Source organism: Notoacmeibacter ruber, from assembly GCF_003668555.1.
In the GTDB taxonomy this organism is placed as follows: domain Bacteria; phylum Pseudomonadota; class Alphaproteobacteria; order Rhizobiales; family Rhizobiaceae; genus Notoacmeibacter; species Notoacmeibacter ruber.
In genome coordinates, this window is sequence record NZ_RCWN01000001.1 from 2489865 (window position 1) to 2547535 (window position 57671).

General features: G+C 60.4%; 55 protein-coding genes (2 of these 55 cut by a window edge). 45 read left to right on the forward strand and 10 right to left on the reverse strand.

The features are described from left to right. The 6 genes in view from D8780_RS11875 to motA are tightly spaced (at most 45 nt apart) and all read right to left on the reverse strand, a layout consistent with a single transcriptional unit that may run on beyond the window. Positions 1–134: the beginning of a hypothetical protein gene (locus D8780_RS11875; RefSeq protein ID WP_121645779.1), read on the reverse strand. Its footprint begins 286 nt before the window's first position; only the first 134 of its 420 coding nucleotides appear in the window; it begins with the start codon at positions 132–134; the stop codon falls past the left edge of the window. Continuing rightward, a complete protein-coding gene (locus D8780_RS11880; protein ID WP_121645780.1) occupies positions 121–1197 on the reverse strand; it encodes an EscU/YscU/HrcU family type III secretion system export apparatus switch protein in 1077 nt (358 codons plus the stop codon). The genes D8780_RS11875 and D8780_RS11880 overlap by 14 nt, the downstream gene beginning before the upstream one ends. Positions 1198–1219: 22 nt before the next feature. Then, positions 1220–2197 carry a FliG C-terminal domain-containing protein gene (locus D8780_RS11885; RefSeq protein WP_121645781.1) on the reverse strand — a complete coding sequence of 326 codons (978 nt, stop codon included), beginning with the start codon at positions 2195–2197 and terminating at the stop codon, positions 1220–1222. A gap of 14 nt (positions 2198–2211) precedes the next feature. Then, positions 2212–2577, reverse strand: coding sequence for a FliM/FliN family flagellar motor switch protein (locus D8780_RS11890; RefSeq protein WP_121645782.1), 366 nt, complete (start codon positions 2575–2577; stop codon positions 2212–2214). A 45-nt stretch (positions 2578–2622) separates the two neighbouring features. Beyond that, positions 2623–3534, reverse strand: a complete 912-nt coding sequence (locus D8780_RS11895; RefSeq protein WP_121645783.1) for a FliM/FliN family flagellar motor switch protein — start codon at positions 3532–3534, stop codon at positions 2623–2625. Further along, a complete protein-coding gene (gene motA / locus D8780_RS11900) occupies positions 3531–4394 on the reverse strand; it encodes a flagellar motor stator protein MotA (RefSeq protein ID WP_121645784.1) in 864 nt (287 codons plus the stop codon). Before motA ends, D8780_RS11895 begins: the two co-directional genes overlap by 4 nt. A 191-nt stretch (positions 4395–4585) precedes the next feature. Between motA and D8780_RS11905 the strand changes: the two genes are divergently transcribed. The 34 genes from D8780_RS11905 (at position 4586) to D8780_RS12070 (ending at position 35788) form a co-directional block, all read left to right on the forward strand. Continuing rightward, positions 4586–5356: a DUF1217 domain-containing protein gene (locus tag D8780_RS11905; RefSeq protein WP_121645785.1), complete on the forward strand. Its 771-nt coding sequence runs from the start codon at positions 4586–4588 to the stop codon at positions 5354–5356. Between the two features lie 17 nt (positions 5357–5373). Further along, positions 5374–6096 carry a flagellar basal-body rod protein FlgF gene (flgF, locus tag D8780_RS11910; RefSeq protein WP_121646546.1) on the forward strand — a complete coding sequence of 241 codons (723 nt, stop codon included), beginning with the start codon at positions 5374–5376 and terminating at the stop codon, positions 6094–6096. Then, entirely contained in the window at positions 6093–7529 is a 1437-nt protein-coding gene (fliI, locus tag D8780_RS11915) for a flagellum-specific ATP synthase FliI (RefSeq protein WP_245412336.1), read from the forward strand. The genes flgF and fliI overlap by 4 nt, the downstream gene beginning before the upstream one ends. Beyond that, positions 7522–8088, forward strand: coding sequence for a hypothetical protein (locus tag D8780_RS11920; protein WP_121645787.1), 567 nt, complete (start codon positions 7522–7524; stop codon positions 8086–8088). Before fliI ends, D8780_RS11920 begins: the two co-directional genes overlap by 8 nt. A gap of 34 nt (positions 8089–8122) precedes the next feature. Beyond that, positions 8123–8488, forward strand: coding sequence for a flagellar basal body protein (locus D8780_RS11925; protein WP_121645788.1), 366 nt, complete (start codon positions 8123–8125; stop codon positions 8486–8488). A gap of 2 nt (positions 8489–8490) precedes the next feature. Beyond that, entirely contained in the window at positions 8491–8907 is a 417-nt protein-coding gene (flgC, locus tag D8780_RS11930; protein WP_121645789.1) for a flagellar basal body rod protein FlgC, read from the forward strand. Further along, positions 8904–9203, forward strand: a complete 300-nt coding sequence (gene fliE / locus D8780_RS11935; protein ID WP_121645790.1) for a flagellar hook-basal body complex protein FliE — start codon at positions 8904–8906, stop codon at positions 9201–9203. Before flgC ends, fliE begins: the two co-directional genes overlap by 4 nt. A gap of 12 nt (positions 9204–9215) precedes the next feature. Next, complete coding sequence (gene flgG, locus D8780_RS11940; protein WP_121645791.1) at positions 9216–10004, forward strand: flagellar basal-body rod protein FlgG; 789 nt, start codon at positions 9216–9218, stop codon at positions 10002–10004. Between the two features lie 4 nt (positions 10005–10008). Continuing rightward, positions 10009–10500, forward strand: a complete 492-nt coding sequence (gene flgA / locus D8780_RS11945) for a flagellar basal body P-ring formation chaperone FlgA (RefSeq protein WP_121645792.1) — start codon at positions 10009–10011, stop codon at positions 10498–10500. 32 nt (positions 10501–10532) lie between these two features. Then, positions 10533–11630, forward strand: coding sequence for a flagellar basal body P-ring protein FlgI (locus D8780_RS11950; protein WP_245412411.1), 1098 nt, complete (start codon positions 10533–10535; stop codon positions 11628–11630). After that, a complete protein-coding gene (locus D8780_RS11955) occupies positions 11627–12178 on the forward strand; it encodes a MotE family protein (RefSeq protein ID WP_121645794.1) in 552 nt (183 codons plus the stop codon). The genes D8780_RS11950 and D8780_RS11955 overlap by 4 nt, the downstream gene beginning before the upstream one ends. Positions 12179–12181: 3 nt before the next feature. Then, positions 12182–12919, forward strand: a complete 738-nt coding sequence (gene flgH / locus D8780_RS11960) for a flagellar basal body L-ring protein FlgH (protein ID WP_245412337.1) — start codon at positions 12182–12184, stop codon at positions 12917–12919. A gap of 12 nt (positions 12920–12931) precedes the next feature. After that, complete coding sequence (locus D8780_RS11965) at positions 12932–13462, forward strand: flagellar basal body-associated FliL family protein (RefSeq protein WP_121645795.1); 531 nt, start codon at positions 12932–12934, stop codon at positions 13460–13462. Continuing rightward, positions 13459–14328 (forward strand): flagellar type III secretion system pore protein FliP, encoded by an 870-nt coding sequence (locus D8780_RS11970; protein WP_121645796.1) that lies wholly within the window; start codon positions 13459–13461, stop codon positions 14326–14328. Before D8780_RS11965 ends, D8780_RS11970 begins: the two co-directional genes overlap by 4 nt. 205 nt (positions 14329–14533) lie before the next feature. Continuing rightward, positions 14534–15475, forward strand: a complete 942-nt coding sequence (locus tag D8780_RS11975; RefSeq protein ID WP_121645797.1) for a flagellin N-terminal helical domain-containing protein — start codon at positions 14534–14536, stop codon at positions 15473–15475. Between the two features lie 256 nt (positions 15476–15731). Then, a complete protein-coding gene (locus D8780_RS11980) occupies positions 15732–16685 on the forward strand; it encodes a flagellin N-terminal helical domain-containing protein (protein WP_121645798.1) in 954 nt (317 codons plus the stop codon). Positions 16686–16940: 255 nt separating this feature from the next. Next, the gene (locus tag D8780_RS11985; protein ID WP_121645799.1) at positions 16941–17879 is read left to right on the forward strand and encodes a flagellin N-terminal helical domain-containing protein; all 939 of its coding nucleotides are present in this window, start codon (positions 16941–16943) and stop codon (positions 17877–17879) included. A 258-nt stretch (positions 17880–18137) separates the two neighbouring features. After that, entirely contained in the window at positions 18138–19013 is an 876-nt protein-coding gene (locus tag D8780_RS11990) for a flagellin N-terminal helical domain-containing protein (RefSeq protein ID WP_121645800.1), read from the forward strand. A 117-nt stretch (positions 19014–19130) separates the two neighbouring features. Then, on the forward strand, positions 19131–20903 hold the full coding sequence (gene fliF / locus D8780_RS11995; RefSeq protein WP_158598501.1) for a flagellar basal-body MS-ring/collar protein FliF: 1773 nt from the start codon (positions 19131–19133) through the stop codon (positions 20901–20903). Further along, positions 20900–22213: a hypothetical protein gene (locus tag D8780_RS12000; RefSeq protein ID WP_121645802.1), complete on the forward strand. Its 1314-nt coding sequence runs from the start codon at positions 20900–20902 to the stop codon at positions 22211–22213. Before fliF ends, D8780_RS12000 begins: the two co-directional genes overlap by 4 nt. Then, positions 22210–23409 (forward strand): MotB family protein, encoded by a 1200-nt coding sequence (locus tag D8780_RS12005; RefSeq protein WP_121645803.1) that lies wholly within the window; start codon positions 22210–22212, stop codon positions 23407–23409. The genes D8780_RS12000 and D8780_RS12005 overlap by 4 nt, the downstream gene beginning before the upstream one ends. Next, complete coding sequence (locus D8780_RS12010) at positions 23406–24914, forward strand: hypothetical protein (RefSeq protein WP_121645804.1); 1509 nt, start codon at positions 23406–23408, stop codon at positions 24912–24914. Before D8780_RS12005 ends, D8780_RS12010 begins: the two co-directional genes overlap by 4 nt. A gap of 4 nt (positions 24915–24918) precedes the next feature. Then, a complete protein-coding gene (locus tag D8780_RS12015) occupies positions 24919–26334 on the forward strand; it encodes a flagellar hook-length control protein FliK (protein WP_121645805.1) in 1416 nt (471 codons plus the stop codon). Further along, the gene (locus D8780_RS12020; protein WP_199699599.1) at positions 26282–26854 is read left to right on the forward strand and encodes a transglycosylase SLT domain-containing protein; all 573 of its coding nucleotides are present in this window, start codon (positions 26282–26284) and stop codon (positions 26852–26854) included. The genes D8780_RS12015 and D8780_RS12020 overlap by 53 nt, the downstream gene beginning before the upstream one ends. A gap of 150 nt (positions 26855–27004) precedes the next feature. Then, a complete protein-coding gene (locus D8780_RS12025; protein ID WP_121645807.1) occupies positions 27005–27760 on the forward strand; it encodes a response regulator transcription factor in 756 nt (251 codons plus the stop codon). Positions 27761–27826: 66 nt separating this feature from the next. Then, on the forward strand, positions 27827–29095 hold the full coding sequence (locus D8780_RS12030) for a flagellar hook protein FlgE (protein ID WP_121645808.1): 1269 nt from the start codon (positions 27827–27829) through the stop codon (positions 29093–29095). Between the two features lie 48 nt (positions 29096–29143). Further along, positions 29144–30586 carry a flagellar hook-associated protein FlgK gene (gene flgK, locus D8780_RS12035; RefSeq protein ID WP_121645809.1) on the forward strand — a complete coding sequence of 481 codons (1443 nt, stop codon included), beginning with the start codon at positions 29144–29146 and terminating at the stop codon, positions 30584–30586. Positions 30587–30589: 3 nt separating this feature from the next. Further along, on the forward strand, positions 30590–31615 hold the full coding sequence (locus D8780_RS12040; RefSeq protein WP_121645810.1) for a flagellar hook-associated family protein: 1026 nt from the start codon (positions 30590–30592) through the stop codon (positions 31613–31615). Between the two features lie 41 nt (positions 31616–31656). Then, positions 31657–32004, forward strand: coding sequence for a flagellar biosynthesis regulator FlaF (gene flaF / locus D8780_RS12045; protein WP_121645811.1), 348 nt, complete (start codon positions 31657–31659; stop codon positions 32002–32004). Beyond that, complete coding sequence (flbT, locus tag D8780_RS12050; protein WP_121645812.1) at positions 32001–32450, forward strand: flagellar biosynthesis repressor FlbT; 450 nt, start codon at positions 32001–32003, stop codon at positions 32448–32450. The genes flaF and flbT overlap by 4 nt, the downstream gene beginning before the upstream one ends. A gap of 2 nt (positions 32451–32452) precedes the next feature. Continuing rightward, positions 32453–32851 (forward strand): flagellar hook assembly protein FlgD, encoded by a 399-nt coding sequence (gene flgD, locus D8780_RS12055; protein ID WP_121645813.1) that lies wholly within the window; start codon positions 32453–32455, stop codon positions 32849–32851. Continuing rightward, complete coding sequence (gene fliQ, locus D8780_RS12060; protein WP_121645814.1) at positions 32851–33120, forward strand: flagellar biosynthesis protein FliQ; 270 nt, start codon at positions 32851–32853, stop codon at positions 33118–33120. The genes flgD and fliQ overlap by 1 nt, the downstream gene beginning before the upstream one ends. A gap of 188 nt (positions 33121–33308) precedes the next feature. Beyond that, the gene (locus D8780_RS12065) at positions 33309–33938 is read left to right on the forward strand and encodes a PDC sensor domain-containing protein (protein ID WP_121645815.1); all 630 of its coding nucleotides are present in this window, start codon (positions 33309–33311) and stop codon (positions 33936–33938) included. Between the two features lie 35 nt (positions 33939–33973). Beyond that, positions 33974–35788: a methyl-accepting chemotaxis protein gene (locus D8780_RS12070; RefSeq protein ID WP_121645816.1), complete on the forward strand. Its 1815-nt coding sequence runs from the start codon at positions 33974–33976 to the stop codon at positions 35786–35788. 120 nt (positions 35789–35908) lie between these two features. Here the strand turns inward: D8780_RS12070 and D8780_RS12075 are convergent, their stop codons facing one another. After that, complete coding sequence (locus tag D8780_RS12075; RefSeq protein WP_121645817.1) at positions 35909–37339, reverse strand: methyl-accepting chemotaxis protein; 1431 nt, start codon at positions 37337–37339, stop codon at positions 35909–35911. A 241-nt stretch (positions 37340–37580) separates the two neighbouring features. Between D8780_RS12075 and D8780_RS12080 the strand changes: the two genes are divergently transcribed. The 3 genes from D8780_RS12080 (at position 37581) to D8780_RS12090 (ending at position 42842) form a co-directional block, all read left to right on the forward strand. Then, positions 37581–39632, forward strand: coding sequence for an NAD(+) synthase (locus D8780_RS12080; protein ID WP_199699600.1), 2052 nt, complete (start codon positions 37581–37583; stop codon positions 39630–39632). Between the two features lie 96 nt (positions 39633–39728). After that, positions 39729–40712, forward strand: coding sequence for an AraC-like transcriptional regulator QhpR (gene qhpR, locus D8780_RS12085; protein WP_158598502.1), 984 nt, complete (start codon positions 39729–39731; stop codon positions 40710–40712). Between the two features lie 147 nt (positions 40713–40859). Next, on the forward strand, positions 40860–42842 hold the full coding sequence (locus tag D8780_RS12090) for a copper amine oxidase (protein WP_121645820.1): 1983 nt from the start codon (positions 40860–40862) through the stop codon (positions 42840–42842). A gap of 53 nt (positions 42843–42895) precedes the next feature. Here D8780_RS12090 and D8780_RS12095 read toward each other — a convergent pair whose 3' ends face one another. After that, positions 42896–44029, reverse strand: a complete 1134-nt coding sequence (locus D8780_RS12095) for a hypothetical protein (protein WP_121645821.1) — start codon at positions 44027–44029, stop codon at positions 42896–42898. A 483-nt stretch (positions 44030–44512) separates the two neighbouring features. On the opposite strand from D8780_RS12095, the gene D8780_RS12105 reads away from it, so the two are divergent. From D8780_RS12105 to D8780_RS12125, 5 genes are read left to right on the forward strand one after another with little or no spacing between them, the layout of a single operon-like run. Beyond that, positions 44513–44824, forward strand: a complete 312-nt coding sequence (locus D8780_RS12105; protein WP_121645823.1) for an Hpt domain-containing protein — start codon at positions 44513–44515, stop codon at positions 44822–44824. Continuing rightward, positions 44821–46887 carry a hypothetical protein gene (locus tag D8780_RS12110; RefSeq protein ID WP_121645824.1) on the forward strand — a complete coding sequence of 689 codons (2067 nt, stop codon included), beginning with the start codon at positions 44821–44823 and terminating at the stop codon, positions 46885–46887. Before D8780_RS12105 ends, D8780_RS12110 begins: the two co-directional genes overlap by 4 nt. A 1-nt stretch (position 46888) precedes the next feature. Then, complete coding sequence (locus tag D8780_RS12115; protein ID WP_121645825.1) at positions 46889–48781, forward strand: glycosyltransferase family 2 protein; 1893 nt, start codon at positions 46889–46891, stop codon at positions 48779–48781. Further along, positions 48778–50214 carry a hypothetical protein gene (locus D8780_RS12120; RefSeq protein ID WP_121645826.1) on the forward strand — a complete coding sequence of 479 codons (1437 nt, stop codon included), beginning with the start codon at positions 48778–48780 and terminating at the stop codon, positions 50212–50214. The genes D8780_RS12115 and D8780_RS12120 overlap by 4 nt, the downstream gene beginning before the upstream one ends. Next, positions 50214–51137 carry a response regulator gene (locus tag D8780_RS12125; RefSeq protein ID WP_158598503.1) on the forward strand — a complete coding sequence of 308 codons (924 nt, stop codon included), beginning with the start codon at positions 50214–50216 and terminating at the stop codon, positions 51135–51137. The genes D8780_RS12120 and D8780_RS12125 overlap by 1 nt, the downstream gene beginning before the upstream one ends. Before the next feature lie 146 nt (positions 51138–51283). Here the strand turns inward: D8780_RS12125 and D8780_RS12130 are convergent, their stop codons facing one another. Next, positions 51284–52633: a WecB/TagA/CpsF family glycosyltransferase gene (locus D8780_RS12130; RefSeq protein WP_121646548.1), complete on the reverse strand. Its 1350-nt coding sequence runs from the start codon at positions 52631–52633 to the stop codon at positions 51284–51286. A 208-nt stretch (positions 52634–52841) separates the two neighbouring features. On the opposite strand from D8780_RS12130, the gene D8780_RS12135 reads away from it, so the two are divergent. The 3 genes from D8780_RS12135 (at position 52842) to D8780_RS12145 (ending at position 56426) form a co-directional block, all read left to right on the forward strand. Beyond that, positions 52842–53456, forward strand: a complete 615-nt coding sequence (locus tag D8780_RS12135) for a response regulator transcription factor (protein ID WP_121645828.1) — start codon at positions 52842–52844, stop codon at positions 53454–53456. A 131-nt stretch (positions 53457–53587) separates the two neighbouring features. Next, positions 53588–55144 carry a GumC family protein gene (locus D8780_RS12140; protein ID WP_121645829.1) on the forward strand — a complete coding sequence of 519 codons (1557 nt, stop codon included), beginning with the start codon at positions 53588–53590 and terminating at the stop codon, positions 55142–55144. Continuing rightward, positions 55131–56426: an O-antigen ligase domain-containing protein gene (locus tag D8780_RS12145; RefSeq protein ID WP_121645830.1), complete on the forward strand. Its 1296-nt coding sequence runs from the start codon at positions 55131–55133 to the stop codon at positions 56424–56426. Before D8780_RS12140 ends, D8780_RS12145 begins: the two co-directional genes overlap by 14 nt. A gap of 314 nt (positions 56427–56740) precedes the next feature. Here D8780_RS12145 and D8780_RS12150 read toward each other — a convergent pair whose 3' ends face one another. After that, positions 56741–57671 carry the 3' portion of a glycosyltransferase family 4 protein gene (locus D8780_RS12150; RefSeq protein WP_121645831.1) on the reverse strand. The gene runs 86 nt beyond the window's last position, so 931 of the gene's 1017 nt are visible here — the last part of the coding sequence; its start codon lies off the right edge, out of view; the stop codon is at positions 56741–56743.

Below are 57671 nucleotides of genomic sequence, written 5' to 3' on the forward strand. Positions count from 1 at the left end.
AGCGAGACATGAAGGTCGAGCGCAATGAAAGCGGCAAAATGCACCGGATCGGCCAGCAGGAGCTCTTCGGCGAAAGGCGCAATGCCCTCAGCGAGAATAGCCTCGCGAGCAAGCTTTTGGTCAGTAGGCAGCATGGGCTGATCCTGTCTTCTGAACGCTACGTATAAGAGCCGCAACAGCGCGGTAAAACTCGGTCGGAATAAGGGAATCGAGCGGCGCGACACGATAGAGCGAACGCGCCAGCGGCACGTCTTCGAAAACCGGCACACCCGCTTCTTCGGCAACACGACGGATACGAAGGGCAACCTCATCGGTCCCCTTGGCGATGACGCGCGGCGCCGGGTCCTTTTCTGGGTTATAGCGCAGCGCAACGGCGAAGTGGGTGGGGTTGGCGACGACGAGCGTCGCTTCGGGAACGGCGGCCATCATGCGGCTGCGTGCCCTTGCCCTGGCGACGGCGCGAATGCGCGATTTCACCAGCGGGTCGCCTTCCGCCTGCTTGTGTTCTTCCTTCACCTCCTGCTTTGTCATGCGCAGATCGGCCTTCCACATCGTCTTGGAGACGGCAAAGTCGATCACGCCGATGATCAGCATGAAGATGAAGAGATAGGCGACCAGCATCTTGGCCGTCTGACCGAGCCCCGACAGCGACATCATCACGTCGAGATTGAGATAGGTCGGCAGTTCGGTCAGGCGCGATCGCAGGAGAACGCTGAGCAGCAAGGCGGCGAAGGAGAACTTGGCCACGGACTTGGCGAATTCGATAAGGCCCTTCTTGCCGAATATTTTGGTCCAGCCCTTCACTGGCGAAATGGAACTCCATTTCGGCCGAATACGCTGCAAGACGGCACGGGGAGCGTTCTGGATGACCGATGCACCGATGCCTGCGACCATAAGGAGAAGAAAGAGCGGAAGGATCAGAGACGCGATCAGTGGCATGACGTGCCAGATCAGCCGTCTCAAATCTTCTGCCGTTCCGATCGGCACTCCGGCAGAGTTGTCCACGATATAAGCCAGATCGGTCGCGAAGCTGCCAATCGAGCCTTCGGCGATCAGCAAAAGCCACAGCATGATCACACCAAGCGAGACAGCCAGCGTCGTCTCACGCGAAACGGCGGTCTGCCCTTTCTCGAGCGCATCGCGGATCCGTTTCTCGGTCGGATCCTCCGTTTTGCTGTCTTTGTCCTGCTCGCTCATGCCTTATCCGGTCCGAGCTGCTCTAAGCCGTCTCATCAGAGGGGATGGTAATCTCCCCGTCATGGGCGCGTTTCAGGATATCGGCGACAATTCGGCGGCGGGCGGCCGTGACATCGGCTTCCCGCAGCGGCCTCGGAGAAGCCAGTTCGGCTTCGATCATACGGCGGTTGCGCTGACCGACAGCGCCCAGCACGCACTCCTTAACCTCTTCCGAAGCGCCTTTCAGCGCGAGAACCAGGCGTTCCTGTTCCATATCGTCGAAGATCGTCGAGAGCGCCGCCGAATCGAGGCGGATAACATCGTCGAAGCGGAACAGCTTGGATCGCACTGCGGCAAGGCGTTTCGGCGGCACCAGGCTCTTCAGATCATCCATCAGTTCATCGAGTTCTTCGCGCTCGAACTCGTTGAGCGCAGCCGCAACCGCTCCTGCCCTGTCGGTTCCATCGCTCTCGTCGCCGCCAAAGGCCTCTTCCAGCCGCGCCTCGATCAGCGTGACGACGGTCTCGCTGGGCGGCTTGGCGTCGATCATGAAGCCGATCACCGTGCTGCGTCGTTCGCGCTCCAGCGACAGCAGGAGCCGAGCGACGAGCTGGTCCGGCAATCGTGAAAGCACATAAGCGATGACGAGTTCGCTTTCTTCGGACAGAAATTCGCCCAGTGGCTCGGGATCGGTTTTGGCCAATTGGCTCCAGATGGGAGCATTGTCATTATCGGCATTACCCAGCAGATCGACCAGGCCGTCTTCGCCGAACGAGTCGGCCAGCATCTCGGCGACCTTGGTGTCCAGCTCGTCCATGCCGGCACCGGTGACGAACATGTTCTCGAAGTCGCGGACGACTTCGGCAAGGTCGTCCTCGGTCAGGCGGGACATGGTGCGCGCGCACTCCGCCATATGACGAAGTTCGTCCGGCTGGAAGTTGCGAATGAACTCCTTGCCGCGTTCCTTCCCCATAGCCATGATTACGGCAATGGCCCGGTGCGTGTCGATCAGCTGGATCATCGGTTCCGCAGACTTTAGAGGTCGTCGCTACCCTCGATAGAGAGGATCTTCAGCCCGTAGGCTGTCGGCTCACCCTCCAGAGCGATCAGTTCGGCCGTGCCGATCTTGGTTTCATTCACCACCAGATCGATGGGCTCGCCGATCATCTTGTTGAGGGAGAGCACCTGGCCCGGCCCGACACGGCCCAGCTCGGCCACGGTCATCTCGATCCGTCCGAGAATGACTTCCACCTCAAGCGGAATATTCTGAATGGCGATCGGCGAACGCGGTCGACCGGCTGCGGAAGCGGCCGGATCGGCCTGCCCGTCCCCCATTTCAACGGCCGCGCCCATCTGGCTCATATGTTCACTCAATTCTTCCTGAAGACTTTCCAGTCCCATGGCTTTCACCCGTCCCTCTCTGAAAGCGATCGTCCGCCGAACTGTTCAGTCCGCGACATCCTCATTGACCCGTATACAGTAATGATCGCCGCTCTTGCCGACCCGCGCCGTCGCGAGCACTTCCTGTCCAATCTGCATGATGCAATTGGAGAAGGCCGCATCGGCGAGCGGAATGACGCTACCCACCTCGAGCGCTTCGATCTCGCGATAGGACAGCATGCCGCCGGACAGACGAATCGTCGCTTCGACCTTCAGACTGCCGAAGCGCGGCGCATTGGCATCGTGCGGGGAAGATGCCTTGTGGGCGCTGGTTGCGGCCGCCGACGGTGCAGGCTGATAGAGAGGCAGACGGTCTGCCGGGATCGCCAGCTGCATCATACCATCGCGCTCACCGACACTCATCGTGAAGCGCAAGACCAGCACCCGCTTGTCCTTGACCGCGGAAAGATCGGCATCATCCGGCCGGCCGAGACTCGGCATCCCGATTTCGTGCTTTGTTTCCTTTGCGATGGCGACAACCAGATCGCGCCACAGCATGTCGCAGATGGACTGCTCGATGCGTGTCAGCGGCTTCTCGCCCTTGTCCATATGCGCCGAAATCGTACCGCCAAGCAGGAGTGTGGCGACATCGCGGATCGACTGCATTTCCATCGTCGCCAGAAGCGAGGGCGCGGGGTCTTCGCCCTCTTCGCCAGCTTCGGAAAGGCACCTTACCATCATGCCCTGCCCCGGCTGCTCCGCAGACCATGCGCCGATCTCCGTCCGCGTCGCGCTTTCGAAATGGAAGCGTGCCAGCCCCGCAATATCCGGCCCGAGATCACGGCCCATGGCATGGGCCAGACTCCGCCCCAGCCGATCATCCTGATCGGACGTATCCCGCGCCACGGTGGTCCGCGCCTGCAAAGCCTCGACAAAGCGCGAGAGGCTTTCCGTTTTGTTCAACGTATTGACGCTCATGCGACGACTCCTGCTGTGACGGTCGCTTCCTCGACCGCATTGATGGAAGGACGGTCATGCGAAGCGATGGCCTTGCGGCCAAACTCCAGCGCGACCTGGGGTACAGATCCGTTCATGTGCGCAATCAGCGTCTGCTTGGCGACGAAGTATTTGCGCATCTTCTTGTCGCGGATCAGCTTCACCTTCGCAGCGAGTGGTCCGACGATGGCATAGGAGGCAAAGATGCCGATAAAGGTGCCGACCAGCGCGGCGCCAATCAAACCGCCCAGCACTTCAGGCGTTGAGTTGATTTTCCCCATCGCCTTGACCACACCGAGAACGGCGGCGACGATCCCGAGTGCCGGCAGGCCGTCAGCCACCGCCTGCAGGGCGTGATACCCTTTCAGGGCATCATGACGGACCGTCTGGATTTCCTCTTCCATCAGCGCTTCGACCTCATGCGGGCGCGCATTGCCCACCATGATGAGGCGCAGATAGTCGCAGATGAAGTTGCGAAACTCGGTATTCTTCTGGATGGTTGGATAGGCTTCGAAGATCGGACTGCTGTCCGGGTTGTCGATATGATTCTCGAATTCGCTCTTGGGCCGGTCCTTCAGCTGCCTCAGGAGCGTGTAGAGAAGGCTGAGCATATCGAGGTAATCTTGTTCTTTCGGCGCCTTGCCGCTGAACGCTTCCATCAGCGAGCGGCCCGTATCCTTGACGACCGACAGCGGGTTGGCCACCAGGAATGTGCCGAAGGCGGCCCCACCGATGATGACCACCTCCCACGGCTGTATGAGGACCGACAGATGGCCGCCCATGGCCATATAGCCGCCGATCACGCAGCCAAGCGTAACAATTATACCGAGTAGGACACCCAAGGCTTTTCTCCGAAGGGGCGAAAGGTCGTCTGACTTGACGGTAGGGAGGTTTCCTTGCGCCGGGCTGGACGGGTGAAAGAACTGCTCACCCGAAAAGGGCGCTCTTGCCGGGTCAGGCTCGCGCAAGGACGGCAATCAATATTGCGGGCTGGACGTGCCGTTTGCCGTCATATGGTTCCAGGAATGCGATCATGCTCAGCACCTACGCCGCCTACCAGCTGACCACTCAGAACATCGACCGCTCGCTCGGCATTGTGAAAAATGATCCGATGGTCGGGCGGGAGACCGAGTACTATCTGGAGAATATCGGCAACATCAAATCGGCCGAGGAATTCGTCAATGACGGTCGCATCTTCCAATACGCGATGAAGGCTTTCGGCCTTGAAGACATGAACTATGCCAAGGCCTTCATGCGAAAGGTTCTGGAAGAGGGCACGGACGACAAGACCGCTTTCGCCAACCGGTTGGCCGACAATCGCTACATCGAATTCGCCGAAACCTTCAACTTCGCACGCTACGGCGAGACGGCGACAACCTTCACACGGGCGCAGCAGGGGACGGTCGACCTCTACATGCGCCAGACGCTCGAAGAGAACGAGGGCGAGAAGAACGAAGCCGTGCGCCTGGCGATGTATTTCGAACGGAAAGCGCCCGATCTGCAAAGCGTGACCGGCATCCTTGCCGACTCGGCCCTGTCCACTGTGGTGCGCACAATTCTGGGTATGCCGGAAGCGACGGCGACGCTCAACATCGACAAGCAGATCGAGATGCTCGAGGGGCGCATCGACATTGCCGACTTCCAGGATCCCGACAAGCTGGCCGGCATGATCGAGCGCTTCTCGGCCATGTGGGACATGAACAATGGCGGCGGGGCTGCCGAAGCCGAGGTGGGTCTCCTTTTCGGCAATGCCGGTGCAACGACCCTCTCCGCCGACATGCTGATGTCGCTCCTGACGAGATGAGGTGAATTGCCGGCATGATGAAGGACAGTCTCTATATCGGCCTTTCCGCCCAGATGGCGATCGAGAAGCGCATGGAGACGCTTGCCGACAATGTGGCCAATGTGAATACGGTCGGCTTCCGAGCCACCCGCGTCCGGTTCGAAGAGGCCCTTTCGCGCACCGAAACCGGCGAGAACTCGTTCGTCAAGGAAGGCGGCAACTTCGTCGACAACCGTAATGGCGCACTCACCGAGACGGGCAACACGCTCGACTTCGCCATTCGTGGCGATAGCTGGTTTGGCGTCCAGTCCAGCCAGGGTATGGTTCTGACACGTGATGGTCGCTTCACGATCAGCAATAATGGCGAACTGCAGACACTCAACGGCCAGCCTGTTCTCGATGCTGGCGGCGCGCCGATCCTGATCGACGGAGCAGCCGGGCCGGTCGATTCCGGGCAGGATGGTGTCCTCTACCAGAATGGCCGCATCGTCGGCTCGCTCGGCCTGTTCGAATATATTCCGGAAGACGGCATCAACCGCGCCGAAGGCTCGGCGATCGTTCCGACATCAGCCCCCCAGCCGATCGTCGATCGCAATGATGCGGGTGTGGTTCAGGGTTTCATCGAGGAATCCAACGTCGACCCTGTTCGCGAAATGACCCAGCTCATTTCCCTCCAGCGCCGCTTCGAATCCATCAACAGCCTTCTGACGCGCAACAACAGCAATAAGGATGAGGCCGTGAAATTCCTGGGTGGCCAGTGACGGACCATTCGGGCCTTCAAGCGCTTGCCGCCTTTGCTGTCGAGGCCGCCCCGGTGGCCCGAGAGGCGGGCAGAGTGGTTGCCATCGCCGCTGGCCAATTGCGTATCCGTGGTCTCGGCAACAGCGTGAGTCTGGGCGAATGTCTCGTCTGCCAGACCCAAGACGGGCCAGTGCCGCTTCAGGTGGTCCGCATCGACAGCAGCGATATCCGCGCCGCGCCTTTTCTCGATGGTTTCCGAATCCGGCGCGACGACATCGTGTTGCGCGCGCCGCCGCATACCGGATGTCCGGACGAGGCTTGGAAAGGCAGGGTCCTCGACGGGCTGGGCTCGGCAATCGACGGCGGTCCCGCCATCGTCGGCGAAACGGCGGAGGAGCCGCCGGTCGCGCAAGGCCGTTCGCAGCGTATTCTCTCGGCCTGTCGGGTCGACGAGGCGTTCCGGACCGGCGTGGCGGCCATCGATGTCTTCACGCCTCTCTGCTACGGCCAGCGTCTTGGCATCTTTGCCGGCTCGGGCGTCGGTAAATCCACCTTGCTTTCCATGCTGGCCAATTCCGGCGCCTTCGACGCGGTGGTCATCGGGCTGATCGGCGAGCGAACGCGTGAAGCTCGCGAATTCATGACCGAAACGCTTCAGGATGAAGCGCGCCAGAAGGCGATTACCATCGTCGCCACCAGCGATGAAACTGCCCTGATGCGAACGCGCGCGGCGGAACTGACCATGACCACGGCGGAGTGGTACCGCGACAGGGGCAAGCGTGTCCTCGTCCTTTTCGATTCGGTCACCCGATATGCTCACGCGCTGCGCGAGATCGGCATTGCCCTCGGCGAAGCGCCAATCGCCCGCGGTTATCCGCCCAGTGTCTTCGCCGCCCTTCCCAAGCTGATGGAACGGGGAGGCCCGGCGCTCAACGGGTCGGGCGGTTCCATCACGATGATCGCCACGGTGCTCGTCGATGGCGACGAACACAATGAACCGATCGGCGACACCCTGCGCGGCATCCTCGACGGCCATGTCGTGCTGTCGCGCGCCATCGCGGCGGAGGGACGTTACCCACCCGTCGATGTGACCCAATCGCTTTCACGCCTGGCTTTGCGGGCGTGGTCCAAGGAACATCGCCTCTTCGTCTCGGAGCTGAAAGCGCTGATTGCACGCTACGAGGAAACGCAGGATCTGCGGCTTCTGGGCGGCTGGCGACCGGGCGCGGACCCCTTCCTCGACAAGGCAGTCGAGATGGTTCCCGTCATCTACGATTCCATTCGGCAAAGCCCGGGCGACGTCGGCCCGCTCGATCCGTTCGACGCGATCGCCCGGCGCCTGAAATCGGTGGCCGAATCCAAGACAGAGGAAAAGAAAAATGCTGCTTTCTCGACAGCGAAAGGCCAAGGCGCCTCGTCATTCGGGGCGACCTCTGCTTTCATGGGTGGGTGATGGCCTGCTCGCCTTGAGCGGAACGGGTATTGCCGCCGCCGCCGCGGCGCTACCGTTCTTCGTGGCGGCTCATCCCGATAGCTTCGGGCCGCCGGAATTGCGCTACGAGCCGCTCGTCATCGATTTGGCGAGCGCCGAGACGATCCGTGAAGAAGCCGGAACGGACCTGAAGCAGCGGGCTATCCTCGCAACGCCTTATGATGATGTTTCGGTTGGCTCCGTTTTTCCTTCATCCGAGGCCAAGGCGACCTTTCGCAAGAACGAGCCGATCTCGCCCTACTCGCCATTCCAGACGTCGAATGCTTTTGGAGACTGGCAACGTGACCGCGTGACCTCGACGCGCCGCGCGATCGCCTTCCATAATGGGCGTGCGGCGGTGGTCGACGGTGGGACCGTAAGGATGGTCCGCAAAGGATCGATTCTTGCGGATGGACGACATGTCAGTTCCGTACGGGGACGGCGCGACGAAGTGTTGCTGCTCTTCGAGGATGGCAGCCTGGAGACGCTGCCCATTTCCCGCTATCCCATCGGCCAGTCCGCGCAAGCTACGCGCAAGTAAGGCCGCCTAGGGTGCTTTTCGAAAGGAAAGCGCCATGTCTTCTCTGCCGATCTTCTCACTGGCATCAAAGCACGCCGAGTGGCTGACGATCCGCCAGCAGACGGTGGCCAATAATATCGCAAACGCGGAAACGCCCGACTACAAGGCTTCCGAGGTTTCGCCGTTTCAGGCCGTCCTGGAAGACACGTCGAGCACGCTTCGCCGCACCAATCCGCTCCATCTGACGAGCGGCGGCAATGTTGCCGGCAAATATGGCACCGCCGAAGTCCAGCAGACCGAGAACAGCGTCTCCATCGAGAAGGAGATCGTCGAGCAGACCGAACTGCGCCAGTCCTACGAGCTCAACACTTCGATCGCCAAAGCCTTCCACCGAATGATTCTCTCCGTCGCGAAGCCCTGATCATGGATCCTCTTCTCTCCTCCCTTCGCGTCTCGTCATCCGGCCTTGAAGCACAAAGCCAGCGGCTGAAGATCGTCTCGGAGAATATAGCAAACGCCAATTCCACGGCATCGGTACCGGACGGCGACCCGTTTCGCCGCAAGACAGTCAGTTTCCAGTCCGAGATGGACAGAACGAGCGGCGCGGTCAACGTCAACGTCTCCGAAGTCGGACGCGATAACAGCGACTTCCCGCTGGAGTTCGACCCCGGCAACCCCGCGGCGAACGCCGAGGGGTATGTGAAGCTGCCCAATGTCAACGTGCTGGTCGAGATGACCGACATGCGTGAAGCCAACCAATCCTATGAGGCCAACCTCCAGGTCATGCGTCAGGTCCGCGAACTGGTCTCGCTCACTATCGATATGATGAATTCGCGATGATCGAGAGCCTTTCCGCCATTGCCGCCGCCCGTCTCGGCCCGCTTGCCGAAACAACGCCGACGACCTCCACCGTCAAGCCGGGCGATTTCGCCAGCGCGCTCGCCGAGGGCGCGAACAACATGGCCGACCAGATCGCCCAGGCCGACAAGACATCCATGGCCGCACTTTCCGGCCAGGCCGGCCCCCGCGAAGTGGCGGAGACGGTCATGACAGCCGAACAATCCCTGCAAACGGCGATTGCGGTACGCGACAAGCTCGTCAACGCGTTCCTCGACATCAGCCGGATGCAGATCTGAGGAGACTGACCCATGCGCGCCCTCTCCATTGCAGCGACCGGCATGACCGCCCAGCAAACCAATCTGGAAGTCATCGCCAACAACGTCGCGAACATCAACACGACCGGCTTCAAGCGGGCGCGAGCGGAATTTACCGATCTGCTCTACCAGACCGAACGGATGAAGGGCTCCGCCGCGCGGGCCGACACCGGCGTTATTCCGGAAGGCGCCCATCTCGGCCTCGGCGTCCGTAGCGCTGCGATCCGCAATGTGCATGAACAGGGCACGCTCGAGAACACGGGCAATGCGCTCGACGTCGCTCTGAATGGCAAGGGCTGGTTCGTCATCACCGGTGCCAATGACGAGACGCTCTACACCCGCGCCGGCGCGTTCAACACCAATGCAGAAGGTCAGCTCGTCATGCCCAACGGCATGCCGCTGGCCGCTGGCATTACCCTGCCAGCCGACGCCGTCGCCATTTCGATCAGCGAAAGCGGGCAGGTCTTCGCGCAGATCGACGGCCAGAACGAGTTGCAGGAAGTCGGCCAGATCACACTGGCGAGCTTTGCCAACGAGGCCGGTCTGATCCCCCTTGGAGACAACCTCTTCCGGCAGTCCGAAGCGTCAGGCGAACCGGTGGCGGGTGTGCCGGGCGATCCGGGCTTCGGCACGGTCCGCCAAGGCTATCTGGAAAGCTCCAACGTCGATCCGGTCAAGGAAATCACGGCACTGATCGCTGCTCAGCGCGGCTACGAAATGAATTCGAAAGTCATTCAGGCGGCCGATGACATGGCCGGAACCGTGGCGCGAAATCTGAGATAATGTGATGGCACAGAGCGCATCCAAACGGCTGGCGCGCCTTCTCCTGTTGGGGGCAGTCGCCTCTGTTCCGTTCGCAGGGGTGAGCGTGGGCGACGTGCCGGCGGCTCAGGCCGAGCCGGTCGTCGTGGCACGCCGGGTCATCCATCCCGGTGAACCGGTCGAAGCGACGGACCTCCAGACCATCAATACCAAAAGCCGTGTTCTTTCCGATGCGCCGTTTGTCAGCGATGTCTCTCAGATCCAGGGAATGGTGGCACAACGGACGATTCTGCCGGAAAGGCTGATCCTCCTGGCATCGCTTCGCAGACAGTCCGCCATCAGCGCAGGCATGCTGGTACCGGTCACCTACAAGAATGGTGCCTTGTCGATCCGCATGGACGCCGTTGCGCTGACCGATGCGGCCGAAGGCGAGGCTGTCACGCTTCGCAACCGCGACACCGGGCGGCAGATCGAGGCCGTCGCCCAGGCCGATGGAACAGCGGTGCTACTGCCATGAGAAAGTTCCTTGCCCTCCTTCTCAGCGTCATGATGAGCTTTGCCGCGCCCCTCTCGACCCTGGCCGGAGCGGATGATGGCAGCATGGGCTATTCGCGACTGAAGGATGTGGCCTCGATCACCGGATCGCGAGACAACCAGCTCTATGGCTACGGGCTCGTCGTCGGCCTTAAGGGGACCGGAGACAGCCTGCGCAATTCGCCGTTCACCGAACAGTCGATGCGCTCCATGCTGGATAATCTCGGTATTGCGACCGAGCTCGGCCAGATGCGTTCCAGAAATGTCGCTGCGGTCCTCGTCACGGCAAACCTGCCGCCCTTCGTGCGGCCCGGCACGCGGATCGACGTGACCGTTTCTTCGCTCGGGGATGCAAGTTCGCTTCTCGGAGGCACGCTTGTCCTGACCCCCCTGAAGGGCGCCGACGCAGAGATTTACGCAGCGGCGCAAGGCCAGGTGGTCACGAGCGGCTATGCCATCGAGGGCGAGGCCGAAGAGGTGAGTCGCGGTGTTCCGACGGCCGCCCGCATCCCGAACGGCGCCATTGTGGAACAGGCGGTGGCCGCATCCTTCGAGACGGACAGGGGCCTGACCATTCAGCTTCGTAATCCTGATTTCACGACTGCGGTCCGGCTGACGGATTCGATCAACGGCTTTGCCAAGCGGACGTGGTCCGGAACGGTCGCCAAGGAAGTGGATTCACGAACGATCGCTCTATCGGTGCCGAACGGCGTCAGTCCGGCCCGCTTTGTCGCGGCAATCGAGAACATTCCGGTTTCTGTCGACCAGCCTGCCCGTGTCGTCATCGATGAGCGAACCGGCACGATCGTCATCGGCGCCGATGTTCGGATTTCACCCGTTGCGGTGAGTCAGGGTGCGCTTGCGGTGGCCGTGACGGAATTGCCGCAGATCGTCCAGCCCGCGCCCTTCTCGGATGGCGAAACCGCCGTCGAACAACGCAGTATTGTTGATGTAGAACAGACCGATGGACCGGTTTCGATCCTCAATGGCGTAAGCCTCAGCGAAATCGCGGCAGGCCTGAACCGGCTTGGTGTCAAGCCGACCGATACAATTGCGATCCTGCAGGCCATCAAGTCCGCCGGCGCGCTCCAGGCCGAACTGGTGCTCCAATGAACCGTCACCTGATCCCGCTGGTCGCCCTGTCGCTCTTCGCATTCGACCTGCCCGCCTACGCTCAGCAGCTCACCGAGCCGCAAGGCGAAGCGAGCGCGAGCAAGACTGCCGCGCGCCTGCCGCAACATTTGCAGCACAGCCAGGAAGAAGCCGCCATTCCTGACGAGGCCGCCTATTGCGACGCGATCGTCGATCAGGCCCGTGAGCTTCGCTACTCCGCTCGCGAACAGGAATTGCAGGAGATGCAGACGGAACTCGAGCGCGGGCTCGAACTGATGGAGCGCAAGAAGGAAGAGTTCGAGAAATGGGTGGAGCGGCGCGAGGATTTCGCCAACCGGGCATCCGAGGCTCTGATTGCGATCTATGAGAGGATGAGAGCCGATGCGGCCGCCGAGCGCCTCATAATGGTCGATCCGATGCTCGCATCAGCGATTCTCCTGAAAATGCCGCCGGCGAAATCGGGCACCATTCTCAACGAGATGGAGGCGAAGAAGGCCGCCGGCATCACGGCGATTATGGCCGCCAGCGCAGATCGTGGAAAGGGCTGAACCGTGCGTTCCCTTCGTTCACTGGCAGCGATCGCGCTGGGCGCCGCGCTTCTGACGGGCTGCTCCCAGTCCTTCAAGGAAATCAATCGCCCTCCGGACATGTCGCCGGTCGGCGCGGGTATCGCCACAACGCAGCCGGTCGCCTGGTCGGCCTACCCGGCCTATCAGACACCGCCCCAGCGCGGCTATTCGCTCTGGAACAAGCGGGGCAGCGGGCTCTACGTCTCCCAACGGGCGCTTGAGCCGGGCGACCTGCTGACCGTCCTTATCGAAATCAACGACCGCGCTTCGATCTCGAATGAATCGGATCGCTCACGCACTTCCGGCCGGTCTCTCGGCCTGAATGGCAAATATGACTACGAGATCGTGGCGGATGAGTTGAGCGTTGGCGCCGGCAACGGCAACGGCTCGCTCGGCACCACGAGTTCATCGGACTTTGCCGGAAGCGGCTCGACCAAGCGCTCCGAAGTCATCCGTCTTTCGATGAGCGCGGTGGTGACCGAAGTGCTGCCGAACGGCAATCTTGTGATCCGGGGGACCCAGGAGGTGCGGGTCAATGCCGAACTGCGCGTCCTTCAGGTCGCAGGTATCGTGCGGCCCGGCGATATCGGGCCGAACAATACGATCGACTACGACCGTATTGCGGAAGCCCGCATCTCCTACGGGGGGCGCGGACGAATCAGCGAGGTTCAGCAGCCGCCATGGGGCCAGCAGGTCCTCGATCTGATCACGCCGCTTTAGGAGAGCTTCGTCATGGCTGCGAAGGAAAAGACGAAATCGGCGAAATCCGAGCTAGTCAAGAACTGGGTCCTGCCCATCGCGATCATGCTGATTGTCGGAGGTGGTGTCGGCTTTGGCGTCGGCACCTTCGTTCTCGCACCACGCATGGAAGTCGCGATGGCGGCCGCTTCCCAAGATCCCGCGGCAGAGGCGGCGACAGAGCAAACCCATAATCCCACCGCCGGATCCGATCACGACACCAGCGCACTCGCTGGCTTGACGCAGAAGATCGTCGATCTGGAACCGATTACCGTGAACCTCGCGGTGCCGAACAATATCTGGATGCGCATGCAGATCGCCGTCCAGGCCAGTTCGACGGTGAGCGACGGCACGCTCAACGATGTCCAGCAGGACATCCTCGCCTATGTCCAACAGCTTCGCCTCGACCAGATCCGCAGCCCGAATGGATATCTGCGCATCAAGGACGACCTTGCAAGGCGTGCGGAGGTGCGAAGCGGCGGCGGCATCTCCGACCTCTACATTCGAACATTGGTATTCGAATGAAGCGCGCCGCCTCTCTCGGCTTCCTGCTTTCCGCGGCGCTGGCGGGGCTCGTCTGGTCTCAGCCGGCCTTTGCGCAGTCGCTGCAACTGCCCGCGCTCTTGCAGCCCGGGGAGACGGCGGATGGCGAGACCGCGGGATACATCGTTCAGCTTTTCGGCCTGTTGACGGTCCTGTCGCTGGCGCCTGGCATCCTGATTTCCGTAACGAGCTTCACGCGATTCATCGTCGTCTTCTCCATCATGCGGTCGGGGCTTGGGCTCCAGACCACCCCGGCCAACCTCATCCTCGTCAGCCTCGCCCTCTTCATGACCTGGTATGTGATGAGCCCTGTCATGGATCGGGCATGGAACGACGGACTTGGTCCGATGATGCGCAACGAGATCAGCCAGGAGGATGGTTTCCAGAGAACGGCGGAACCCTTCCGCCAGTTCATGCTGGCCAATGTCCGCGATTCGGATCTGCGGCTGTTCGCCGATCTTTCGCCCTCTCCCGTGCCCGACGCGGAACAGGCCGAGGAACCTGATGCTCCTCCTGCCGCGCCGGAGGGCGAGGCGAACGATGAGGAATCGGTTCTCGGCAGCGAGGCCGACGGCGATAACGAGACGCAGAATGAACAGGAAACGGTCGCCTACAGCATACTGATACCAGCCTTCATGATATCGGAGCTGCGCAGAGGCTTCGAAATCGGCTTTCTGGTGGTCTTGCCGTTCCTCGTGATCGACCTCGTCGTCTCCACGATCACCATGGCCATGGGCATGATGATGCTGCCGCCAACGGTTCTATCGCTCCCCCTCAAGGTGCTCTTCTTCGTTCTAATCGATGGATGGAACCTGTTGGTCGGATCGATGGTCCGCTCCTTCATCTGACGGCACGCTTCAACCGCAGGAAAACACTCGCCTTTACCTTTTGTTAGGCCTTTTCTTACGGTTTGTTATCCATTTTCGACGATTGTTCGATTTAACGATTGTCGCCCGAACCGAAGCGGTTCCGCGATCGGCATGATGCCAGCAACCGTTGCGCCCACATTATCCGGCATGTCCCTGTCAGGCTCACTCCTGGGGACCATCCCTTATGTCCAGCATTCATACAAACGTTGCCGCAATGACGGCGCTCAAGTCGCTTCAGGCCACGAACAAGGCACTGGAATCGACGCAGAAGAACATCTCCACCGGCTTCCGGGTCTCCGACGCCTCCGACAACGCGGCTTACTGGTCCATCGCGACCACCATGCGTTCCGACAACAAGGCTCTCAGCACCGTCAATGACGCGCTGGGTCTTGGCGCCGCGAAGGTCGACGTCGCCTACACGGCAATGAACTCCGCCATCGAGGTGGTCGACGAGATCAAGACAAAACTCGTTGCCTCGCGTGAGCCGGGCGTCGACCGCACGAAAATCCAGAGCGAGATTGAAGCCCTCCAGGGACAGCTCACATCGATCGCGGAAAGCGCGTCCTTTTCCGGCGAGAACTGGCTCAGCTTCAACGATGACACCGGTACCTCGAAAGAGATCGTGGCATCCTTCACGCGCAGCAGCTCGGGCAATGTCTCGGTCGGGACGATTTCGATCGATATCTCCAACATCAAGCTGTTCGGCAATGACGGTGCCGGCACGCCCGCAGATAACGGCCTCCTCAACACCAGCTACACAACAGCCAACGGTGCCGCTACGCCGGTCAACGTGGTCTATACGATCGCCACGCTCGACATCACGGCCACCAACGTCGACGACACGGTCATCGACGGCATGGTCACCAATGTCGAAAGCGTGCTGGAAGGCATGACCACGGCCGCAGCCGATCTCGGCTCGACAAAAAGTCGCATCGACATGCAGACCGAGTTCATCGGCAATCTGATGGACTCGATCTCAAGCGGCATCGGCAAGCTGGTCGACGCCGACATGACGGAAGAGTCGACCAAGCTCCAGGCTCTGCAGACGCAGCAACAGCTCGGTATCCAGGCCCTTTCGATGGCGAACTCCGGCGCACAGTCGCTCCTCTCGCTCTTCCGCTCGTAATATACGACAAGACCAAAATGATGGCCGCTCCGATCCGGGGCGGCCATTTGCGTTTCGGAAGCCAAGTTAACTATATAAATTAACACTTTGGCAATAAATTCATTACGCTTATTTAGTGATTGCCACGCATGATGCTCAAGACGATTTCACTATTGGTCCTCACGGGCCGATTCTGACGGCATGATGCCATCTTTCGTCACGCCGATATTTGAATCTGGCATGTCCCTGTCAGGCTTACTCCTGGGGACCATCCCTAATGTCCAGTATCCATACCAATACCGCTGCCATGACGGCGCTGAAGTCACTCCAGGCCACGAACAAGGCTCTGGAATCGACGCAGAAGAATATTTCCACCGGCTTCCGGGTCTCCGACGCGTCCGACAATGCGGCCTACTGGTCCATCGCGACCACCATGCGTTCCGACAACAAGGCCCTCAGCACGGTGGAGGACGCTCTCGGTCTCGGCGCTGCCAAGGTCGACGTGGCCTATACCGCAATGGACTCGGCCATCGACGTTGTCGACGAGATCAAGGCCAAGCTGGTTGCCTCGCGCGAGCCGGGTGTCGACAAGACGAAGATTCAGAGTGAGATCGGCGCGCTGCAGGAGCAGTTGAAGTCGATCGCCGACAGCGCCTCCTTCTCTGGCGAGAACTGGCTGTCGAGCAGTGAGGCCTCGGGCGCAACTAAAGAAATCGTCGCATCCTTCACCCGCAGCAGCTCGGGCACCGTCAGTGTCGGAACCGTCTCCGTCGATGTCTTCAGCTCCAAGCTCTTCGACAGTGCGACGACCGACCGTTCGACACTCGCTTCATCCAATCAGGGTCTTCTGGACAGCGTACTGGCCGATTATGACGCCGATGGCGACACGACCGCGGATGCGACCTATACCGTTTCGGTCTACAACCTCGACATCAGCTCTGCGACCGATGTGCAGATCGACGGCATGATCTGGAACGTGGAGAACGTTCTTGAAGACATGACGACCTCGGCGGCCGATCTCGGTGCGACGAAAAGCCGCATCGATATGCAGTCCGAATTCGTCGGCAATCTGATGGACTCGATCTCCAGCGGCATCGGCAAGCTGGTCGACGCCGACATGACGGAAGAGTCGACCCGATTGCAGGCTCTGCAGACACAGCAGCAGCTCGGCATTCAGGCTCTGTCCATGGCCAACTCCGGTTCGCAGTCGCTCCTCTCGCTCTTCCGCTAAGCGCGACACTACAACCCGAAAATTCAATAGGGCTGCCTCGCAAGGGGCAGCCCTTTTCGCGTCCGCTGCAAACAAAAGCAGCGGTTAAGACCTTTTTATTCAAATTGTTACGGTTCATTAGGCCTTGCCGTGCAGATTGCTTCCGACGGTTGTCGTCCGACCATTGGGTTGTGGCGATCGGCATGATGCTATGGATCGTCGCGCCCGAATTTTTCGGCATGTCCCTGTGCGTAGTAACCTTGGGGACCATCCCTTATGTCCAGTATCCATACCAATACCGCCGCGATGACGGCGCTGAAGTCGCTCCAGATGACCAATGCGGCTCTGGAATCGACTCAGAAGAACATCTCCACCGGCTACCGGGTCTCCGACGCCTCGGACAATGCCGCCTACTGGTCCATCGCGACCACCATGCGCTCCGACAACAAGGCTCTCAGCACGGTTGAGGACGCTCTCGGCCTCGGCGCCGCCAAGGTTGACGTCGCTTATACGGCGATGAATTCCGCCATCGACGTGGTCGACGAGATCAAGACGAAGCTGGTTGCCGCCAAGGAGCCGGGTGTCGATCGCGCGAAGATCCAGAGCGAGATCGAAGCCCTGCAGGGCCAGATGACCTCGATCGCGGAAAGCGCGTCCTTCTCCGGTGAGAACTGGCTGAACTTCAATGACGATACCGGCACCAGCAAGTCGGTCGTCGCATCCTTCAACCGCAGCGCCTCGGGCTCGGTCTCGGTCGGCACGATCTCGATCGATATCTCTGACGTCAAGCTGTTCGGCAATGACGGCGCGGGCACACCGGTCGATAACGGTATGCTCAACAAGTCTTACACCACGGCCAATGGCGATGCGACACCGGTCAATGTCACCTACACGATCGCTACACTCGACATCACGGCGGCCAATGTCGACGATACCGTTATCGACGGCATGCTTTCCAACGTGGAAACCACGCTGGAAGACATGACGACCGCTGCGGCCGACCTCGGCGCCAGCAAGAGCCGCATCGACATGCAGACCGAATTCATCGGCAATCTGATGGACTCGATCTCAAGCGGCATCGGCAAGCTGGTCGACGCCGACATGACGGAAGAGTCGACCAAGCTCCAGGCTCTGCAGACGCAGCAGCAGCTCGGCATCCAGGCTCTGTCCATGGCCAACTCCGGTTCGCAGTCGCTCCTCTCGCTCTTCCGCTAAGAGCGTCTCGAATACCAAAATCGTTGAAGGGCCGCTTCCTGGAAGCGGCCCTTTCGCTTTGAGAAAATTAACGCCTTCAAACTGCAAATTGATTCTTTCTTCACCATTTCGCGCAACCGCCGCGAAACGTGTTCGTGAGAGAGTCGGGATAACGGAGCGCTGTATTTCACGTGTGAAAGATTCGGCATGATGCCGGAACGCAGCTCCAGCCTTTGAACGAGGCATGTCCCGATTTGTATTGAGTAACGGGCCTTTTCCATGACAAGCCTCATGACGAATACGAGCGCGATGACCGCGTTGAAGTCGCTCCAGATGACGAACAAGTCGCTGGAAGCCACTCAGAAGAACATCTCCACCGGATACCGGGTTTCCGAAGCCTCCGATAACGCCGCCTACTGGTCCATCGCCACTACCATGCGCTCCGACAACAAGGCGCTTGGCACGGTGACCGACGCACTGGGGCTGGCCTCGGCCAAGATCGATGTTGCCTATACGGGCATGAATTCGGCGATCGAAGTGGTGCAGGAAATGAAGAGCAAGATCGTGGCGGCTCAGGAGCCGGGTGTCGATAAATCCAAGATCCAGAGTGAAATGGAAGCGCTTCAGGGCCAGCTTCTTTCCATTGCCGACAGTGCGTCCTTCTCCGGTGAGAACTGGCTGACCTCCGGCGGCACCAAAAGCCTCGTCGCATCCTTCACACGCGACTCCGCCGGCGCCGTGTCGGTCACCACGATCGATCTGGACCTGACGAACGTACAGCTTGTCGACAGCACAACCACGCCGACTGCCGGCATTCTCGGTGCCAACGGTACAGCCAGCAGCACCTCCGTTCTCGCAATGGATGTGACGACCGGCGATCTCGGCGACCTGCTGACCGATATCGATACCGCACTCGAATCGATGACCACCGCAGCCGCCGATCTCGGCTCGACGAAGAACCGCGTTTCCATCCAGTCGGACTTCGTCAGCAGCCTTCGCGACTCGATCTCCAGCGGCATCGGAAAGCTGATCGACGCCGACATGACGGAGGAATCGACCAAGTTGCAGGCCCTGCAGACCCAGCAGCAGCTTGGCATTCAGGCTCTGTCGATGGCCAATTCGGGCTCGCAGTCGCTGCTCGCCCTCTTCCGCTAAGAAAGCGATCTTCAGCCAATATCGGGAGGGCCTTTGCGGGCCCTCCCTTCTTTTGTCCAAGTCCACGCAAGTTTCGTCACCTAGTCTGCCAGTCAGTCAGAATAGGATGTGCGAACCGTGCCAGAACGCCTACAGGCCCTTCTCGGAAGCCTCACAGCTATCGGCAAGGCCAGGCTTGCCACCTTTGCGACCGTGGCGGTTCTTACCACTGCGCTCATTATGGGCGGTGTTATCTTTCTGGCTCAGCCCACTTACGAAACGCTCTATGTCGGTCTGGACCGCGACGATGTGAACCGGATCGGCATCGTGCTTTCCGAAGCGGGCATCGGCTACGACATCGATTCGGCAGGCAGCACCGTTCTGGTCGAAGCAGGACAGACGGCCCGCGCCCGCATGATCCTTGCGGAAAAGGGCCTGCCCGGCAGCAACAGTTCCGGCTACGAACTTTTCGACAATCTCGGATCGCTGGGGCTCACCTCCTTCATGCAGGAAGTCACCCGCGTTCGCGCGCTCGAAGGCGAGATCGCGCGTTCTGTCCAGTCGATCGACGGCGTGAAAGCCGCCCGCGTTCATATCGTGATGCCCGACCAGACGGGCTTCCGAGACCGCAACCGCCGCCCGACCGCATCGGTTCTTCTCTCGTCGAACGGCTCCGATCTGACAGTCAAAGCCGAGGGCATCCGCAAGCTTGTCGCAGCCGCCATTCCTTCACTGAACGAAGCGGACGTCACGGTCCTCGATGCCTCCGGGCGCCTTCTGGCATCGGGCGACGCTGGCGATACAGAGACGGTAGGAGCGGCGTTCGACCTCAAGAACCGCATCGAACGCGACCTCTCCCGCACCATCGGCAATGCCCTGCGGCCCTATATTGGCGAACTCAATTATCGCGTCGCCGTTCAGGCCGATATCGATACCGACCGACGTCAGATCGAAGAAACGATCTTCGATCCCGACAGCAAGGTCGAGCGCAGCGTGCAGATTTCACGTTCGGAAGATCGGGCCAACGAGGCCAAGAACAGTAATAGCGCGGGTGTCGAGCAGAACATCCCGACCGAGGGCGGTGAAGGTAGCAGCGAGTCGGGCGCCAAAAGCTCTGAAGAGCGCGAACGCCGCGAAGAGACCACCAATTTCGAGATCAGTTCGAAGCGGATCGCGACGCTGACGAACGGCTACCGAATCCGTCGCCTCAACGTCGCTGTTCTGCTGAACAGGGAAATCCTGGAGCGTGCCGCCTCGACCGCGAATGTACCGCTTGAGGACCGCCTCGACACGATCCGAACGCTGATTTCCACGGCAGCCGGAATCGAATCGGAGCGTGGCGACCGCATTGATGTGACCGCGATCGAATTCCTGCCCGCCGACGAATCGCTCGAACCGATCGTCAGCGGCTGGATGGAAGCCGCCTCACCGCACCTGTCGACGGCCATTCGCGCGCTCGTCTTCGTGATCGTCTCGATCCTCGTCCTGCTGCTCGGTGTTCGACCTCTTCTCAATTCGCTTGAGTTGCGGCCCAGCAAGTCGAAGGATGCCCCGGCCCTCAATGCCGGCAACAATGCCGATGTGTCCCTCCTGCCCGACCTTAACAGCGCCGGTGAAGAGGACGCCTTTGCCCAATTCGATGAGCCGGGAGAGTTCTCGAGCGATTTCTCCGGTTCCAGCGGCGACTTTTCGCCCAATAGCAGTTTCTCGCCTTCGTCGGGTTTCCAGATGGACGAGACGCCTGAAATGCTCGCCGAGATCGAACTCCGGCAGCGTATGGCCGATGTGGGAGAAGACCCACGCGCACGCGTCATGGCCATGCTCGAGATCGATCGTGATCGCACCTTGCAGCTTCTTCGCCGCTGGATCCGTGACGACATGAAAGCTGTCCAGAAGAGTAAGGCGGCATGACCCGGTTTCCTTCCCGTTCCAATGCTCAGATTGCCTTCGCCGATGAAGAGGGTTTTGAGCCCTTCGGCGCGGCTCCCACCACGACCAGCTTCGAACCATTGGGCACCGACCTTCCTGTCTCGGCGGAAAAGCCGGCAGCAGGCCCCGATGCGCCGACTCCGGGGCTTGATCTGGGTCTGACCGATACATTGGACGCCGAATCGGGTACCTTTCAGGATTCAGGCCTGGATGGGCTCGATCCGTCGGTCGAAAGCGGTGATCTGGCCGACCCCTTTTCCGAAAACGGCCTTAACGGATTGCCGGACCTGCCTTCGATCGGGGCAGATGGGACCGACGACCCCTTCGGTGCGCCTGAGGACAGCGAACTCGGCGCATTGCCCGATCTGCCGACACTCGACGATGGCGCGGACCCTTTTTCGTCGGCAGGCCTTCAGGAGCCAGGCCTCAACGAATTGCCGGATTTGAGCGCGTTCGGCGCAGGCAGCGGCGAGGCTTCCGAAGATCCATTCGGCGAACCGGGCAGCGCGGAACTGCCCGAACTGCCTTCGTTCGGCGAGGAGAGCGATCCGTTTGCGGCAGCCGGCGAAACGCCGACGGCCGATCCTTTTGGTGCTGCCGAAAACGGTGAGCTGCCGCCACTGCCCGCGGGCGGCGACTTCGGCGAGGAAGAGCTGGAGACTGCCCCGTCGCCCGACGATGCTCTCATGCCTCTTCCAATCATCGATGAAGCAGAGAGCGGAGAAGCTTCCCCCGAGGCGGAATGGAACGAGGAAGACGTCCCGTCCCTCGGTGCGGCCGCCAGCCTCGACACGCTGCAAGATGCCGCCGAAACCGCGACATCGGCAATCGGCTCTGAACTCGAGACGGATGCAGAGCTCGGCTTCGACCCGGTCGGCGAAGCGGCAAGCGCATCCTCGCTCGCAGGGCCCGACGCCATAACGGCCCTTGCGGACCAACTCGTCGGCCAGCTCGAGCAGTCTGTCAATGAGATGCGGCAGACACTTCTGGACGAGGTGAGCGACAGTGTGGCCACCATCCTCGGGCCGCTTGTTTCGCGTCTTGCAATGGAACGCGCTGTAGAGGCCTTCGGCGAGGATATCGCGGCCAGCCTGATCGATAACCGCTCCAACGCGATCTTCCAGGCCGAGGTGCCGCAGGATCTTCTGTCACCGGTGCGCGCGATGATCGAGGAGCGCGGCTTGCCGGTGGAGGCGAAGGCCGGACGGCACAACGCGCTTCTTCTTCATCTGGATACGACGACCCGCGCCATCAGCCTGCCGCGTCTTCAGGATTTTTGTGACACGCTATGAGAGAGAATGGCGAGATCATCATCGTTCGTCGCTCGAGCGAACATGAAGAAGAGCACCATGGCGGGGCATGGAAGATTGCCTTCGCCGATTTCATGACGGCGATGATGGCGCTGTTTCTTGTTCTTTGGCTGATCAATGCCGCCAATGAAGAGACCAAACAGTCGGTGGCGAGTTACTTCAACCCGGTCAAGCTCGTCGACGATCGCAGGACTGTCAAAGGCATGAGCAAGAGCGAAAACGCCCAGCCCCTCGAAAGCGAGGAGGGTTTCGAGAAGACCGAGGCGAATTCCAACAAGGCGCAGTCTGAACAGTACGACCATAACCAGCCGGCCAAGAACGAGACGCCGGATACCTCCTACTTCGCCAATCCGACGCAGCTTCTGGAGAGCCTTGCCGCAGAAGAGCGGGCTTTGCTGACGGAACGGGGCGAAATGGAAGCGGATCCAGGCGTCGAGAAGGAAGCGGATTTTGCCGATCCCTTCGCGCCGAATTTCTGGCAGCCCTTGCGGGTCGTCGCTTCGGATGGTGACCCTGAAGCGCGTGTTTTCGATGAGAATGCGGAAGAAAGCGACATGGGCCCCGCCGGAGGCCGAAAAAAGACCGGAACGGGCGAGGACGCGGAGACCGAGGCAGAAGCGGAGCAAAGCGCCGCCGACGCGAAAAGCGAGGCTACCGAAGGCGGTCCGCAAATGAAGGAGGTTGCGGCGACCGATGGCGAGGAGGCTGAAGCCGGCGCCGAAGGCCTGGAACAGACCCTGCGCAAGGCGATATCGGAAGAGATGGCCGGGTCGCCCGATGAGATTGCCGACACCATTCAGGTGACCGAGGTCCCGTCGGGCCTGAAGATCTCCCTGACCGACAATCTGACCGAAAGCATGTTCCAGGTGGGGTCCGCCGTTCCCACCGGTTCGGTCGTCCTGGCCTTGGAGGCGGTTGGCCGGGAACTTCAGAACAGGCCCGGCAACGTCTTCATTCACGGCCATACTGACGCCCGGCCCATGCGCAAGGAGGGAGATGATAACTGGCGGCTGTCGACGGATCGCGCACGCAGCGTCTACTTCATGCTGCTTCGCGGCGGCCTCAATGACCGGCGGGTCAAACAGATCGCAGGCTATGCCGACCGCCAGCCGATCGTCCCCCAGGACGGCCTGGACCCCCGCAACAGGCGCATCGAGATTCTTCTGGAAGCGCCATGACACGATACGCACTCCGAAAAGCATCGCTTGCCTGTCTCGCCGCCAGCTTCTGGGTCGCGGCGCCGGCATCCGCGGTTCAGGACAGTTCGATCCGGTCGGCCCTGTTTTCGAACACTGGCGAAGCGGCAGTGCGCGCCACCCCGAAGCAGGCCAGGCTACCCGCGCCGGTTCAACTCGCAAGTAGCGAGCCGATGGTCGAGGCGCTCTCACAGCCCCTGCCTCCGAAACTGCCGGAAAGCGAACAGCCCGTCCAAGTCGCTCCCGAAGAAACGGAGACTCCGACCACTCCGCAGAGCGAAGCGCCCGCGGCGATGACGAAAGAGGAGAGCGACGCGAAACTGCAATTCGACGCCTTCATCATGGGCCTTTTCGAGTTTCAGGACGCTATTATCGACGGCGATCCAAGCGCCCTGGCCCTTCAGGGCAAGGTTCTTCGCCGGCTGCAGCTCAATCTGATGAGCGCGCGCGCCCTCTTTTCAAAGCCGGATGCACCGGTCGAGCCGCTCCTGGTCTTTGCCCTGTCGGGCGGCGACGCCCGCATATCGGCCGACCTGCTTCGCCAGGTGCCGCCGTCCCATTCTTCGCACGAGATCGTCCAGGCCATCATAAACTACCTGAAAGGCAGCCCCGATTCCGCCAAGGGACTTGCACGTCAGGATCCGACTGCTTTCAGCTTTCCGCTCAGTGCACTTGTTGCCCTGTCCACGGGAACAGCGAATGCGCGGGGCGACAAGAAGGTAGCGCGCAACTCTCTCGAAATGGCGGCCATTCTGGGAACGGGCACACTTGTCGAAGAGGTCGCCCTTCGCCGCCTGCTCGACATTCATGCGGAAGAAGACAATGAGAAAGGCTTCTTCGATATCGCGGAGAGCTACGGCCTACGCTATTCGAAATCGATCTTTCTCAGCGAGTTCGCGCGGCGACTGACGGTCACCCTGACGGAACATGACTGGGTACCGCCCCGCGGGCTGGATCCGATCCTGGAAGGAATGCTGCCGGCACAATCCAGCGTGGTGGCACGGCAGATCGCGCGCGGAGCAGCCATCAGAGGCAATCACGAACTGGCGCTGATGAGCGTCGAATGGCTTCGCCGCTTCAATCCGAGCCAGGCCAACGACCAGCTCTATGAAGCCATGGCCGAACTCGCCGCTCGCGAGATCGACAAGGCCGAGACTGTGGAGACGGAGATTGTGGAGGCCGAGCTGTCCAAAAACGACCGCCTTCTTCTTTCAAGCCTGCGGCGCGCCCTCGCTCATATCCGTGGCGCGGAGCAGGTCGCCGACATCACTGGCGCCGCCCTATCCGATCTTGCGGCCGAGCCGGTCCTGAAGGCCGAGCTGACCGCCGACCACAAGGCCAATTTGCCTCAGCGGTCCGACGCGGACGCTCCCTCGATTCCTGTCGCAGTAGAGATACCCGAGACAAGCGAAGACACGAAGCTGGCCTCGCTGCGCGAGCGCTTGAGCGTCACGTTGGACGCGATCGAAGAATTGAGTGCGAAGTAAAACCATGACCCTTCCTCTTTCCACCTTCGCCAGCCCCGCCGCACCAGCGTCGACTCCGTCGCAGTCCCGCTCCGAACGCTCCGGCGATCAACCTCCGCAGGGCCTTTTCGGGGCGTTGATCAACGAGAAGCCCGCAGATGAGGCGCCAGCGAAGACCGGCTCTGAAGAAAGCCAGAAGAGTGACGACGGGCAGACGCTGATGCTCAGGCTTGCCAATCGCTTCTCCTCGGCCCGCACGCCGGACAGTCAGGAAGAGACGGCGAAGTCATCCAAAGACACCGAAGACGACGGCAACGACGAACCCGTTGAAGAGAGCGCACCCAGCGACCCGCCGGGCAGCGAGTTGATGACCGAAAGCGCGATGGCCGGTGCGGCGGCACTCGCCGGCATAAGACCGACCGAAGCCGCTGAAACGAAAGCGCAGGAAGGCCGACGCGTACCGGCACGCTCTGCGACGGCGGATACTGCTCGTGGGATAGGCAATGTCCTCGCAGAGGAGGTTGCGGTGGATGGCACCGGCGAACGATCAAAGGGCGCACTGGAAGCGGCCCTCATTGTCGGCGAGGCTGCGGGCTTGAATAAGGGGCGAACAGTATCCACTGGCAACGCGCAGGCCCATCAATCGTCGATGCCTCCTCGTCTCGCTCAGGAAGCCTCTGCGACACGGCAAACGACGGTTGGTCGTCCGGCCGACGCTGATATCCAAGGCGCAGAACGCAGCGCCAAACCGGAAACGGATATGATGCGCTCGATCGATGGCGAGAGGTTTACCAACCGCCAGAGCAACAATGGCGAGACCACTGCCATCTCACGGCCCGAGAACTCGAATGTTTCGCCGATGCCGATCATGGCGAGCCGCAATGTCAGCGTCCCCCTCACCTCGGCAGCGTCTGCCGCGCTCGATCATGCCGCCAGTACCCTGACACAGACCCTCGGCGATCACCTCAATATTTCGCAGATTCAAGAGTTCAACGGCGGCAAGACAAAGGTTCTCAAACTTCAGCTTCAGCCAGCTCATCTCGGACAGTTGGACATCGTCCTGAAAGGCGAAAATGGCCGTCTGACGGTCCAGATCCAAACCGAATCCGCTAATGCGCAAAACCTTCTGACGCAAGAGAAAGCTTCGCTCCGTACGGCTCTGGACGAGGCCAACCTTGTTGTCGAAACGCTCTCGATCGAAAGCGTCAAGGACAGACGAATCGCCCCGACCAGCCTGGCGCAAGCCGACTCTCAGATGAATACGCAGGGTCAAACGACAGGGGAACGTTTCGATGGAAACCGTTCGAGCGGGCAGATGGACGGCGAGCGTTCGCGCCATCCGTTCCAGCCTTTCACCAGTGATGATCCGGAGCAGGCGCCTGCCCGCGATGGCCGTTCTGGGGATCGTACTCGGTCTGGCGGCTCCGGCCTTCGCATCTGAACCTCAGGCAAGAAACGTCTCGGCACCGGTTAATCTCTGTGAACGCGAAATGATCGCAGCTTCCGCAAGAACAGGCGTTCCGCTCGGCGTCCTCTACGCTGTTGGACTGACGGAGAGTGGCTCGGCTGGCAGCATGCGACCCTATGCGCTCAACATTGCCGGTCGTACGGTGCAGCCCGCTCGCGTGGACGAAGCGATCGCCATCGTCAGGCGCGAGCAGAAGCGGGGTGTTCGCCTCATCGACGTCGGGTGCATGCAGGTGAATCTCCACTATCACCGCGATGCATTCACGAGCCTGAAGGCCATGTTCGACCCGGCCCTCAACGTCGCCTATGCGGCCCAGTTTCTAAAGCGACTGCACGCCCGGCACGGCACCTGGTCCATGGCGGTCGCCCGCTATCATGCGGGCCATGACAACAATGTCGCGCAAAAACGCTATGTCTGCTCTGTCATTCGCAGGATGGTTCGGTCCGGTTTTGGCAAGATGACCCCCCAAGCCGCCAGTTTCTGCCAAACCTGACGAACTAAATCGGAATCTGAAATCAAGCACTTAGGCTGATTCGTTTTTGGGAGAGGCAGTCAACTGTTAAATCTCGCAGTTGTCAGAGATTCCAGCACCCGTCAACCATGATGAAGAAATCATTAACTGTTTGATTCGAGGGGAAACAGGATGATTGTCGTCATTGATGACCGAGAAATGGTTACGGAAGGGTATAAAGGCCTGTTCCGTCGTGAGGGTTTCTGTTGCGTAGGCTTTAAGGCCGAAGAATTTCGCATTTGGGCAAGCGGGGCCTCAAGCGAAGAACTTTCCGGTGTCGAAGCTGTTCTTGTATCCGAAAACAGCTACGAATGCATTGACGCGGAACTGGCCAAGAAAATTGGTTCATCTCCACGACTTGCACTTGCCGATAACGGCAACCTGGAAACAACGTTGCGTCTATTTAGCCGCGGCTATGATGATGTAGTGAAAAAGCCGGTTCATGTCCGAGAGATTCTGGCCCGCATCAGTGCGGTTCGCAATCGCGGCTATGTCGCCGACAACACCAACATCCAGCCGGGCCTGCGGATTCACCTGGATGGACGCGATCCGGAAATCGACGGTGTGCCGCTCAAGCTGCCGCGCCGCGAGCAACGCATCCTGGAATATCTGGCCTCCGTCAACGGACGGCGCGTCAGCCGGGCGCAGATCTTCACCGCCACTTACGGCATCCTTGAAGAGGGTGTCGAGGAAACGGTCGTCGAGAGCCACATTTCCAAGCTGCGCAAGAAGCTGCGGACCAAGCTTGGCTACGACCCGGTCGATAGCAAACGCTATCTCGGCTACCGGCTCGTCCTGGTGCAGGAAAGCGAGCCGGTCGAAGGCACGGAGCCGCTGACCGTAGCTCCCATTGAAACGGATCGGATGCGCGAAACAGTGGAAGCCTGAGGCAAGGCAGCCTCACGCAAGTTTCGTTGCCTACTCTTCCGGAATGACTATCCGAGGGGATTGACGATGAGCATTTTCGGCACGATGCAGACCAGTATCTCTGGCATGAACGCTCAGTCGAGCCGATTGTCCAGCGTAGCGGACAACATCGCCAATTCCGATACGGCGGGCTACAAGCGCCAGGGCACCAATTTTGCCACTCTGGTGACCGGCGGAAGCGCCGGAGGCAACACGTCCGGCGGCGTGATTACCTCAGGAACGATCGAAATCGAAGGTCAGGGCGTGCCGAAGACGACCTCGTCTTCGACCAATCTCGCCATTCTGGGCAGTGGCTTCTTTCTGGTCAGCGACGGCGTCAATAACGGCTTCATGACACGGGCAGGAGCATTCGAACAGGATGCCGAAGGCTACCTGACCACACCCAACGGCTTCCGGCTTCAGGGCTACAGCATGGCCTCAGGCACGGTGCCTGTGCCAAACGGTCTTTCGGGTCTCGTCGATATTCAGATCAGCAAGGAGCCGCTACCACCGGTGGCGTCCACTCTCGGCACCTTCGCCGCGACATTCGACTCCCAGGCCGACATCGAAAGCGCCGCGGCGGCTGCCAATACCCTGCCGTCCGACAATGCAGCCGGCACGGTTTTCACTGGCAAGACGTCGATGGTCGCCTATGACAGCCTCGGCAACGAGGTGAAGCTCGACGTCTATGCAACGCGGACTGCCTCGGACGAATGGGAAATCACCATATACGACCAGGCCGATGCAAACTCTTCGCTCGAAGCATTTCCCTATGGCAATCCGGCTCTTGGCACCACGACCTTGCAGTTCGACACCGGCCTTGGTGAGCTGACGGCCGCTTCCCCCAAGAACATGACCATCGCCGTGCCCAATGGCGAGAACCTTCAGCTCGACTTCAGCAAGATGAAGCTCGGCGCGCAGTTCACCGTCGATGATGCGTCGGTAAACGGCAATCCGCCGTCCAGCGCGATCGGCACCGAGATCAGTGAAGACGGGATTGTGAGGGTCACCTACGAGGACGGGTCGAACCGCGACCTCTACAAGATCGCTCTTGCGACAGTCCCAAGCCCGACCAACCTGACGACCGTCACCGGCACCATGTTCAAGCAAAGCGTCGCATCAGGTGATGTCGAGGTCGGCTTTGCCGGTGCCGGCGGGTTCGGTCAGATCATGTCGTCTTCCCTCGAGCAGTCCAACGTCGACATCGCCGAAGAGTTGACGGAAATGATCCAGGCACAGCGCAGCTACACCGCCAATTCGAAAGTTTTCCAGACGGGATCCGAAATCATGGACGTCGTCGTCAATCTGAAACGCTAACATCGAAGGAGCCCATGACGGGCCTCCCGGTGCTTACCGGAGCGTAGAATGTCCCTCACCGCTGCATTGATGAGTGCCCACGCGTCGATCTTCGATATTTCGCGACGCGTCAGTACTGTCTCATCGAACATTACGCGGGCGGACGATCCCAACTATGTGCGCCGCATTGCGGTCAACAATGTCGCCAATACAAACGGTGCAACGGGCACAAGCCGCGCGGCCTCGCCGCAGCTGGAGTTGATGCGCCGCGAATCCATGACCGGTTCGGCGGGTGCCGAACTGACCGCCGAAAAGATGGCGCAGCTCTCCCGTCTGCTCGGCAATGCAGAGGGCGCGACCTCCGGCATGATGGAGGAACTTCAGTCCCGTCTTGAGCTCTATGCCGCGCAGCCGGCAGACGCGACGCTGGCGCAGTCGGTGGTCGGCCAGGCGGAGCAATTGTCGGCGACGATCCGTGCTAATTCTCAGTCGCTATACGGCTTCGCTCACGTCGTGGGCAGCGAGATAAAGGAAGAGGCCAGCAATCTTCAGCAATTGCTGGCGGATTTCTCCCGGGTCAACAAGGCAGTCGTCTCCGGCCAGGGTAGCGGGATGGACGTCTCCGATGCACTGGATGAAAGAAGCCGCCTCCTGAACAGCATTTCCGAGATCGTTCCCGTCTCGAAGCTCGATCGGGAGAATGGTGACATGATGCTGTTCACCTCGAACGGCGTCACCCTTTTCGACAAGATCCCGCGCGATGTCACGGCGGTTGTCGACTCGTCCGACTCTTCCAGGAACGGCGTCTACATCGATGGCATCGCCATGCGCGTACCTGCCGATGGTGAAAGCGCCTCGGCCAATGGTCGCCTATCCTCTCTCCTGCATCTCAGCCAACAGACGATCCCGTCTGCTTTGAAGCAGACGGACGAAATGGCACGCAGCCTGGTCCTGACGTTCAAGGAAAGCGATGCGAGCGGCACGCTGCCGGATATGGCCGGGCTCTTTACCTGGAATGGCGGACCGGACGTTTCTACGATCACGTCGCATGTGCCTTCCATGGCGCTTTCCCTCTCCGTCAATCCGGCATTCGTTGCGAGCCAGGGCGGATCGCCGCAGTTTCTGCGAGATGGCGGGGCGAACGGCGCGGCCTACACCACCAATGCCGGCGGCTATTCATCCTACTCGGAACGACTGGACGCATTCGTCCAGGCTTTCGAGGAGCCCTTCGCGTTCGACGCCACGGTCGGCGGCGCCGACAAGAGCCTGATGGACTTCGCGCACACCATGGAAACCGGTATGGAGACGGCGCGCGTGGCTGCCGGCGATAATGCCGCAAGGGCGTCTGCGCTGACCACGAGCCTCAGCGAGCGGTTCTCCAATACGGTGAACGTCAATCTCGACGAGGAAATCTCCTTGCTCGTCGATTTGCAGAATTCCTACGAGGCCTCCTCACGCATCGTCTCGGTTGTCGACGAGATGCTCTCCCAGCTCTTTCGGGCAACGGGGTAAGCGATGAGGGTTCCGGGCGCATCCACCTACTCTCTTGCGAACTCGCTTCGGACGACGCTGCTGAACACGCAGGCGAAGCTGGAGCAGGCACAGGTCGAAGCGGTGACGGGGCAGGCTTCGGATCCGGCCGAAAAGCTGGGCGCCACCGTGCACCGCTATCGTTATCTGATGCGGCAGTCCGAGAGGCTGGACGGCATATCGACCGCCAATGCATTGACCGAGACGCGGCTCAAGGTGTCGCAGGCAACGCTCGGCAGTTTCGCCAGCACCACCCAGAATCTCTCCGCCGAAGCCTATATCGAGGGAATCGGGGCGGTCACATCCTCTGGAATGAAGGGCTATCTCAACCAGCTGACCGCGCTCGCGAATACATCCGAGAATGGCGTGCACATTTTCGCCGGCATCAATACCGACGTCACGCCCATTCCAGAATACGAAACGAGCCAGCTTGCGGCGGATGTGGAAGCCGCCTTCGTCGCACGCTTTGGCTTCGGCACGACTGATCCGGCCGCTTCGACGGTCAGTGCCGCCGACATGACGGATTTTCTGGAGAACGATGCCCTACCGCTTTTTACCGGGCCGGGCTTCAGCGGACTTTCGCAGGCGACCGATCAGGCCATAAGCTCGCGCATCTTGCCGAACGAGCTGGCGCCGACGAGCGTCGGAACGAATGAAAAAGCGTTTCGGCTCGCTTTCGCGGCTGCGGGCCTCGGCGCGACATTTCTCGCACTGAACATCGATGAGGGCGTCGGCGACGCCGTTCGCGCCTTCGTGCATCGCACGGCAGCGGACGCGAGCTCGGAGACGGCTCTCCTGCAAGGCAAGGTCGGCCTGATGGAAGAGCGCCTGACGAATGCGCAGGATCGTCTTTCGCAACAGTCTTCGCTCATGCGTGAATTTGCCAATGAAATGGTCGCCGTCGATCCTTACGAGGCAGCCACGAAACTCACCGATCTCATCCAACAGCTGGAGACATCTTACACGTTGACGGGACGGGTGCAGAGCCTGTCGCTACTCAAATACATCTGAGCGGCGTTCGTCCCGCCCACGACAGAGGGAAAGTTAAGCCAATGTATATGGCGAATTATATCGACCAGCAGGAAGAATCGCTCAGCGATGCGAGGGGTCGCGAACGTGAGCTGATGACGCAGTCCATCGACCTGCTGGAACAGGCCAGGGCAAAGGGTTCCAACTCGATGGAGTCGATCCGGGCCATCCACTTCAGCAGCCGCCTCTGGATGACGCTGATGGAAGATCTGGCTGACAACGAGAATGTGCTGCCGGAGCAGCTTCGCGCAAACCTGATCTCGATCGGTATCTGGGTCTTGAAAACGCTCGATGCGATCCGCCAGGGCCGCAGCGACAACTTCAGTGGCGTGATCGAAATCACAGGCATTATTCGGGATGGTCTGAAATGAACGGATTCAAGATTTCGCTCAAGGCGAACGAAAAAATCTACATTAATGGCGCGATCATCCGTTTCGACCGGAAGACCTCCATGGAAATCCTCAACGATGTGGACTTCCTTCTGGAGAACCACATCCTGCAGGCGGAAGACGCCACCACGCCTCTGAAGCAGCTCTACTTCGTCGTTCAGCTGATGCTGATGACACCGGGGGATATCGAGGCATCGATGGCGGTCTACCGTCAGCTCCTCCCCTCGCTTCTGAGCGCGTTCGAGAACGAGAAAGTCGTCTCTGAACTCAAGATCATCGACCGGCAGGTCCATGAGAAGCGTTATTTCGAGGCGATGCGCGGCATCCGGCAGCTCTACCCCATCGAGGCCGCGATCCTGGACGCCCGTCCCGACGCGAGGGCGGCCTTCGAGATCGCCGAGCCCCCCCTCCAGAGAGCAGCAGGCTGATCATGACCAGTGTATCCGCAACCCAGGCAGCAGCAGGCGCCAACACGCAACCCACCTCATCGGCGACGCAGAACATGGTCGACTACGACATGTTCCTGCAGCTTCTCGTTACCCAGATGAAGAATCAGGACCCGACAAGCCCCGCCGATTCGATGGATTACGTGGCTCAGCTCGCTAACTTCTCGAACGTTGAGCAGGGCGTGCAGATCAATGCCAAGCTCGACCAGATCCTCGCAATGTCCTCCCTTTCGGAGGCAGGCTCGCTGATTGGGCGCACCATCACGGGCGGCGACGGCATCAGCGGCGTGGTCGCGCAGGTGCGTCTGGAAACCTCCGGCCCTGTCGCCATTCTGGAGGGTGGCGAAGAGGTCGCAATGAGCACTGGTACTGTGATCTCCTGATGAATGCGACCGACGCTCTGGACCTGACGCAGCTGGCCCTTTGGACGGTCATCAGCCTGTCGGCACCGGCGGTCGTACCGGCCATGCTTGCGGGTCTCGCTATTGCGCTGTTTCAGGCCCTGACGCAGATTCAGGAAGTGACGCTGACCTTCGTGCCGAAGATACTGATTGCCCTCTTCTCGCTGGTCCTCTTCTCCGGCTTTATCGGCAGCAGTCTCGTCACCTTTTCGGAGCAGGTCTACGACAAGGTCGAGAACGGATTTCTCTGACCGTCCGCTCCTAAATGAATCCAGTCCAAAAATAGCGCTCGCAAACGCGAGCCGGGCGGTTTCTACAACCCTAAAATTGCATATTTAGCATATATTAAAGCTTGGCGCGATATTCCTGCCATGTGTAGAGCGGCCAAAGCTGCATAGGACATGATGTCCTCCTTTCGATAACGTCAGGAGCGCCCCGGATGCGGGGCGAGGATATCATGCGCGGCAAACCGTCCCTCCATCACGGCCTTCTCTCCGCATCACTGATCGTCGGGATGGTGTCTTGCGGTCTCGCCGAGGCGGCGACAGAGGCACCGGATCATCGGGCACAGATTGCCCGCTATGTGGAGTCCGATTCCCTTCATTGGTTGTCCGGCCCGGAGGTTGTCGACGCGATCAAGGCTCAGAACAAAAAGACAGCCGACCTCACCGCCGAACATGTCCAAGAACTCGATCAGAACTGGCGCAAAGCCGTTGCCTCTTCGGGCGCCGAGCGCGCAATGATCGAAGACTTCATGAAGCTTCCGCTTTCACAATATCTGCGCTCGATGCAGCGAAAAACGGACTTCATGGTCGTCGAGATCATCGTGACGGATGCCAAGGGTCTGAATGTCGGCCTGAGCACGCCAAGCTCGGATTTCTGGCAGGGCGACGAGGCAAAGCATCAGGAGACCTTCGGCAAAACGAGCCGGGATCTTTTCATCGATGAGATCGAGTTCGAGCCGGAAACCGGCCTTCTCATCTCCCAGGTCTCCCGCACGGTCTTCGATCCGGAAACGGATCAGGCGGTCGGAGCGATCACCATCTCGATCAACATGAACAAGCTTTGAGCGCCGCGGAGCCAAAGGCAGGACGGGGTAATCCTATGAAGTTCCTATCATCTTTCAAGAATCTGTCGTTCACAGCCAAGCTTGTGGCCGTTCTGATCGTGAGCAATCTGATCGGCGTTGCGATTACCGTGCTCGTCCTTGAAACGTCCGTGGAAAAGACCCTCCGCAGCGATGCCTATATCAGCTGGCAGCGAGAGGTCGAACAGATGGCCCGAATGGCGGCCGGCGGCATTAAATGGGATGTGCCCGAAGCGATCCAGGAATCCTATGCCAGCTTCGATGACGGGGAAGATCACGACCTGCGCTACTTCATGGCGTTCGACCGCGACAAGAACCCAGTCTTTTCGCAGGCCTTTCTCTATGACGACGTCTCGCGCGCGCAGGCCGCCTTCGACGAACTCATGCCATCCGTTTCGACAAGTTCTCTGATCAAGACCAATCAGGCGGGAAACGAGACCGCGACCATCATCGTACCCCTCGATGCCGACAGTGCCGGTGAACCGCGTGGCTATGTGGCGACGGTCTGGAGCACCGAGCGGCTCAACAATATCGGCTTCGCTTTCGGCTGGCAGATCCTGCTGACCCAGGCGCTCATCCAGTTCACCATCGTCGCCATTCTGCTCTTCGCCCTGAGCCGCATCGTCAGCCGCCCGCTTTCCGCGCTAGCCCACCGTGTGGAGGCCCTTCAGGCCGGCGATACGGAGAGTGAAGTGCCGGAACGCGACCGCCATGATGCGATCGGCGTCGTGGCCGATGCTCTGAACGTGTTTCGCGTCGCCGCCGGCGAAAAAACGGTCGCAGAGGAAAAAGCCGCCTCCGATCGCGCCGCCTTCGATGCGGAGCGCCAGCGGGGCGAAGCGGAACGGGAGCGCGTTTCGAAAACCAGAGACTCGGCGACAAGGAAGATCGGGCAGGCGCTCGAACAGCTTGCGGATGGCGATCTGACGGTGCGCATCACACAGATCGACGATGAATTCGTCGACATCAAAAACGACTTCAACAACGCGGTGGCGCGGCTTTCGTCGACGCTGAACGAAATTCGCGATACGGCCAATTCTGTTCGCGCCGGCACGAACGAGATCAGCGTCGCCGCGACCGACCTTTCTCAGCGCACAGAGCGCCAAGCTGCTTCGGTCGAGGAAACGGCCGAGAAATCGCGGCAGATCACCGAGACGGTTCAGGATACCGCCCAGCGTGCCGACCGCGTGGGCAGGATCGTCAACGAAGCGACCGATTGCGCCAAGCATTCGCGGACGGTCGTCTCCAACACCAAACACGCCATGTCGGACATCTCGGAATCGTCCACCAAGATCGTCAGCATCATCGAGGTCATCAACGACATCGCCTTCCAGACGAACCTTCTGGCACTGAATGCCGGTGTCGAGGCGGCCCGCGCAGGGGAAGCCGGCAACGGATTCGCTGTCGTGGCTCAGGAGGTGCGCACCCTCGCCCAGCGCACCAGCAATGCGGCCAACGAGATCAAATCGCTGATTGGCGACGCGACCTCCAACGTGAATTCCGGCGTCAAGCTCGTCGACGACACGATGGAAGCGCTGACCGAAATCGAACGCTATGTCGAGGATATCAGCCAGAATATCGGAGCCGTGGTCTCTGCAGCGCGCGAACAGGCCGACAGCCTGGCTGCCGTGAACCGCGCGGTCGGCACGATGGATGAAACAACACAGCAGAACGCGGCGATCGCCGAAGAGACCAATGCGGCATGTCAGAACCTGCGGAGCAGTTCGGACGCCCTGACCCAGCTGGTCGACATGTTCGTCCTGACCGACGAAGCGACCGAAAGCAAAGGGGCGCAGACGGCGCGCTCTTCCAGCTACTCCAGCGCGGCCTGACCGGCGGCGCTGGGGTTCTCCATCTCACGCTTGCACAGCGAAAAACCCGGCTCTCGCTTGAGAGCCGGGTTTTTGTTGTGAAGAACGAATTTGTGAGGCGAAGGCCTCAGGCCGTGCCGATCACGCAGCGCGGGCGCGGGCGCCAGCAGGGCGGACCGAGTCCGCCGAAACGTTGAAGCGACGAAGCATCTGCGCCAGTTCGCGGGCCTGATCGACGAGATGCTGATTGGCCTCGGCACCCTCTTCCGCCATCTGTGCATTCTTCATCGTCAACTGGTCCAGATCGTTCGCGGCACCATGAATATCCTCCACCGTGCTGGTCTGTTCGACGGTCGCACGCGCCAGATCGCCAACGATCTGGTCGACGACGCCTGCCTTCTCTACGATCGCTTGCAATGCTTCACCGGTCCGATCAACCAGTTCAACACCCTTGCTCACTTGCGCTTTCGAGGTTTCCAGCAGCGTCTTAACGCCGTTGGATTCCTTGGCCGATCGCTGCGCCAGCTCGCGGACTTCCTGCGCCACCACGGCGAAGCCTCGACCGGATTCACCCGCACGGGCCGCCTCAACGCCGGCATTCAGCGCCAGAAGGTTCGTCTGAAAGGCCAGTTCCTCAATGACCGCGACGACCTGATTAATCTGCGACGAGAAATCGTCGATGGCCTTCATCGCCGCAATCGTTTCCTGAACGATCCCGGATGAGTTGCGGGCCTGTTCCAGCGTCTCGTCGATCGCCCGATTGGCCTTTGCGGCGCCGTCCGAGGTCGCCTTGAGGCCCTGACTGAGCTCGGTAAGAGAAGCCACGGTCTGCTGGATGTTCGCTGCCTGCTGTCCGGTTCTGTCCGACAGTTCGGCCGACGCCTTCATGAGGTCGCTGCAGTCTCCGTCGATCCGGACGGTGTTGGCGATCACCGAGCTGATCGTCTCGCGCAAATGGCTAAGGGCGTGGTTGAAATTCTGGCGGAGCGGCTCGTATTGCGGCGGAAAGGGTCCGCAAAGATCGGAAGACAGATCGCCTTCGGCCAGAGCGCACAGCGCATCGCCGATTTCGGTTACAACTGCGGCCTGCGTGGTCCGCGCCTCCTCCTGTTCGATCCGCCGGTTCTCCTGATCCGTTCTGTCCTGCAGAGTTTCGACGACCGCGATGACGGCCCCCTCGTCATTCATGATCGGGCAGGCATCGATAAGAAGATAACGCCGCCCGCCCGCCGGTAGATCGCACCAGTTTTCGGCGCGAAGGTCCGGTCCACTCATCTGGCGCGATTGCGCCGCGTAGAGATTGGCCACGAGTTCGGGATTCTTGCCGAAGGCGAGATCGGCAAGGCACGGCCGCTCTTCCTTGTAGAAGCCTTTCCAGTGCCCCTTCGTCCCGACCACATCCGCCGCCGCGATCCCGGTCAGCTGCTCGCAGGCGGCATTCCAGAGAACAACCGCTCCATCGGCATCGAGCATGAAGGCCGGAATGGCCATCGCCTGTATCGCCCGGACAGGCAGGTCGAGGGTCTGGGTTTTACGGCTCTGTTCGCGTGGACCGAAAAAGCGTCTGGCCATGCAGCGTCACTCCTGTCTCAAGATAGGATAAAATGCGCTCATTATGCTTAAAAAGAATTTAATCTTATCAGCCGCGCAAGTGAAACGCCGCTAGCGGCTCCCCTTCATTCCTGTCGAGCGCAGATATTGGCTTCGCTTATTGCTCTTTCAGAGCAGCAGGGTTGCCGGTTTTCTGTTACGGACAATGTGACAGGATCGTTGAGCGCATGAGACAGCCTTGGAATTATCGATGAGCGACCCAATGAAGCAGTCTTTTTACGACCTTCACCAGCACGGCTTCATCCGGGCGGGAGCCAGCACACCGCGCGTAAGGACCGCCGATGTCGCCTTCAATCGCGAGTCCATCCTCGAGGAAGCGCGCCGCGCCGACGAAGCCGGTCTGGATCTTCTTGTGCTGCCGGAACTTTGCCTGTCCTCCTACGCGCTCGACGATCTGCACATGCAGGCTGCACTTCTGGATGCGGTCGAAGCGGCGGTCGGCGATATCGTGGCGGCAAGTACCGAGCTTTCACCGGTTCTTTTGATCGGCGCGCCCCTTCGGCACAACAGCCGGCTCTATAATTGCGCACTGGTCATCGCCCGTGGGCGGCTCCTCGGCGTCGTTCCCAAGAGCTTCCTGCCCAATTATCGAGAATATTACGAGAAGCGCTGGTTCGCCCATGGCCGCAATATAAGCGGCAGGACGATCCGTGTCGGCGAGTGTGAAGCGCCCTTCGGCGTCGATCTTATCTTTGCCGCCGACAATCTGCCGGGCTTCAAGCTCTTCGTCGAGATCTGCGAAGATTACTGGGCCGCTATCCCGCCCTCCTGCGAAGGCGCGCTGGCCGGCGCCACCATCATCGCCAACCTGTCAGCGTCCAACATCACGATCGGCAAGTCCGACGAGCGGCACCTTCTGGCGCGGGCGCAGTCGGCCCGCACCGCCTCGGCCTATATCTATTCGGCCGCCGGCCATGGTGAGAGCACGACCGATCTCGCATGGGACGGTCAGGGCATGATCTATGAGCTCGGCGATCTCATGGCCGAATCGGACCGCTTTACGCTCGATCCGGATCTTTGCATCGCCGATATCGATTGCGAGCGGATCGTCAACGATCGCATGCGCATGCAGACCTTCAACGATGCCGCCGAACATGCCGGGCGGCCCGAAGACCGTTTCAGGACGATCGCCTTTCATCATGAGTTCAAGGCCGGGGATCTTGGCCTCATCAGGCCGATCCGCCGATTTCCCTTCGTCCCCAATCGTCAGCACAAGCTGGATGAGGACTGCTTCGAGGCGTTCAACATTCAGGTCGACGCCCTGATGCGCCGAATCCAGGCGACCAGGCCGAAATCGCTCATCATCGGCATTTCCGGCGGTCTCGATTCCACCCACGCTCTCATTGTCGCCGCCAAGGCGTGCGACCGGCTCGGCCTGCCGCGCACTACCATCAGGGGCTATACGATGCCCTGCTTCGGCACGAGCGAAGGCACGAAGCAAAACGCCTGGAAGCTGATGAATGCGCTGGAGATCACGGCCGAGGAAATCGATATCAGACCCGCAGCAAAGCGGATGTTGGAGGATATCGGCCATCCCTTCGCGGACGGCGAGCCAGTCTACGATGTGACTTTCGAGAATGTCCAAGCGGGACTGCGGACCGACTACCTCTTCCGCCTTGCCGGCCAACATGGCGGATTCGTCATCGGCACCGGCGACCTGTCGGAGCTCGCGCTCGGATGGTGCACCTACGGTGTCGGCGACCAGATGAGCCACTACGCCGTCAATTGCGGCGTTCCGAAAACGCTGATCCAGTATCTCATTCGTTGGGCGACGAGTACCGATCAGTTCGACCCACAGACCGACGCCATTCTGGAAGCCATTCTGAAAACGGAGATCTCGCCGGAACTGGTTCCAGTGGGCGAAGACGGCGAGATACAGAGCACCGAGGAAAAGATCGGCCCGTACGAACTGAACGATTTCTTCCTGCATCACATCGTCCGTTTCGGGCAGACTCCCTCGAAAGTCGCGTTCCTGGCCTGGCATGCCTGGCACGATGCCAAGCATGGCATCTGGCCATCGGCTTTTCCCGAGACGAACAAGAACCAATACGATTTGGCGACCATCCGGAAATGGCTGGAGAGCTTCCTGATCCGCTTTTTCCAGTTCAGCCAGTTCAAACGTTCGGCGATTCCCAACGGGCCGAAAGTCTCTTCAGGTGGCGCGCTCAGCCCCCGCGGCGACTGGCGGGCGCCATCCGATGCGGTCGCGGGACCGTGGCTCGACGAACTGAAAAACAACGTGCCAGAGAGCTGAAGCGCCGGCACAGCTTCGCATGAAGGGTGGGTGACTTGCCTTTCTTTGCCCGCTTTGCAACGCTGCAGACCGGTAGTGTCGGAACGGCCGGGTCACTTGCAAAGCGAATGGATCATCGATCACCCATTTCGCACCCTGAGCGGGGAGCAGCATCAGGCTCGCCGGAAGGAAAGCCTGAACCTCTCCGACTTTTCCCGTCTCTCGCTCGTTGAATTCGTCAGCGCGTTCGAAAACGCGAGAGACGATGCGCCGATCGCCGATTTCGCATGGCGCCTTGGCACTTGCTATGATCTCGATGCTCTTGGGCATCTGGGCAAGGCGCTACGATCGGCTCCCCGTCTGGGCGACGCGCTCCAAGTGCTGATCAATGGTTTTCCGCTTCTGCAATCAGGTGCCGACATTGCACTACAGGTCGAGGATGACGCGGTCCGGTTTTGCTATCGCATTCTCGACAATCGAATCTGGCCCCGCCACGCGGATGCGGAATTCACGCTGGGCTTCGTGGCCTCCATCGCCGCCGCTTTCGGCGCCACACCGGACACATTCCGAGCGATCGCATTCGAGACCCCGGAAGACGCGAAGACGAGCGCACTCCGCCATGCCATCGGCCTCGATATAAGCTACGGAGGCGACACTAATTCCATTCTCCTGCCGGCACGGCTGCTGGACAACAGGGCCATATCGGCTTCGTCTTTGGAGGATTACGGGCAGGCCCTGCGCCAGATGGCGTCTCAACTGCACGTCTCTGGACAAGACGAACCTGTCGCGCGGCGCGTCCAGCACACGATCCTGCGCCGCCTCGGCCATGCTCCAGTTGACCAGACACAGATCGCAGCAGCCCTTGGAATGTCAGAGCGCAGCTTGAGGCGGTATCTGAGCGCCGAACAGATCAGTTTCCAAGCCTTGCTGGATGAATGCCGGCACCATTTTGCGGAAGCCCTTCTGGTTCGAACCGACCTGCCCCTGTCGGAAATCGCCTATCGGATCGGCTATGGTGAGCAGAGCACCTTCTCGCGCGCCGCCCGCGAGTGGTTTGCCATGAGCCCAGCCGCATTTCGTCGGCAGAACAGGCCGCTCTGAAGAGAGCAAATCACTCTCAGGCACACCCTTCCGTTGTAAGATTGGCCGGAATCGTCAAGACGCCGGGCCAATCTGCTCCCTTTAATGCCTACTCATCAGGCAGATTTGCCATGAGCCTTTTTTACAAGCACGGAGAGGAGAACCTCCATGAGGCACAAACTGGAAGCTACAGCGGCGGCAGGGCTAGCCCTCGCATTATCGGTTTCATTGGCCCAGGCTCACCCGCTGGATGGCCTTACCGCCGAGGAATATCAGTCCATCAAGCAGATCCTGAATGATAATGGCACCATTGCCGAGGAGACGCTTTTCCCGCTCGTCGAATTGAAGGAGCCGCCCAAGGAGGAGGTCCTTCAGTGGCAGGAGGGGGACACACTCGATCGGAAGGCAATTGTTCAATACACCGATGGCGATGGTTTCTCCGAAGCCCTCGTGAATATCACGCAGGGCACGATCGAAAGCACCGAGCCGATTGAGGGCCAGCCCATGATCCTCTTTACGGAGTTCATGAGCGCGTTGCAGACGGCGGTGAGCGATGAGCGCATGATCGAAGCGCTCGCCAAGCGTGATCTGACCTCGGATGACGTCTTTTGCCTGCCATTGACCGCCGGCAATTTTTTCACGCCGCTTTATGAGAATTCGCGTCTCATGAGGGTACCCTGTTACCAGAACCCAACGGGCTCGAACTTCTACGCCAAGCCGATCGAGGGCCTTTTCGCGGTCGTCGACCTTCAGAAAAAGGAGGTTCTGGAGGTCGTCGATGAAGGTGTGGTGCCGGTCCCGACCGATCCATGGGGTTACACCCAGGAGGAAGTGGCCGAACGCGTCGAACTTCGCGAGCCGATCAACCCCGCCAAACTGTCACAGGAAGGGGAGCCGAATTACACGGTCGATGGAAGCCACATCGAATGGGACATGTGGCGGCTGAACTATCGGATCGACAAGCGCCCCGGCCTCGTCATCAACAATCTCGAGGTCAACGATCAGGGCACCTGGCGATCCGTGATCTATCAGGCGCATCTGTCCGAGGTTTTCGTGCCTTACATGGATCCGGGCCAGGGCTGGTACTGGCGCACCTATATGGATAGCGGCGAATATGGCTTCGGCCTGTTCCTGACGCCCTTGCGCGCCGGTGTCGACTGCCCCGAATACGCCACCTTCCTGCCAGCGGTCATTTCGGACGATTCCGCCAATCCGCTGGAGATCCCCGATGCTGTCTGCATCTTCGAACGGAGCATCGGCGACCCCGCATGGCGTCACTACGAAGTGTTCGCACAAACGCCCGACAATCCGGTTCCGGCAGAAGGCCGCAGCGAAACCGAGCTTGTGATCCGTACGGCGTCCGAGGTTGGGAACTATGATTATCTGATCGACTACCGCTTGCGGCAGGACGGCCAGATCCTGATCAAGGTCGGCGCGACGGGGCTGGACGCGGTGAAGGGCGTGGCTTCCACATCGATCAACGACGACACCGCAGAGGAAGACACCAGGCACGGCACATTGATCGCGCCCAATCTCGTTGCGGCCAATCACGATCACTATTTCAACTTCCGGATCGATTTCGATGTCGATCAGCCGAAGAACAACTTCATGACGATGGATATCGTACCGGCCGAAGTCGAAGAGGGTGCCGAACGGCTCTCAATGTGGAAGGTCGAAAACAACATGCCCGACAGCGAGCTCGATGCGCGCTATCAGGTGAGTTCGTTCAAGCCGCGCTATTATCACCTCTCCAATCCGGACCGCGAAGGCTATCTCGGCCATACGCCCGGCTGGATGATCCATCACGGCTCTGTCGCCTACGGACCGTTCGACTTCCAGAACGACCCACCCTTCAAGCGCAACGCCTATATCGAATATTCGGTCTGGAACACGGTGTATGACCCCGAAGAGCGCTATGCGGGCGGCCGCTATGCCATGCAGAGCACGGGCGAGGACACGCTGGCCGAATGGGTGAAAGACGATGCGCCGTTACAGGGTCAGGACATCGTCACCTGGTTCACGGCAGGCTTCCACCACATTCCGAGAATGGAAGACTGGCCGGTCATGTCGACCGAGTGGAAGACCGTCCACATCATGCCGCACAACTACTTCGCCCATAACCCGGCGCTGACGATCCGCTCCAGCGAATAGTCCCTCGCACGCGAACTAAGAACGCCGCCGCCCGCAATGCGGGTGGCGGTTTTTTATGTTGCCGATCGAGTTTCGGACGAATTGCGAAGCGCCTGATGAAACGGCCCCAGAAGGCAGAGCCCGATCATGATCAGATAGCCGGTATAGAAACGGGTTTCCCACATCGGAGCGATGAAGAACTTTGCCGGAATGGTGAGCATGGCCGCCCCGACGATCGTGATAATGCGTGCGTCCACCTTGCGCCACTGAAAGACGATGAAGCCCGCTGCCAGTACTTCGACGCAGAAAACCGCCCACCAGCTCTCCGTGACGAGGCTACGGACAGCCCCCTTCACGATCGCGCCGATATAGGCGATCGGGGAAAAAGCCGGGTGAAACCCTTCGATCGTGGAAACCATCTCGATATTGGAAAAGTAGAAATGAACCCACCAGCCCGGATGGTCGGCGAGAACTGAGGTCACGAGATAGGTCGGCAACGCCAGAACCAGCATGACGACCATGGGCTTCCAGCCCGTGCGTGTAACGATGCCTGCGAGTGCCCAGAGACCAATGAAAGCCACGTGGTCGGGACGGGCCAGAATAGCGAGAAGCGAGGGCAGGATCGCAAGCCAGGACGCGCCGCGCAGCCAGAGCAGAACTCCGGCAAGCAGAAAAACGGTCGAAAAGAGATCGGGCACCACATACTGACCGAGATAACCGACATCGCTGAGCACCACGAGCGGCAGGATCAAAAGCGCGTCTGGAAGGCGCGCAGAGGGCCACACCCAGATGAGGCAGATGACGCCAATCGCCAGCACCGAAAACGTGCTGATGAGTCTCAGCGCATCAACCGGTTGCATGAACTCCGCCAGAAGAGACGCCGCTTCGACATAAAGCACCTTGATCCGATAGAAGGGCAGCATCGACTCGAAGGCGTCGGGGTCGGCATATTGATCGACCCGATACTGACGGTCTTCGGTGAGGACAACCAGTTCGCCTTTGCTGATCCTGTCACTGACTGCGCTCCACGCTGCGGCGTGAAGGTCGGCCGCGCTGGAGTAATCATCCTCGATCGCAACCGCCGTATAGGCGACCATGTCCCAGTTGGCGCGTGGGAAAAACCAGGACGCCGCCGCGATAATCAAAAAATAAAATGCGATCACGGCCACGAGACCGTATCGGCCAAGATTGCGATTGCTGAAATCCATTTGTCCAACGTTTTCTGCCGGTGCGAAATCAACATTCGTAGACGAGAAAAACAAAAGACTTCTTACGTATTGGAATTTCAAAGCGGTGCTCGGTGATCGCAGGCCGATCGAACAAGGCCAGCAAATCTGCCTATGCAAACGGATAGGCCGTCATGCGAAAGCGTGACTTTCTAACCTTCCGGCCGCGCCGCCGGATCCCTCGCTGCCCTTATAAAAGCATCCATCCGTGCCCCAACGGGATCAGCATGATGATGCGAAACATGAAAAAGTTTGCCGGTCCGATCTGGCCCGCCCAATGCAGACGCGTCGGCGGACCGAATGCCCGCTTGAGACCCTCGTTCCTTGTGCGCCATCGCCGCTTCAGCACGGATGATTTGCTGGCGCGGCAATGTCCGCTCATCACGCGTCACGGAGCGCCTCGCGGACCCGCGATGCGCCTACTCTCTATAGCTGAAAAGTCGAAAAGCGAAGGCGTGTCGTCAGATGTCCGATAGAGAATTCCACGAGCGACTGGCTGGCGCGCGCCGCCGCTTTGCGTCCCGTATCGATGAGCGCCTGCGCTCGGTCGAGAAGACCATCGCACAAGGCGACTTTGAAACGGCGAGGCGCATTCTCCACAATCTGGCCGGCGCGGCGCCGACCTTTGGCTTCGAAGCATTTGGGGCGAAAGCGCGCGAGATCGAGGCGCTCATAGCCGATGGATATCAATCGCGATCGCCCGGACCTGAGGAAACAAGCACCATCATTCGCGAAACGGCTCTTCTTCGCCACGATACGAAGGGGCTGGAAGCATGAAAGCCGTTCTTCTTGCCTTGATCCTGACCCTCAACCCGGGGACCGGGACCGCATTCGCTACCGATCGGCCGGGGCTTCAAACGCTGTTCGGTGCCATACCGGCCCTCTCGGAAGGAAGTGCGGCGCTTGATACGCTGACGTTTTCCGCGCCTCCGGCCATCTCCCGTTCAGCATCCGGGGATCGATCCACCTCTCCTGCGATAGGGCAGACAGACGCCCTCTCCTCGTCGTCAGACTTCCGGAGGGTCATCGGTCTGGATGAACTCGGTTTTGAGACGGGACTGGAATTCCAGGGCATGACCGGTCGCCGCGACCTCTTCTTTCCGGCACCCTCGACGGCAAGTTCGCTGCACCTTCGCCTCGTCTTTCGCGCAGGCGCAGCCCATGAGAGTCGGCGGACCCTCCGTATTCTCGTCAATGGACGATCTCTCGTCACCCGCGCGCTCCAGTCCGAAAACGAGAACTTTGTCATCGACGAAAAGATCGGGCCCGCTGCGATACGGGAGGGTTTCCTGCGTGTGAGCATCGAATATAGCGGAGCCTTCACGGAGGATCGCTGCCTCGATGAGCGGGTCGGCGGCGACTTCCTGCAATTGCAGGCATCGAGCCAACTCAGCATCGGCCTTTCACCCGAAGCCCTGACCGACAGCCGGGACATTCTGGCGCTCTTGCCGAAAGAGATCGACATACTGATCCCTCGCCGGGCCCTGGCAGCGGAGGAGGCCGAGGCGCTGATCCGCCTGAAGAGCCTTTTCGCCGCGCAGGGACGCACCGTCAGAGTTGCAGGGCTGAGCAGACAGGCGGTCACGAAAGGTGTGCCGGCTGGTATCTGGTCGCGGGGCCTGATCGCCATCGGCCAAGCCGACGAGTTGGGGCTGAAGGACCCCGGGTCTGACAGCGTCTTACGAACGACAATGACAGTTCAGGGTCCGGCGCTTCTCGTTTCCGGCGAAAGCCAGTCTTCCGCCGTGGATCTCCTGACCAGCCGCTGGCGGGATATCACCTTGGGCGACCGGGCTGATATCGCGGTGGTCGAGCGAAGCGAAACACAGCGCGAAACCTTTCGATTGACGGATTTGCAATCGACGACGCTTGTCGACAGCGCGGTCTTCGAAACAGGCTTCAGCGTCGTGGACCTGCCGGCCGGAACCCTGCCGAGCCATATCGATATCGCCCTGGCCCTGAGCCCCGACTTCGAAAGCCGGCCCGCAACGCTGGTGACCTATCTGAATGGCGTCATGTTGAATGGCAGCACGACGGAGGGCGGCGAGCATATTCGGCAAGTCTCACCCATCCCGTCAGGGCTTTTGGCGCGTGACAATTCGGTCGAGGTGCGTCTTCAGCGCCAGCCCTTGACCGGCAACTGCGCCAATCCCCCGCAAGGGTTCGACGTTCAGCTTCTGCCATCCAGCCGGCTGCGGCTCGTCGAAACCGGCGAAAGGCCGAGTGATTTCTTCGAACTGAGCTCGATCTTTGCCAAGGGCGTATCGATTTTCCTGCCGGAGTCGCCGAAAAATCCAGAGGAATGGCAGGCCCTCTCCAACATGATCACGGCGCTGATCCCGGCCCGGGCCCCTGTCGACGTTCGCATCGGCGCACCAACCGGCCCAATCGCCGAACCATTTATCTTTGTGGGACCGGCTCTTCCGAAGACGATGACCGCCCCGCTTTCTCTCCACGACCGCCGTCTCGTGCTGCGGGACGCGGACGGTCGAATCTTGATCGATATTGAAGGGGGAAACCGCCCCGGCATCGTTCAGATTGCCGCGACGGACAAGGCTTATGGTCTCTGGTGGCGTCCAGGTACCACCGAGCCGGCCGAAGCTCTCATAAGCGGGCTCGATCGGGGCAATATCGCGATCATCGAGGAAGGACGCATTGGCTTCGCCTTTTCCACCGAGCGCGATCGGCTCGTGGAGATCGACCACCCCACCAATGCCGGCTTCTGGAATACGGTACGCGGCTATCGCGCGTGGATGATCGGCGCTGTGTGGCTGGCGCTAACGGCCGGCTTCGTCGCGGTCCTCTCCGTGGCCTCCCGGCGTCGTCGCGGGAGCCAATAAGATGGCTCTCTCCGCAACCGATAACGCCATTGGCAACTATCTCGTCGAGCGACGGCAAATCACCTTGCAGCAACTCGATGAAGCCGCCGGCAAGGCCACGCGATGGGGCGTGAGTCTCGGTGACGTTCTGCTCGCGAAAGGCTGGATCAGGGCGCAGGATTACTACAAGTCGCTGGCCAACAACCTCTTTCTGCCCTTCGTAAATCTGATCGATGAGCCGCCAGATCAGGAGCTTCTTGCGGGCCTGGATCAAAACCTTCTGTCCGAGAGCCTCATCATGCCGTGGCGGCAGGAAGGCGAGCGGATCATCCTGGCGACTGCACGTCCAGGCCCGGAGACGATTCTCCTCGCGCAGAAGATCTGGGGCGACCGCTTCGACATTGTGGTGACCTCCAAATTCGACATTATCTGGTCGCTGCAGAAGATCTATCGCGCCGTCCATTCTCACCGAGCGGTCTACGAATTGGCCGAAGTGGACCCCGACATGTCGGCACGGCAGGTTCTTGGCACCGGTCAGATCATCGTCATCTACGGTCTGATCTCTCTGTTGCTCCTCGGTGCCGTCATCGCGCCCGTCGCCACCTTAATCGCGCTGAACCTGCTGCTGACGATCTTCTACCTAGGAAACTCTCTATTGCGGGCCGCGCTCGTCTGGACTGGTGGCCTTGGGCAGGAAGACTTCGCGCGCCGGCTCGATATCCGAGCAAAGGCGCTTCGCGACGAAGAACTGCCAACCTACACCATTCTGGTGCCGATGTTCCGCGAGCCCGAAACGCTTCCGATCCTTGCCCAGGCGTTGCGCAGCCTCGACTATCCGCTGGCGAAACTGGATATCAAGCTTGTCCTGGAGGAGAACGACAGCGAGACCATCGAGGCGGCAAAGGCGCTTGGTCTCGAAGGCATCTTCGAGATCATCCGCGTGCCGGAATCCCAGCCGCAAACGAAACCCAAGGCATGCAATTACGCCCTGCAATTCGCGCGAGGCGAATTGCTCGTCATCTACGATGCGGAGGACAAGCCGGAAACCGACCAGCTCCGCAAGGTCGTCGCGGCCTTTCGTCTGTCGTCGGACAACACGGCCTGCATCCAGTGCCGGCTCAACTACTACAACGCCAGAGAAAACTGGCTGACCCGAATGTTCACGCTCGATTATTCGCTCTGGTTCGACCTGATGCTGCCGGGCCTGCAGCGCATGGGCATTCCCATCCCTCTCGGCGGCACGTCCAACCACTTCAAGATCGACGTCCTGCGTGAACTACACGCATGGGATCCCTTCAACGTCACGGAAGATGCCGATCTCGGCATCCGCATGACCCAGAAGGGCTACCGCGTCAGCGTGATCGACTCCACCACCTTCGAAGAAGCCAATTGCGAAGCCGGCAACTGGATCAGGCAGCGCTCGCGATGGATCAAGGGGTACATGCAGACGTTCCTCGTCCATACCCGCCGCCCGCTTCACCTGTTGAAGACGATTGGCCTCCGGGGCGTGACAGGCTTCGCCTTCTTCATCGGCGGCACGGCTCTGTCCGGCATTCTCAATCCCATCTTCTGGTCGATATTCGCCATCTGGCTGACCACCGAGACGGCGGGGTTCGACCCGTTCTTTCCGCCAATCGTTCTCTATTTCGCGCTGTTCAACCTGCTGATCGGCAACGGCCTGATGATCTTCCTGACCCTGATCGCACCCTTCCGGCGGGGCTGGATGGATCTCATCCCCTACGGCACTTCGGTGGTCGGCTATTGGATGCTGATGTCGATCGCAGCCTACAAGGCGCTGTGGCAACTCGTCGCAAAGCCTTTCTATTGGGAAAAAACCCGACACGGCATTTCCCGGCAAACGGCTCTTGAGATCGAGAAGGCCAGGACGGCGCAGATGGAAGGACATCTGGCTTGAACCCGCTCTCTTCTTTCCTCCTTTTCTGGTCGTCGCTGTTTCTGGGCTGTCTCTTTTGTGCGATTGCTCTTCAGCATGCCGGTTACATCTCCGATGCCGTGGCCACCCTTTCGGGGCAGGCCATAGCCGCCGCGCAAGGTGGCAGCAGCTTCTCGGGCCTGCTGACGGCGTATCCCCCACTTCCACGCCTGCTGACCTATGTCGTCGCCCTCATGGAGCCGCGTTTTCCGGCGCTGGTGGCGGGCGCACTCCTGCTCTCCCTGCTCGGCAGCCTGCTCTATCAGCAGATGGCCGGCAAAGAGGACGACCGTTTCAACCATTTATCCGCAGCGGCGTCGGCTTTGCTTCTGCTGGCCGGGCCACACAGCCTTCTCGCCATGGTCGAGGGGCCGGAAGCGGTACTAATGGCCCTTGCTATCTTCGTTCTGGGCCAGGGCATGTTCGATCTGCGATCGGAGGCATCGGCCGTAGCGGCAATGAAGATCGCACTTGCCATGATGCTGCTTGTTCTGTCAGGCCCGACGGGGATGATCTTCGCCATCGCCTGCCTGCCTTTCCTGGCCCTCTGCCTGCCGGGGGACCTGAGGCGGCAACGCCCCGATGCAATCTACCTTACCTTCCTCTTTCCGGCTCTGTTCGGCATTGGAAGCTTCCTCTACCTGCGCTGGCTTTTCGGAGCCAATGATGCGGCGACGGGGATTAGCGGCGCATTCCAGACGCTATCGCTGACCGAGCCCGCCAAACCCTCAACCTTGGCGGCAGCACTCATCGCGCTCGCAGCTCTCGGTCCACCTCTCGCTTGGAAGGTCTTGCGCTCGTGGCGGAAGCCGGTCCTCATGGAGCCATTGACGGGCCTCATATTGAGCGTCGCCGCTGCGGCAGTCCTGACCTTCATCTTCCATACCGGGCGGCTGCCCATCCTGATGACAGCCTCTGTCCTCGGTGTCCTGGCGACTTGCATTGCGCGTGTGTCGGTCGGCCGCTGGGCCATGATTGCAGTTCTCGCCATCGGAACGGGAACGGCGCTCGGCTGGATAGCCTTCGCCGGCAACGTGAGCGGGGCGCGAGGCATATCAAACGTCTCTTCAAGCCAATCGGCTGTGGCAGAGCTTCGACCCATCGCCGAAGCGCTCGATTCACTCGATGGCGTCATGCTGGACGGCATCAGCCATCCACAAATCCTGACGTTCATGTCGTCGACCAATGGGCTAAGCCTTCCCGGCAGCACGGATTTTGAAATCGATCTTCTTCGAAAGGCGATCACGGCGCCGTTCTTCGCGGTCCCGGACCCGATGCATGCGGCTGCCCGCCAGGGGCGCATCAACCGGGCTTTCCCGGAGGCCTTCGACCACGGCCTGCCGGGCTATGAAAGAATTTATGATGAGAATGGCTGGCGCATATACGCCAGAGTCGGACAGGCAGGGGGATGGTAATGCGGATATTGGTCGTCGACGATTCCGAAGATGCGCGCGACATTCTGTCGGCGGCACTGGCGATAGGCGGCTATGAGGACGTCGATTATGCCGAATCCGGTGAGAACGCGCTGTCAATGCTGGGCGTCGAACCGCGCAACACTGCCGGCCAGCACTTCGACGTCATCTTGATCGACGTCATCATGCCGGGCCTCAACGGCATCGAGACCTGCGCAAAAATCCGCTCCGATGCGCGCTATCAGGACACGCCCATCCTGATGGTCACGTCGATCAACGACAGCGGATCGCTCTCTCACGCATTTATCGCGGGAGCGACGGACTACGTCACCAAACCCTTCAATCGCACCGAATTGCTGGCGCGGATGCGCAGCGCTTGCCGACTGAAGGGTGAGGTCGACCGCCGCCATGCAAGAGAAGCGGACACGAAAAGCGCGCCCGCCGGGAACGAGCAGACCGGGCCGTCGCAGACCTTCCATCCGATCACCGGCTTGTTCGGGCCCAGCATACTCGAAACCTGGTTGCGGTCGGACGCCGCTCCTATGCCAAGCTGCATTCTCGCGGTCGCGATCAGGAATGGAAAACGGCTTCGCTCCGTCCACGGAAGCAAGCATGTCGAAGTCGGGATGAAGACCATTTCAGATGCCCTCGGACGGCTGCCCGCCGGATTGACGGATTTTTGCGCTCACTATGACGACGACATTCTTATCGTGTGCCTGCACGGGACCAGCGCGAGACAGGATGCCGCCCTGATCTCGGCCATTGCCGAACGCGTCCGGCGGTTGGAGATCCAGACAGCGGAGAGCGCGGTCGAAACCACGCTTTCGGTCGGTATCGGAGAAGCCCGACCGGAGGGCGAAATCCCGTCGAAGCACTCCCTGGTCTCGACTGCCATCGAACGGATGGAACTCGTCCGCTCGCGATAGAAACACGATCAATGCCGCATTGGGGCGCGACGAAATCCTCACTCCGTCCATCTTTCTTCGCAACCGATAACGAAAACGCCACAGGCCGCCAATGTCTGGATCACAAACATTGGCGGCCTCTGGCATTTCTAGAGTTTCTGGAGTTTTCAGTAAGCGCCGCGACCGGTGAAGACTGCGCGGAACGTCAGGGCCAGGAGGGCCAGATCCAGCGCGACCGATTTGGACCGGACATAAGCGACATCCATATCGACCATTTTCTGAAACCCGATCTCCGCACGTCCGGACACCTGCCAGACGCCAGTCAGCCCCGGTTTGCACGCAAGGCGCTCATGCGCTTCCGGCGGATAGGCGGCAACTTCGCTCGGCAGGGCCGGTCGTGGACCGACGACACTCATCTCACCCTTCAGAACATTGAACAGCTGCGGCAATTCGTCCAGCGAGTAGCGACGAAGCACACGGCCGACACTCGTAACACGCGGATCGTTCTTCGCTTTGAAGCAGATGCCCCGTCGGTCGGCCAGAGCAAGGACTTCCGACCGCCGCTTTTCGGCATCGACATACATCGTCCGGAACTTGAGCACTTCGAAGGGCTGGCCATTTTCACCCGTGCGAACCTGCCGGAACAACACCGGACCGCGCGAGCCGAGCTTGATGGCAACGGATATGAGCGCAAGAAGAGGGGCAAGGCACATCACCGCACCACCGGCCACGGCCACGTCGATGGCCCTGCTTTGCCAATTCGGAGAGCGTCCGAGTGCGCGCCGTTTTGCACCTTCACCAAAGGCGCGGGCCACAAAGGTCGCATTGCCGATCAGATAGCGCTTGGCAAGACGGCGCGGCTCCAGCGCCAGCCGCCAGGCCCATTCCAGCCGCGCCTTGCGAAGAAGGAGCGGCGCTCGTTTCACACGTCCGGACCAGAAGTCGAACTGTGCGCCCACGCCCATCACCAACGACGCGTTGAGGCGATGGCGGTTCCGCGCGATCCAGACATCCTGCTGCGGTACGCCAAGGGCGACGAGAACGATATCGGCACCCGAGCGGTTGATCTGGTCTATGATATCGTTCTGCTGCGTATCGTCGAAATAGCCGTGCCGCGTACCGGCGACCGTCAGGCCGGGCACGAGATCGGCCGCGCGCTCGGCAGCCTGCCGGGCAACGCCCTCGCGGCTGCCGAAGAAGAACACCGACATGTTGCGTTTCGCCGCTTCCTTGCAGAGCGGCAAAAAGAGGTCGGTTCCGTTGAGGTTCTCGGAAAAGCTCTGGCCGTTCAGTCGCGCGGCCAGCGCCACTCCAGCGCCATCTGGCAACACATAACGGGCCTTTTTCAAGGCCCACTGATATTCGACCGATCCGGCCGCAACGTTGATGCAGTGCGCATTGACGAAAGCTGCGGTCTTTTTGCCGGCCGGGTCGTCGAGCATCATTTCGATCGTCTCGCTCTTGCTGTTGCGGACGATGTCGAGATCGAAAAGTTGGCAGGTATCGAGTTGTTTCATGTTCGCCTCCGTGATGTGCACCGAGACTGCCACGGCACCACGAAGGCGGCGGCTCATGAAACGAATAGCTTCGAGGCGGAAAGCATCGCGGCGCGATACTGACCGGTATTCAGGCCCTATACGAAATAGATGAAATCCTACACAACAGGTTTACCGGATAGCGGAAGGTCTGTGTTATGTCTTCTTACGGATCACGGGGAGAGGTGGGATGAAAGTACTTTTGGCAGACGATCACGAACTGGTTCGCGACACGATCTGCGCCTTCCTGCAAAACGAAAAGGATATGTCCATCTCGGTCGCTGCCGATTTTCCCGACGCTGCGGACAAGATGACGACGGCTGGTCCTTTCGACCTTGTGCTTCTCGATTATTCGATGCCCGGAATGGACGGGCTGGAAGGCCTTAAGAAAGCGATCGATCTGAATTTCAGAAGCCCTGTCGCGATTATCTCGGGAACGATCGATCGGCCTACGGCTGAAGAGGCGCTGGCCCTCGGAGCGGCCGGGTTTCTTCCAAAGACCATCGCCGCGAAATCCCTGATCCATGCCATCCGCTTCATGGCCGCCGGCGAACAATACGCTCCGATCCAGTTCCTGACCGAAGTAGAAGAGCAGTCGACCCACCCGCTTGCGGAGAAACTCACGGACCGCGAATTGCAGGTCCTCGAGGGCTTGGTAAAGGGCCAGTCGAACAAGGAAATCGCTCGCGAACTTGCGTTGCAGGAGGTGACGATCAAGCTTCACGTCAAGACGCTCTGTCGCAAGCTCGATGCGAAGAACCGCACCCAGGCGGCCATCATCGCCAAGGAAGAAGGCCTGTTCTAGGGCACGCCCCACGTCCGGGCCATCCTTTTGGATAGTCCGACCGATCCTTCCTGGCACTGCCCTATGCGATGACGCGTCCCTCTCGGCTCCCGACTGCCGGTAGATTGCGCGCATCAAGAGGAGCCTGCCCCATGAACGCCCCCCTAGCCCGCCTTGTCGGTCAGCCAATCCCTGTGGAATTGCGTGAAGCCGAGCCCGCTCAGCCGGAGACCGAATCGAAGTCCGGGCGCTCGCCCTTTTCAATTCTTCGCCTGGTCCGCACGCCGCTTCGCGGCCTTTCCTTCTGGCGCCTCGTCCGCGGTGGCCGGATCGGCGATGCTGGGCGTCTGCCACGCTATTTTCTGGTGACCGGGGCCCTGTTGGGTACAATCTGGCTACCGATCATTCTTTATCTGCAGTTCGCGCCCGTGCAGTACACGTCCAGCGTCTCTCTGATCTTGCCGGGCGCTGGCGTCTCCAGTTCCGTCAGCCTGTCGGAGATCGGGCAGGCGTCCACATCGGCGAATTCGCCCTATGCCAGCTCGTCCATCAGCCCGACGGTCACCTATCAGAAATTGGTGCAGTCCGGCCGCGTGATCCGCCGCGCCTCGTCCGATTCCGGCATTGAAGAAGCCGCATTCGGTCGACCGAGGGTCAAGCTGGTCGATCAGACCAGCCTCATGCAGGTGCAGATGAAGGGCCGCACGCCGGACGCCGCACGCGAACGGACCGAAGCCCTTCTGACGGCGTTTCTCACCGAACTGAGCGAATTGCGCGACGACGAGATGAAGCGCCGTGAGGCTTCGGTAACGGACACCGTCCGCAAGTATCAGGATGCGGTGAACGTGATCCGCGACAAGATCAGCGACGTGCAGGTCCAGACGGGGCTCAGCTCGCAGGACCAGTTCCACAATATCGTCCAGACGAAAGAAACGCTCCTTTCGCGCATCGCCGAAGGGCAAGCGGAACTGCAGAATACAGACCGTGCCGTTGCCTCGCTGGCCGGCCTTCTTGGCATTTCGCCCGAAGCGGCGGCGAGAACGATCAAGCTGCATGTCGATCCCGAATATGCATCCCTGTCGAAGAGCCTGGCGGACGAAACATCCAAACTGGCCTCGCTCGGCAAGCTCTATGGCCCTCGCCATCCGGAGGTGGTCTCCGTTCGCGAACGGCACGACGGCATTCAGTTGCGCATGGTCGAACGCGCCGTGGACGTGACCGGCCTGCCGGCCGACCAACTGCGGGGACAAGTCGAGCGCGCCGCCGACGGCGAGCGTGGAACGCTTCTGGCCCGCGTCATTTCCGAAGTCGCCAAACGCGATGGTCAGCGCGCCCGGCTGAAGGTTTTGCGCGATGAGTTGAAGAATACCGAGGCCCGCGTTGTCGAACTGGTGACTGCAGCATCCAATCTCGACAAGCTCAATCGCGATTACAAGGTGGCACAGGCCGTCTTCACCTCCGCGCTTGCACGGCTGAATGCGTCCAAGACCGATGTTTTCGCGTCTTATCCCATGGTGCAAATCGCCGAGCCGCCGAGCCTTCCTTTCGAGCCGTCTTCGCCCAACAGGCTGCTGGCCATTATCGCCGGAATCGTAGCCACGCTCTTCGCAGGCACAGGCCTGATGCTCACCTGGTTGCGGCGGCCGCTGATCGACAAGCTGAGCGGAACCCTTCGCAAGACCGGTCCTGCGCCCGATGAAGCGGAATAATCCCGCAGAAGGGTTCGTCTTCTGGTCGATGACGCTGACCTGGGCGTTCTACGCCCTTGGCGCCCTCTACATTGTCGGCCCGGTGGTCGCATGGCTTCTCGCCGGTCTGGCTGCGATCTCGCTCTACCTTGGCGCAGCCATGCGGTCGGACCTCCGTGCGACCGGGCCAGTGCCAGCCCTTGTCTGGCTGTGGGGCCTCGGCATGGCGGTCATGCTCATCGCGCTCTGGATCGGTCATCTGGATTGGAGCCTCGGCCTCGCCAAAACGATCAAATCGTCGATCGGCTGGGCAAAAGGCTGGGCGCTCCTCTTCCTCCTGCCATTTGCCGGCGCGGTTCTGCCGATCCGCCGTCTGGTGCTGATCAGAAGCCAGAACATTGTCGGCCTCTGCACATTCCTATTGCTGCCACTGCTGGTGGTGGCTCCTACTCTCGGCCTGCCGGAGAAGATCTTCGTTTCCCCCCTCAAGGCGGCGGGCGGGCCCGGCCCCGAATACTTCTCCGTCTATCTCTATACGCTCGATCCGGCGAGTTGGACGCCGCGCTGGCAATTCTACGCGCCCTGGTCGCCCTTTGCGGGCCTGCTGGGTGTCGTGATGGTCTGTTTCGCCCTTGAAGATCGCGACCGCCGCTGGCTGCTCGCGGGCGTTCTGGCCGGACTCGCGATGATCTTTCTGTCGAAATCCCGGATGAGCCTCGTCGCGCTGGTCGTCTGCACCGTCACACCGCGCATGATGCCGCTCCTGGCGAAGGGCTTTGCTTGGCAGATCGCGGCCGGTTTCGCCGCGTCCATGGCGGTCCTCGGCACAGCCCTTCTCGATTTCGTGCTGGGCGGCATTGCTGCTTTCAAATCAGCGCGGGCCGACAGCACACGCGTCCGCGAAACACTTCAACGGATCGCTTATGAGCGCTGGCAAAATGAAGCGGTCTGGTTCGGGCATGGCACGGTGCAGCCCGGTCCGCATCTGGTGGAATACATGCCGATCGGCAGCCACCACACCTGGTATGGTCTGCTTTTCGTGAAAGGTCTGACCGGATTCTTCGCGCTTGCCATTCCGATGACCGTCCACTTTTTCGTGGCGGCGGTCGACAGTGTCCGCCACCCCCGCGGTCGTCTACCGCTCTCGATCATGCTGGCCATGCTGATTCTGACGTTCGGCGAGAATATCGAAATCGAGGCCTATCTTTTGTGGCCGGCCCTTCTCCTCCTTGGCATCCACGCCCGCGAGATGGCTGCCGAGCGCTCGGCAAAGACCGAGCAACCGGCCGTTCAACCTTCCTGATTGGTCGCCGGGATCGACCGCCTCCAACCCGCGACTTTCACCCGTTCGCCGATTGGTAAGCACCATGAGGAACGAGCACGCGCGCAGTTCGGTTCTCGTGCGTGACGAAGACGTCCCATCATCGGCGTCCTTTGCCCTGACTGTTCCGGCTACTCATAGGTGGAGCGCTCTTGAAGGTAGTCTCGATCGCAGGTCCTTGTACCGCCGAAGCAACCTTGGAAACGGCTTGAAACCCTTGACCGAAAAAAGGAAGGCCGCCGGTTCGAAAACCGGCGGCCGAACTGCCTGATCGGTGGGAAGGAGGGACGTTTTGATCAGGCAGCTTGAGCGAAGTCGGAATTGGATCCGACTACATTGTCGAGGAGGCTGTTCCAGCCGTGAGCGAAACGGTTCTCGGCGTTGCGCGCGACGTCGCGAAGGTGCGAACCCCGCTGGGCAAGGGCATGAGCGTCGAACGTTTCGAAGAAGGCGCGCCAGCCATCGACGCTGTTTTCGCCGATATCGGTGGCACCGCTCTTGATGTGATCGTTGAGACCATCAATGCGCGGGCAAAGGAGCGGGCGGCCAGCCGCCATCGATTCCAGCGCGACAAGGCCATAGGGCTCCCAGCGCGACGGCATGGCGATGAGATCGCAATGTCTGACGGCTGTGGCGGTATCGGCAAGGTATCCGTGGAACGCGATCCGCGGATGATCGTCGGCCATCGCCGTGAGACGCCCCCGGTCGGGTCCATCGCCGAAGAGGCTGAGATGCAGGTCCTGGCGGCGGCTTTCGCGGAAAGCATCGATCAGGATATCGAAGCCCTTCTGCTCGCTGAACCGGCCGATCGCGCCGATCGTGATGGTCTTGCCGGGCTCGCGGTCCGGCAGCTCGAAAAATGATGAGAGATCCGCGCAGGAAGGCACGGTCTCCAGGCGCGAACCGCCACAATAATCGCGCCGGCGCATCCAACCCGCCTGCGCCTCGCTGACCGCGACCACCTTGTCGAATAGCGAATAGGCCGTCTTCATTAGCGTATCGAACCGCCCGCGAACATCGACATTCGCCGTCACAAAACGCTCGCAATAGCTGTGCTCGACGTGAATGATCGGATGGTTCGGATAGATGGCCCGCAGCGCGGTGAGCAGCGGCAGATTGGCCCAGCTTATCGACAGATGCGAGACGATCACGTCAGTCGAGAGGCTGGGCGGCGATAGCTGCCCCCGCCGCACACGCTCGATGCGGTGCTGATGGCGCCGCGCAAGT

Bases quoted from the DNA above. Each gene is read 5' to 3' on its own strand.
- D8780_RS11880 (WP_121645780.1), bottom strand. From the start codon at position 1,197: ATGAGCGAGCAGGACAAAGACAGCAAAACGGAGGATCCGACCGAGAAA.
- D8780_RS11885 (WP_121645781.1), bottom strand. From the start codon at position 2,197: ATGATCCAGCTGATCGACACGCACCGGGCCATTGCCGTAATCATGGCT.
- D8780_RS11890 (WP_121645782.1), bottom strand. From the start codon at position 2,577: ATGGGACTGGAAAGTCTTCAGGAAGAATTGAGTGAACATATGAGCCAG.
- D8780_RS11895 (WP_121645783.1), bottom strand. From the start codon at position 3,534: ATGAGCGTCAATACGTTGAACAAAACGGAAAGCCTCTCGCGCTTTGTC.
- D8780_RS11905 (WP_121645785.1), top strand. From the start codon at position 4,586: ATGCTCAGCACCTACGCCGCCTACCAGCTGACCACTCAGAACATCGAC.
- flgF (WP_121646546.1), top strand. From the start codon at position 5,374: ATGAAGGACAGTCTCTATATCGGCCTTTCCGCCCAGATGGCGATCGAG.
- D8780_RS11925 (WP_121645788.1), top strand. From the start codon at position 8,123: ATGTCTTCTCTGCCGATCTTCTCACTGGCATCAAAGCACGCCGAGTGG.
- flgC (WP_121645789.1), top strand. From the start codon at position 8,491: ATGGATCCTCTTCTCTCCTCCCTTCGCGTCTCGTCATCCGGCCTTGAA.
- fliE (WP_121645790.1), top strand. From the start codon at position 8,904: ATGATCGAGAGCCTTTCCGCCATTGCCGCCGCCCGTCTCGGCCCGCTT.
- flgG (WP_121645791.1), top strand. From the start codon at position 9,216: ATGCGCGCCCTCTCCATTGCAGCGACCGGCATGACCGCCCAGCAAACC.
- flgA (WP_121645792.1), top strand. From the start codon at position 10,009: ATGGCACAGAGCGCATCCAAACGGCTGGCGCGCCTTCTCCTGTTGGGG.
- D8780_RS11950 (WP_245412411.1), top strand. From the start codon at position 10,533: ATGAGCTTTGCCGCGCCCCTCTCGACCCTGGCCGGAGCGGATGATGGC.
- D8780_RS11955 (WP_121645794.1), top strand. From the start codon at position 11,627: ATGAACCGTCACCTGATCCCGCTGGTCGCCCTGTCGCTCTTCGCATTC.
- D8780_RS11965 (WP_121645795.1), top strand. From the start codon at position 12,932: ATGGCTGCGAAGGAAAAGACGAAATCGGCGAAATCCGAGCTAGTCAAG.
- D8780_RS11970 (WP_121645796.1), top strand. From the start codon at position 13,459: ATGAAGCGCGCCGCCTCTCTCGGCTTCCTGCTTTCCGCGGCGCTGGCG.
- D8780_RS11975 (WP_121645797.1), top strand. From the start codon at position 14,534: ATGTCCAGCATTCATACAAACGTTGCCGCAATGACGGCGCTCAAGTCG.
- D8780_RS11980 (WP_121645798.1), top strand. From the start codon at position 15,732: ATGTCCAGTATCCATACCAATACCGCTGCCATGACGGCGCTGAAGTCA.
- D8780_RS11985 (WP_121645799.1), top strand. From the start codon at position 16,941: ATGTCCAGTATCCATACCAATACCGCCGCGATGACGGCGCTGAAGTCG.
- D8780_RS11990 (WP_121645800.1), top strand. From the start codon at position 18,138: ATGACAAGCCTCATGACGAATACGAGCGCGATGACCGCGTTGAAGTCG.
- D8780_RS12000 (WP_121645802.1), top strand. From the start codon at position 20,900: ATGACCCGGTTTCCTTCCCGTTCCAATGCTCAGATTGCCTTCGCCGAT.
- D8780_RS12005 (WP_121645803.1), top strand. From the start codon at position 22,210: ATGAGAGAGAATGGCGAGATCATCATCGTTCGTCGCTCGAGCGAACAT.
- D8780_RS12010 (WP_121645804.1), top strand. From the start codon at position 23,406: ATGACACGATACGCACTCCGAAAAGCATCGCTTGCCTGTCTCGCCGCC.
- D8780_RS12015 (WP_121645805.1), top strand. From the start codon at position 24,919: ATGACCCTTCCTCTTTCCACCTTCGCCAGCCCCGCCGCACCAGCGTCG.
- D8780_RS12020 (WP_199699599.1), top strand. From the start codon at position 26,282: ATGGCCGTTCTGGGGATCGTACTCGGTCTGGCGGCTCCGGCCTTCGCA.
- D8780_RS12025 (WP_121645807.1), top strand. From the start codon at position 27,005: ATGATTGTCGTCATTGATGACCGAGAAATGGTTACGGAAGGGTATAAA.
- D8780_RS12030 (WP_121645808.1), top strand. From the start codon at position 27,827: ATGAGCATTTTCGGCACGATGCAGACCAGTATCTCTGGCATGAACGCT.
- flgK (WP_121645809.1), top strand. From the start codon at position 29,144: ATGTCCCTCACCGCTGCATTGATGAGTGCCCACGCGTCGATCTTCGAT.
- D8780_RS12040 (WP_121645810.1), top strand. From the start codon at position 30,590: ATGAGGGTTCCGGGCGCATCCACCTACTCTCTTGCGAACTCGCTTCGG.
- flaF (WP_121645811.1), top strand. From the start codon at position 31,657: ATGTATATGGCGAATTATATCGACCAGCAGGAAGAATCGCTCAGCGAT.
- flbT (WP_121645812.1), top strand. From the start codon at position 32,001: ATGAACGGATTCAAGATTTCGCTCAAGGCGAACGAAAAAATCTACATT.
- flgD (WP_121645813.1), top strand. From the start codon at position 32,453: ATGACCAGTGTATCCGCAACCCAGGCAGCAGCAGGCGCCAACACGCAA.
- fliQ (WP_121645814.1), top strand. From the start codon at position 32,851: ATGAATGCGACCGACGCTCTGGACCTGACGCAGCTGGCCCTTTGGACG.
- D8780_RS12065 (WP_121645815.1), top strand. From the start codon at position 33,309: ATGCGGGGCGAGGATATCATGCGCGGCAAACCGTCCCTCCATCACGGC.
- D8780_RS12070 (WP_121645816.1), top strand. From the start codon at position 33,974: ATGAAGTTCCTATCATCTTTCAAGAATCTGTCGTTCACAGCCAAGCTT.
- D8780_RS12075 (WP_121645817.1), bottom strand. From the start codon at position 37,339: ATGGCCAGACGCTTTTTCGGTCCACGCGAACAGAGCCGTAAAACCCAG.
- D8780_RS12080 (WP_199699600.1), top strand. From the start codon at position 37,581: ATGAAGCAGTCTTTTTACGACCTTCACCAGCACGGCTTCATCCGGGCG.
- D8780_RS12090 (WP_121645820.1), top strand. From the start codon at position 40,860: ATGAGGCACAAACTGGAAGCTACAGCGGCGGCAGGGCTAGCCCTCGCA.
- D8780_RS12095 (WP_121645821.1), bottom strand. From the start codon at position 44,029: ATGGATTTCAGCAATCGCAATCTTGGCCGATACGGTCTCGTGGCCGTG.
- D8780_RS12105 (WP_121645823.1), top strand. From the start codon at position 44,513: ATGTCCGATAGAGAATTCCACGAGCGACTGGCTGGCGCGCGCCGCCGC.
- D8780_RS12110 (WP_121645824.1), top strand. From the start codon at position 44,821: ATGAAAGCCGTTCTTCTTGCCTTGATCCTGACCCTCAACCCGGGGACC.
- D8780_RS12115 (WP_121645825.1), top strand. From the start codon at position 46,889: ATGGCTCTCTCCGCAACCGATAACGCCATTGGCAACTATCTCGTCGAG.
- D8780_RS12125 (WP_158598503.1), top strand. From the start codon at position 50,214: ATGCGGATATTGGTCGTCGACGATTCCGAAGATGCGCGCGACATTCTG.
- D8780_RS12130 (WP_121646548.1), bottom strand. From the start codon at position 52,633: ATGAAACAACTCGATACCTGCCAACTTTTCGATCTCGACATCGTCCGC.
- D8780_RS12135 (WP_121645828.1), top strand. From the start codon at position 52,842: ATGAAAGTACTTTTGGCAGACGATCACGAACTGGTTCGCGACACGATC.
- D8780_RS12140 (WP_121645829.1), top strand. From the start codon at position 53,588: ATGAACGCCCCCCTAGCCCGCCTTGTCGGTCAGCCAATCCCTGTGGAA.
- D8780_RS12145 (WP_121645830.1), top strand. From the start codon at position 55,131: ATGAAGCGGAATAATCCCGCAGAAGGGTTCGTCTTCTGGTCGATGACG.